The organism is Stenotrophomonas sp. TWI1183 (genome assembly GCF_039673115.1).
GTDB classification, from domain to species: domain Bacteria; phylum Pseudomonadota; class Gammaproteobacteria; order Xanthomonadales; family Xanthomonadaceae; genus Stenotrophomonas; species Stenotrophomonas maltophilia_AA.
The window spans coordinates 1-57,671 of sequence record NZ_JBDJKZ010000013.1 but is presented as its reverse complement, the minus strand read 5'-3'; the positions used below and the strand labels follow the sequence as shown (position 1 = coordinate 57,671).

At 62.5% G+C, this 57,671-nt stretch carries 42 protein-coding genes and 2 pseudogenes; 27 read left to right on the top strand and 17 right to left on the bottom strand.

Annotation, left to right across the window (positions count from 1 at the left end; all coding sequences use genetic code 11):
- Window positions 1-506: 506 nt before the first annotated feature.
- Together fusA and ABE434_RS12900 are read left to right on the top strand one after the other, a co-directional pair.
- Window positions 507-2,549: an elongation factor G gene (gene fusA, locus ABE434_RS12905; protein ID WP_346479124.1), complete on the top strand. Its 2,043-nt coding sequence runs from the start codon at window positions 507-509 to the stop codon at window positions 2,547-2,549.
- A gap of 122 nt (window positions 2,550-2,671) precedes the next feature.
- Complete coding sequence (locus ABE434_RS12900; RefSeq protein WP_346479123.1) at window positions 2,672-3,592, top strand: M14 family metallocarboxypeptidase; 921 nt, start codon at window positions 2,672-2,674, stop codon at window positions 3,590-3,592.
- Window positions 3,593-3,597: 5 nt separating this feature from the next.
- Here the strand turns inward: ABE434_RS12900 and ABE434_RS12895 are convergent, their stop codons facing one another.
- The gene (locus ABE434_RS12895; RefSeq protein ID WP_346479122.1) at window positions 3,598-5,151 is read right to left on the bottom strand and encodes a thioredoxin family protein; all 1,554 of its coding nucleotides are present in this window, start codon (window positions 5,149-5,151) and stop codon (window positions 3,598-3,600) included.
- Window positions 5,152-5,350: 199 nt separating this feature from the next.
- On the opposite strand from ABE434_RS12895, the gene ABE434_RS12890 reads away from it, so the two are divergent.
- The 3 genes from ABE434_RS12890 (at window position 5,351) to ABE434_RS12880 (ending at window position 7,197) form a co-directional block, all read left to right on the top strand.
- Complete coding sequence (locus tag ABE434_RS12890) at window positions 5,351-6,046, top strand: hypothetical protein (RefSeq protein ID WP_346479121.1); 696 nt, start codon at window positions 5,351-5,353, stop codon at window positions 6,044-6,046.
- Between the two features lie 157 nt (window positions 6,047-6,203).
- On the top strand, window positions 6,204-6,902 hold the full coding sequence (locus tag ABE434_RS12885; RefSeq protein WP_346479120.1) for a hypothetical protein: 699 nt from the start codon (window positions 6,204-6,206) through the stop codon (window positions 6,900-6,902).
- A 1-nt stretch (window position 6,903) separates the two neighbouring features.
- The gene (locus ABE434_RS12880) at window positions 6,904-7,197 is read left to right on the top strand and encodes a hypothetical protein (RefSeq protein WP_346479119.1); all 294 of its coding nucleotides are present in this window, start codon (window positions 6,904-6,906) and stop codon (window positions 7,195-7,197) included.
- 54 nt (window positions 7,198-7,251) lie between these two features.
- Here the strand turns inward: ABE434_RS12880 and ABE434_RS12875 are convergent, their stop codons facing one another.
- The gene (locus tag ABE434_RS12875; RefSeq protein ID WP_346479118.1) at window positions 7,252-7,512 is read right to left on the bottom strand and encodes a hypothetical protein; all 261 of its coding nucleotides are present in this window, start codon (window positions 7,510-7,512) and stop codon (window positions 7,252-7,254) included.
- Window positions 7,509-16,073: a glucoamylase family protein gene (locus tag ABE434_RS12870; protein WP_346479157.1), complete on the bottom strand. Its 8,565-nt coding sequence runs from the start codon at window positions 16,071-16,073 to the stop codon at window positions 7,509-7,511. Before ABE434_RS12870 ends, ABE434_RS12875 begins: the two co-directional genes overlap by 4 nt.
- 328 nt (window positions 16,074-16,401) lie before the next feature.
- On the opposite strand from ABE434_RS12870, the gene ABE434_RS12865 reads away from it, so the two are divergent.
- The 5 genes from ABE434_RS12865 (at window position 16,402) to ABE434_RS12845 (ending at window position 19,824) form a co-directional block, all read left to right on the top strand.
- Window positions 16,402-17,670 (top strand): hypothetical protein, encoded by a 1,269-nt coding sequence (locus ABE434_RS12865; RefSeq protein ID WP_346479117.1) that lies wholly within the window; start codon window positions 16,402-16,404, stop codon window positions 17,668-17,670.
- A 10-nt stretch (window positions 17,671-17,680) separates the two neighbouring features.
- Complete coding sequence (locus tag ABE434_RS12860; protein ID WP_346479116.1) at window positions 17,681-18,115, top strand: hypothetical protein; 435 nt, start codon at window positions 17,681-17,683, stop codon at window positions 18,113-18,115.
- A gap of 40 nt (window positions 18,116-18,155) precedes the next feature.
- Window positions 18,156-18,383 (top strand): hypothetical protein, encoded by a 228-nt coding sequence (locus ABE434_RS12855; RefSeq protein ID WP_346479115.1) that lies wholly within the window; start codon window positions 18,156-18,158, stop codon window positions 18,381-18,383.
- A gap of 185 nt (window positions 18,384-18,568) precedes the next feature.
- On the top strand, window positions 18,569-19,159 hold the full coding sequence (locus ABE434_RS12850; RefSeq protein ID WP_346479114.1) for a hypothetical protein: 591 nt from the start codon (window positions 18,569-18,571) through the stop codon (window positions 19,157-19,159).
- Window positions 19,160-19,197: 38 nt separating this feature from the next.
- Window positions 19,198-19,824 (top strand): hypothetical protein, encoded by a 627-nt coding sequence (locus ABE434_RS12845; RefSeq protein ID WP_346479113.1) that lies wholly within the window; start codon window positions 19,198-19,200, stop codon window positions 19,822-19,824.
- A 268-nt stretch (window positions 19,825-20,092) separates the two neighbouring features.
- Here ABE434_RS12845 and ABE434_RS12840 read toward each other — a convergent pair whose 3' ends face one another.
- The gene (locus ABE434_RS12840) at window positions 20,093-20,437 is read right to left on the bottom strand and encodes a hypothetical protein (RefSeq protein WP_346479112.1); all 345 of its coding nucleotides are present in this window, start codon (window positions 20,435-20,437) and stop codon (window positions 20,093-20,095) included.
- A 570-nt stretch (window positions 20,438-21,007) separates the two neighbouring features.
- Between ABE434_RS12840 and ABE434_RS12835 the strand changes: the two genes are divergently transcribed.
- The 7 genes from ABE434_RS12835 (at window position 21,008) to ABE434_RS12805 (ending at window position 31,409) form a co-directional block, all read left to right on the top strand.
- Window positions 21,008-23,647: a sugar-binding protein gene (locus ABE434_RS12835; RefSeq protein ID WP_346479111.1), complete on the top strand. Its 2,640-nt coding sequence runs from the start codon at window positions 21,008-21,010 to the stop codon at window positions 23,645-23,647.
- A 21-nt stretch (window positions 23,648-23,668) separates the two neighbouring features.
- A complete protein-coding gene (locus tag ABE434_RS12830) occupies window positions 23,669-27,427 on the top strand; it encodes an RHS repeat-associated core domain-containing protein (RefSeq protein ID WP_346479110.1) in 3,759 nt (1,252 codons plus the stop codon).
- On the top strand, window positions 27,424-27,855 hold the full coding sequence (locus ABE434_RS12825; RefSeq protein WP_346479109.1) for a hypothetical protein: 432 nt from the start codon (window positions 27,424-27,426) through the stop codon (window positions 27,853-27,855). Before ABE434_RS12830 ends, ABE434_RS12825 begins: the two co-directional genes overlap by 4 nt.
- Window positions 27,856-28,610: 755 nt before the next feature.
- Complete coding sequence (locus tag ABE434_RS12820) at window positions 28,611-29,351, top strand: hypothetical protein (protein WP_346479108.1); 741 nt, start codon at window positions 28,611-28,613, stop codon at window positions 29,349-29,351.
- Window positions 29,352-29,627: 276 nt separating this feature from the next.
- Window positions 29,628-30,533: a hypothetical protein gene (locus tag ABE434_RS12815; protein WP_346479107.1), complete on the top strand. Its 906-nt coding sequence runs from the start codon at window positions 29,628-29,630 to the stop codon at window positions 30,531-30,533.
- A gap of 166 nt (window positions 30,534-30,699) precedes the next feature.
- The gene (locus ABE434_RS12810) at window positions 30,700-31,014 is read left to right on the top strand and encodes a hypothetical protein (protein ID WP_346479106.1); all 315 of its coding nucleotides are present in this window, start codon (window positions 30,700-30,702) and stop codon (window positions 31,012-31,014) included.
- Complete coding sequence (locus ABE434_RS12805; protein WP_346479105.1) at window positions 30,981-31,409, top strand: hypothetical protein; 429 nt, start codon at window positions 30,981-30,983, stop codon at window positions 31,407-31,409. Before ABE434_RS12810 ends, ABE434_RS12805 begins: the two co-directional genes overlap by 34 nt.
- Window positions 31,410-31,501: 92 nt before the next feature.
- On the opposite strand, the gene ABE434_RS12800 is transcribed toward ABE434_RS12805, so the two are convergent.
- Window positions 31,502-33,793: a hypothetical protein gene (locus tag ABE434_RS12800; RefSeq protein WP_346479104.1), complete on the bottom strand. Its 2,292-nt coding sequence runs from the start codon at window positions 33,791-33,793 to the stop codon at window positions 31,502-31,504.
- 1,038 nt (window positions 33,794-34,831) lie between these two features.
- On the opposite strand from ABE434_RS12800, the gene ABE434_RS12795 reads away from it, so the two are divergent.
- Genes ABE434_RS12795 through ABE434_RS12765 form a run of 7 tightly spaced genes read left to right on the top strand, consistent with a single transcriptional unit; the run spans window position 34,832 to window position 41,815 of the window.
- Complete coding sequence (locus ABE434_RS12795) at window positions 34,832-35,893, top strand: CBASS cGAMP-activated phospholipase (protein ID WP_346479103.1); 1,062 nt, start codon at window positions 34,832-34,834, stop codon at window positions 35,891-35,893.
- A 12-nt stretch (window positions 35,894-35,905) separates the two neighbouring features.
- Complete coding sequence (locus tag ABE434_RS12790; RefSeq protein WP_346479102.1) at window positions 35,906-37,084, top strand: CBASS cGAMP synthase; 1,179 nt, start codon at window positions 35,906-35,908, stop codon at window positions 37,082-37,084.
- Window positions 37,085-37,088: 4 nt separating this feature from the next.
- Entirely contained in the window at window positions 37,089-38,768 is a 1,680-nt protein-coding gene (locus ABE434_RS12785; RefSeq protein ID WP_346479101.1) for a ThiF family adenylyltransferase, read from the top strand.
- Window positions 38,753-39,283 carry a Mov34/MPN/PAD-1 family protein gene (locus ABE434_RS12780; protein ID WP_346479100.1) on the top strand — a complete coding sequence of 177 codons (531 nt, stop codon included), beginning with the start codon at window positions 38,753-38,755 and terminating at the stop codon, window positions 39,281-39,283. The genes ABE434_RS12785 and ABE434_RS12780 overlap by 16 nt, the downstream gene beginning before the upstream one ends.
- A 1-nt stretch (window position 39,284) precedes the next feature.
- Window positions 39,285-40,670, top strand: a complete 1,386-nt coding sequence (locus ABE434_RS12775; protein ID WP_346479099.1) for a cyclic GMP-AMP synthase DncV-like nucleotidyltransferase — start codon at window positions 39,285-39,287, stop codon at window positions 40,668-40,670.
- Window positions 40,671-40,682: 12 nt separating this feature from the next.
- The gene (locus tag ABE434_RS12770) at window positions 40,683-41,162 is read left to right on the top strand and encodes a hypothetical protein (RefSeq protein WP_346479098.1); all 480 of its coding nucleotides are present in this window, start codon (window positions 40,683-40,685) and stop codon (window positions 41,160-41,162) included.
- Entirely contained in the window at window positions 41,162-41,815 is a 654-nt protein-coding gene (locus tag ABE434_RS12765; protein WP_346479156.1) for a hypothetical protein, read from the top strand. Before ABE434_RS12770 ends, ABE434_RS12765 begins: the two co-directional genes overlap by 1 nt.
- Window positions 41,816-42,153: 338 nt before the next feature.
- Here the strand turns inward: ABE434_RS12765 and ABE434_RS12760 are convergent.
- Together ABE434_RS12760 and ABE434_RS12755 are read right to left on the bottom strand one after the other, a co-directional pair.
- Window positions 42,154-42,906, bottom strand: a pseudogene (locus ABE434_RS12760) (site-specific integrase); the annotation flags it as partial.
- A 1,874-nt stretch (window positions 42,907-44,780) separates the two neighbouring features.
- Window positions 44,781-45,239 carry a hypothetical protein gene (locus ABE434_RS12755; RefSeq protein ID WP_346479097.1) on the bottom strand — a complete coding sequence of 153 codons (459 nt, stop codon included), beginning with the start codon at window positions 45,237-45,239 and terminating at the stop codon, window positions 44,781-44,783.
- Between the two features lie 320 nt (window positions 45,240-45,559).
- On the opposite strand from ABE434_RS12755, the gene ABE434_RS12750 reads away from it, so the two are divergent.
- Window positions 45,560-45,748 (top strand): hypothetical protein, encoded by a 189-nt coding sequence (locus tag ABE434_RS12750; protein ID WP_346479096.1) that lies wholly within the window; start codon window positions 45,560-45,562, stop codon window positions 45,746-45,748.
- Between the two features lie 23 nt (window positions 45,749-45,771).
- On the opposite strand, the gene ABE434_RS12745 is transcribed toward ABE434_RS12750, so the two are convergent.
- Complete coding sequence (locus ABE434_RS12745; RefSeq protein ID WP_346479095.1) at window positions 45,772-45,996, bottom strand: hypothetical protein; 225 nt, start codon at window positions 45,994-45,996, stop codon at window positions 45,772-45,774.
- A gap of 107 nt (window positions 45,997-46,103) precedes the next feature.
- On the bottom strand, window positions 46,104-46,541 hold the full coding sequence (locus tag ABE434_RS12740; RefSeq protein WP_346479094.1) for a hypothetical protein: 438 nt from the start codon (window positions 46,539-46,541) through the stop codon (window positions 46,104-46,106).
- A gap of 364 nt (window positions 46,542-46,905) precedes the next feature.
- Here ABE434_RS12740 and ABE434_RS12735 point away from each other — a divergent pair.
- Window positions 46,906-47,104 (top strand): annotated as a pseudogene (locus ABE434_RS12735) (thioredoxin-disulfide reductase); the annotation flags it as partial.
- An 80-nt stretch (window positions 47,105-47,184) separates the two neighbouring features.
- Here ABE434_RS12735 and ABE434_RS12730 read toward each other — a convergent pair.
- The 8 genes from ABE434_RS12730 to ABE434_RS12695 form a co-directional block, all read right to left on the bottom strand.
- A complete protein-coding gene (locus ABE434_RS12730) occupies window positions 47,185-48,660 on the bottom strand; it encodes a hypothetical protein (RefSeq protein ID WP_346479093.1) in 1,476 nt (491 codons plus the stop codon).
- Window positions 48,661-50,949, bottom strand: a complete 2,289-nt coding sequence (locus ABE434_RS12725) for an AAA family ATPase (RefSeq protein WP_346479092.1) — start codon at window positions 50,947-50,949, stop codon at window positions 48,661-48,663.
- Entirely contained in the window at window positions 50,939-51,475 is a 537-nt protein-coding gene (locus ABE434_RS12720) for a winged helix-turn-helix domain-containing protein (RefSeq protein ID WP_346479091.1), read from the bottom strand. The genes ABE434_RS12725 and ABE434_RS12720 overlap by 11 nt, the downstream gene beginning before the upstream one ends.
- A 383-nt stretch (window positions 51,476-51,858) precedes the next feature.
- Window positions 51,859-52,236 carry a hypothetical protein gene (locus ABE434_RS12715; RefSeq protein WP_346479090.1) on the bottom strand — a complete coding sequence of 126 codons (378 nt, stop codon included), beginning with the start codon at window positions 52,234-52,236 and terminating at the stop codon, window positions 51,859-51,861.
- A 35-nt stretch (window positions 52,237-52,271) separates the two neighbouring features.
- Complete coding sequence (locus tag ABE434_RS12710) at window positions 52,272-52,790, bottom strand: hypothetical protein (RefSeq protein ID WP_346479089.1); 519 nt, start codon at window positions 52,788-52,790, stop codon at window positions 52,272-52,274.
- Between the two features lie 115 nt (window positions 52,791-52,905).
- Entirely contained in the window at window positions 52,906-53,301 is a 396-nt protein-coding gene (locus tag ABE434_RS12705) for a hypothetical protein (protein WP_346479088.1), read from the bottom strand.
- A gap of 196 nt (window positions 53,302-53,497) precedes the next feature.
- Window positions 53,498-53,824: a DNA-binding protein gene (locus ABE434_RS12700; RefSeq protein WP_346479087.1), complete on the bottom strand. Its 327-nt coding sequence runs from the start codon at window positions 53,822-53,824 to the stop codon at window positions 53,498-53,500.
- A gap of 648 nt (window positions 53,825-54,472) precedes the next feature.
- Window positions 54,473-55,951, bottom strand: coding sequence for an aldehyde dehydrogenase family protein (locus tag ABE434_RS12695; RefSeq protein ID WP_346479086.1), 1,479 nt, complete (start codon window positions 55,949-55,951; stop codon window positions 54,473-54,475).
- Between the two features lie 179 nt (window positions 55,952-56,130).
- Between ABE434_RS12695 and ABE434_RS12690 the strand changes: the two genes are divergently transcribed.
- On the top strand, window positions 56,131-57,573 hold the full coding sequence (locus ABE434_RS12690) for a DUF1254 domain-containing protein (protein WP_346479085.1): 1,443 nt from the start codon (window positions 56,131-56,133) through the stop codon (window positions 57,571-57,573).
- The last annotated feature ends 98 nt before the right edge of the window (window positions 57,574-57,671 follow it).

The window sequence follows — 57,671 nt, the reverse complement described above, 5'->3', positions numbered from 1 at the left end:
AGCCTGACGCGCGGGCGTCGCCGCTGGCGACGCATAGGCCGCCATTTTAAGGATTCCCGTCATATACGCAATTGCGACCCATTCGCATGTCGGGGATGCTCAGGGGGTCGTCGTGCCAACTGCGAACGTTATCGGCGTGCATGAGGCTCAGTGTTGCACGGGCGGTGTTAATCAGGGCTTGTAGCCGGCCACGGGAGGTCTACAATGCCGGCTACACCCCAGGTGACCTTCATGACTTCGATGCCGCTTCTGACGTTTTTTACCCTGACCCGCGATTACGCGGCACGGGCGCGTCTGCCACTCGGAGTGCAAGGCTGCTGACCGGAACACCGGTCACCCTGGACCCCAAGCAGAGCGCCCACCGGGCGCTCTTTTCGTTTCCACGCACCAGAACTGTTTGAAGGAGAACGTGCCATGCACCAGATCGCCGAGCCCCAAACCTGGCCGCACGCCCGTTAGCCAACGGCGGCGTGCGGCTCCCCGATGTTGGCAGCGAGACCTATCCCATGAACACCCATACCCAGACCCTGTCCCTCCGGCGCAACCTCGGCATCATTGCCCACATCGACGCCGGCAAGACCACGCTCACCGAGCGCCTGCTGTGGAAAACCGGCGAGATCCATCGCGTCGGCGAGGTCCACGACGGTGCGGCGACCACCGACTTCTCGGCGATCGAACGCGAGCGCGGCATCACCATCGGCGCGGCCGCCGTGCAGGCGCATTGGGCGCCGCGCGACCAGCCGATCCACCACCTGACCTTGATCGACACCCCCGGCCACATCGATTTCGCGATCGAAGTGGAGCGTTCCCTGCGCGTGCTGGATGGCGCGGTGGCGGTGTTCTCCGCCGTGGATGGCGTGCAGCCCCAGTCCGAATCGGTCTGGCGCCAGGCGCGTCGCCACGGGGTGCCGCTGATCGCCTTCGTCAACAAGATGGACCGCACCGGTGCTGCGTTCGAACGCGTGCTCGCGCAACTGCGCGAGAAGCTGCGGGCCACGCCGTGGGCGCTCGGTGTGCCGATCGGCACTGAAAGCCAGTTCAACGGCTGGGTGGATCTGGTCGACCGCAGCACCGTGCACTGGGACGACAAGGGCACGGCGTTGCGTCATGCCTGGACGACCGATGAGGCGGCCCAGTGGATGCCGCAGCGCGAGGCGCTGATCGAGGCCGTGGCCGATGCCGACGACGTGCTGGCACAGGCGTGGCTGGAAGGCGCGGCGGTCGACAACGCGCAGCTGCGCGCGGCGATCCGTCGCGGCACCCTGGCCGGTGCCGGCGTACCGGTGCTCGCGGGCTCGGCGTTCAAGAGCAAGGGCGTGGAAACGCTGCTCGATGCCGTGGTCGACTATCTGCCGTCGCCACTGGATCGGCCGGCGGTGGTCGCCACCGATAACGGCAACGACCTGCTGCTGCCGCCTGATCCCGATGGTCCGCTCGCGGCGCTGCTGTTCAAGATCACGCACCAGAACCACGGTGCGCTGAGCTTCGTGCGGGTGTATTCGGGCACGCTGAAGGTGGGCGACGCGCTGGCCAGCTCGCAGCATGCACACGGGCGACGCGTCAGCCGCCTGGTGCGGGTGCAGGCCGACCAGACCCACGACATCAAGCAGGCCGTGGCCGGTGACATCGTCGCAGTGCTGGGCTGGAAGGATGCCGTCAGCGGTGAAACGCTGAGTGCACCCTCGCGCCCGCTGCTGCTCGATACGATCCAGGCGCAGCATGCGGTGCTGGCATGGCGGTTGACGGCGGAAAAGGCCTCGGACCTGATCCGCATCAGCCAGGGATTGGCCAGCCTGGCGCAGGAGGATCCGTCGTTCCGTGTCGAGACCGATGCGGACAGCGGAGAGACCCTGATCTGGGGCATGGGCGAGCTGCATCTGGAGGTGATGGTCGAGCGCCTGCGCACGGAGTGGGGCGTCAACGTCCGCACCGGCCAGCCGCGCGTGGCCTACCAGGAGACGCCGAAGCGTGCCGTGCAGCGGGTGGAAGGCAAGGTCGCCAAGCAGACCGGTGGCCAGGGCCAGTTCGCCCAGGTGCTGATCGACATCACCCCGCGCGAGGACGGCGAGGTGAGCTTCGTCGACCGCACCGTCGGCGGCGCGATTCCGCGCGGGTTCGTCAACGCGGTGGAGAAGGGCGCGCGCGCGGCATTGGGCGAAGGTCCGCTGGGCCATCCGGTGGTCGGTATCGAGGTGACGCTGGTCGACGGCCAGACCCACGTCAAGGACTCCTCGGACATGGCCTTCCATCGTGCCGGCAGTGAAGCGGTGAAAGCGGCGCTGGCCCAAGCGGGCACGCAGCTGCTGGAGCCGGTGATGGAGATCGCCATCCACGCGCCGTCGGGCAACGTCGGCGATGTGGTCGGCGACCTCAACCGCCGCAGTGGGCGGGTGGCCTCGATCGAGGACCAGGATGGGCAGGCCGAAGTGCTCGGCTATGCACCGCTGGCGCGACTGGGTGGCTATACCACCTCGCTGCGGTCGCTGACCCAGGGGCGCGCGTCCAGCGACATGCGCTTGAACGGGTACGAGGCCGCGCAGACGGTCTGATCGTTGATGTGGAAAAAGAAGGGGAGCCGGGCAACCGGCTCCTTTTTTCATAGAATATCCATCGCACTGTCGCGCGCAGCCCCAACCCGCGCTGCGACCGGATTTCACCTTGGAGTACCGCTATGAGCAACACGCATTTCTACCCGATCGGCACCCCCGGCCAGCCCTGGGGCGACGCGGAGCGCGCGCAGTGGCGGGCAGGGCAGCAACGGCAGCGCAGCTACCACGATGATGTCGTGGCCGCGCTGGAGCGCCTGGGCGAGCGCTTTGACGTCGTGCAATACGGTCAGCTCGATTACGCGCCGGATCATTACCCGCTGTTCGCGGTGGTCAGCCACGACTGGAGCCCGGCCTTGCCGACGGCGCTGGTCACCGGTGGCGTGCATGGCTACGAGACCAGTGGCGTCCACGGCGCGCTGCAGTTCCTGGACCAGCATGCCGAGGCGTATGCGGGCCGCATCAACCTGATCGTCGCGCCCTGTGTCAGCCCGTGGGGTTACGAGCGCATCCAGCGCTGGAATCCAGAGGCGATCGATCCGAACCGCAGCTTCCGCGGCGAGGGCATCATCGAGGAAGCCGCGTCCCTGATGCGCTGGATGGCGGCGCGCGGCGATACGCTGCTGGTGCACATGGACCTCCACGAAACCACCGACAGCGACCTGCACGAATTCGATCCGGCGCGTTGCGCGCGCGACGGCATCGCCCTGGTGCCCGACATCATTCCGGACGGCTTCTATGTGATCGGCAACAGCGAAGATCCGCAGCCGGCCTTCCAGCAGGCGTTGATCGCCGCGGTCGAAAAGATCACGCACATCGCCCCGGCCGATGCGAACGGCGAGCTGATCGGCATGCCGCTGCAGTCACCGGGCGTGGTCTGGGGCGAGTCGCGCTCGATCGGTGCGTGCGCCGGCTTCACCGACGCGCGCTATGCCACCACCACCGAGGTGTATCCGGACAGCCCGCGCACGTCCCCGACCGAGTGCAATGACGCGCAGGTGGCGGCCATCTGCGCGGCACTGGATTACGCGCTCGCCCAGCGCTGACCGGGTCAGCTCTTCAGCCAGCGCTCGCAACCGGCCGTGCCCTCCGCGGACGACGCGGCCTTCGTGCAGGTTGCGGTCATCCGTGCCTGCAGGCGGGTCAGGCTCTCCGCACCGTGATGGGTGCGGCTCCAGGCCTGCAGCGTGGTGCCCAGCCGTTCGAAACGCTGGCGGGTGCGCTGGTGGTAGCCGGCCGGTTGCGCGGCCAGATCGGCGATCACCTCGCCGGTAGCCTGTTCGATGGCGGGGGCATCGTCCGGGCTCAGGCGCACCAGGCCTTCGACGTACAGGACACCCCACTGCACGCGCGTGGCGGGTCCCTGCGCGCCCTGGTAGGCCTTGTGCAGCCACGAGAGGGCGGAGGCCCTGTCGCCCCGGGCCTCGGCGAGGTCGGCGAGCTCGGGCATGTAGTAGTAGGGGGTCTGGCTGCGGTCCAGTTCGGCCAGCAGCAGCTTCTCGGCGGCATCGTCCTCCTTGATCTGGCGCAGCACATACACGGCGGTGCTGAACGTGGCCTGGCGCTCGTGCGGGGTGGTCGCGGCGGCATCGGCAGCGGCGACGCGCTGCTGCGCTTTCTCCTTCAGTGCGGCCGGAATCTCCTCATCGGGATGCTGCTGGCGCTGCAGCGCCAGTTCGGTGATGACGGTGCCCAGTCGCGCATCCGCCTTGTCGCCCAGAGCGTGGTCCGCAGCATCCAGCGCGGCCAGCAGCTGCGTACCCAGTTGCTGTGCCTGCTCGGGGGTGGCGCTGGCCAGGCTCACCAGGGCCGGACCCTGGTAGCCCAGCAGGTCACGATTGGCACGGACCTCCGCCGGCGCGCTCAGCACGGCGTCGAGCAGGACGCGTGTGGTGTCGCGTTGCGCCGGCGTCGGTGTCGCGTTGGGTTTCCCCGCGCCCAGTGCCAGCAGCGCGAACCGGCGCTGCAGCGCAGGCTCCGGCGCTGAGGTAGCCAACTGCTGCAGCAGCGAGGCGGTGTCGCGCTCGCCGGCAAGGCGATTCGCATCCACCTCCCAGCCGTAGTCGCCCAGTACGCGCCAGTCCTCGGCGCTGACCTCCTTCGGTGCATTCAGTGCGTGCTGCAGCACCTCGCTCACTGCGGTGCGGCGGCTGGCAGCCAGGGTGAGTGCGCGGGTAAGGGCTTCGCTGTCATTGCCGCCGGCCAAGCGGGTAAGTTCATTGCGCTGGGGGTCGAGCACGATCAGGGTCGGATAGCCGCGCACGCCAAAGCGCTCGCCCCAGGCCTGCGCGCCTTCCTCGTCGCCATCCAGATAGACCGGAACATACTGCCGCGTGAGCGCGATGAAGGCGGGATCCTTGAACAAGGTGGCCTTGAGCTGGTTGCAGGGCGGGCACCACACCGCGCCCCAGTACAGCAGCACCGGTTTGCCGCTGTCGCGGGCCTCGGCGAACGCATCGTCGACGTCGCCATGGCGCCAGGCGATTTCCGCGGGCGCCGGTTCGGCCGCAGTGGGTGTCGCAGTGGCTGCGGGGGAGGGAGCGGGCGAGCAGGCCGGCAGCAGGGCGATCACACCCAACAGACCGAGGGACAGGGCAAGGCGCATCGAGGTATCCAGAGGGGAGAAGGCGGGAGGGAGGCCGTGCTCGATTGTAGGAAGCGCGGGAAGGTCCGGCCGCGTCTCCCTGATGCGGATTGCTCATGACGGCAGGCCCGGGCGTGATAAGGCGTGCGTCCGCCCCTCGACATGGCATGCCGTTCACGGACCGCGAGGCAGGCTGGGGTCATTTCCAGTGGAGCCTTTCATGCAGATGCCGAGCCGGAACAATGCAGGGTTGATGGCCGCCGCTTTGACGGTGTTGCTGTGTGCCTGTTCGCCGCAGGGCGAGGGCGGTGCTGCGCCGCTGGTACCGCCCAGCGGCGCGGACCCGGGGGCGGCGAAGGCGGCTGATCCCGGGGGCGCTGCGACCACAGTCGGGCGGCCGGCACCGGTCTATCAGGAAGGCGCTTCGGGCATTGCGGTCGGTCCGGTCGCGGGGACGCGGGTGGCGCACGATTTCCAGCGCGACTACCTTGCCTCGCCGACGTGGAAGCTGTTCGCACCGCCGGACAGCGTGGGCACACCGCTGGTAGCGTTGGTACTGGACGGCTCGGATCGGTTGACCGCCGGTGAGCTCCGGATCGGGCGAAGCGATGATGCCGCGGCAATCAAGACCTGCCTGGAGATGCCTGCCGAAGCGACCGGTCCTGCGGTGGCGGCCACGGTCGATATCGGCGGCGTGCCGTTCACGCACTTCACCGCCGGCGATGCCGCGATGAGTCATTACGTCAACGCGGAGAGCTACCGCGCGGTCCATGACGGCGGCTGCTACGCGATCGATCTGGTCGTGGCGGGGACGCGTCCGGAGGTCTACGATCCGCCGCGCACGCCGCCGTTCACGCAGGAGGAGGCGGCATCGCGATTGGCTGAGGCGTTGAAGGCGGTGTACTGGCTCCCTTGATCCCCCTCATCTGCGTTGCTGATCCTGTTCGCGCTGCCGGCGCTGTACGGCTGGGCGCTTCGCCGGCGGGAACAGCGGCGGGGTAGGGGAGCGGTCTGCTCAGGGGGCATCTGGCGCTATGATCTGCCACAGGCATGGATGGCTGGGTATATCAGGAATGCACACGACGGAACCGGCGACAGAAGAACGGGGTGCTGAGCCCGAACTCAGCTTCTTTTGGTTGCACGACCACGTGGCGGCCTATCTGGCCCGTAGCCGCTACTCGAAGCCGTCTCGCGCAGAGCGCGCATCTCTCTGGATTGGGTTGGGTGCGGCAGGTCTGGGGTTGCTGGCCGCTGCGTTGAGCCCACGCCTTATAGCTCCGGAGCCAGCGGCAATCACGCTATCCATTTGCCTGGGTGTCGAACTTGCTGGATTTGCGGTCCACCTGATCCTGTTGGCACTACGCGAGCTACCTCAGCTTCTCAAGCTGCGATTGACGCATGCAGTGGATATGGACTTCAATTTTGAGTCTTGGCGGCAACTCGTCGGCAGACTTCGTCGGTTCCCGCGCGCGGAGTGTGAGGAAATGCTGCGCTTCTCGAGTGGATTGCGTCAGCGCATGAATGAGCGCCTGGGGCTTCTCTTTGGAGGCATTCAACGCTTGGGGGTTTTTCCGGTCCTGGTCGCGCTCTATCTGCAGTTTCGCAACTGGACGTGGGGAAATTGGGCCGCAGCGTTCGATGTGAATCCTGTTGCGGGGCTGATCATCTGGATGATGGTGTTGCTCTACGCGCTGGGATGGCTGCTCATCGGGCTGCGCACGCGCTTGGATAGCTACATCGAATTGCTCGAAGCTGCGCTTCAAAGGGAGTGAGATGGTCATCCAGAACGGAGTAGGCACGCCCGGGGGTGTCTTGATGGACTATTTGAAACGCTCTGCGCTTGCCGCATTCGGTGCTTTCCTGATCCTTGTGCTCTACACGTTGGCGGCGCAACCGCTATCGATGTTGGAATTGAGATCGCTTCTTCTACTTTTGCTTGTCGGCGCGGCCTGCGCCGTCGTGAGCGGGGCGATGGCGGCGGCACTCGTACGCAAGCGCCCGGTCGCAATGGTCCTGCTTGCCCAGGTGCTGATCATTCTTATCGTCGGATTCATCTGGCAGCAGTAGATCCCGCAGTCATGCAATGACGTTGCTGCTGGCCACCTGCGATAGCAATAGTCATCACGCGCCTGGCTTCCCCGGCGGCAGCCCGTCATCACGCTCGTGCCATGCCGGAATCTCCAGGGCATGTTCTTTGAGCATGGCTTGGATGCACGCGCACGCGTGGTCTCTCTCCGCCTGCGCGCATTGATCCAGAATCTCTCCAGCGAGCATTTCGAACTGGGGCCAGAACTGCGCTGGATGGCGCACCTGCGCCACCCAGTGGACCAGCATCCCGGCCAGTGCATCAAGCTGTACCTGTATTTCGGGGCGCACGTTCATCCCGGCGGCGCCCCCAGGTCAAGCGCGACGCGGTAGTAATGACCGTCGTCGCGGAGCTGGACGGTGAGGTCCGGCTGAAGGATGTCATCCACATGCAGCGTCGGCTGGCCCTGCGCAGTGCGGGTCACGACGAACTCGTACAGGCTGCGCCCGAAGCGGTAGCTCAGTTCGAAGGACGGCCAGTGATCGGGCAGGCACGGTTCAAGCGACAGACGATCACCGTCACGACGGATGCCGAGCAGGGATTCGACCAGCAGGCGATACATCCAGCCGGCCGAACCCGTGTACCAGGTCCAGCCGCCGCGGCCGATGTGCGGCGATACGGCGTATACATCGGCTGCCAGCACATACGGTTCGACGCGGTAGGTCTGCACTGCCTCCGGGTCCAGCGTGTGGTTGAGCGGGTTGATCATGTCGGCCAGCTCCCAGGCACGCACCGCATCGCCCTGCTGTGCGAATGCCATCGCCGCCCATACAGCCGCGTGGGTGTACTGGCCGCCATTCTCGCGAACGCCCGGTACGTAGCCACGAATATAGCCGGGGTCCTCCGTCGTCTTGTCGAAGGGCGGATCGAGGAGCTGGATCAGCTTGGCGTCCTTTCGCACCAGATGCGTATAGAGCGAATCCAGTGCTTCCCGGGCACGCTCCGGCGCGGCAACGCCTGACAGCACCGACCAGCTCTGGGAGATCGAATCGATGCGGCACTCCTGGCTTTGCGACGAGCCCAACGGGGTGCCGTTGTCGAACCAGGCGCGGCGATACCACGCCCCGTCCCAGGCGTGCTGTTCCAGGTTCTGACGCAGGCGCTCGGCCTGTTCCTGGCACCACTGCGCACGGGCTGCATCGCCCCGCGCGTTGGCCAGCACGATGAAGCGGCGAAGCGTGTCGTGGAGGAAGAATCCGAGCCACACACTCTCACCGCGCTGCTGGTCGCCGACGCGGTTCATGCCGTCGTTCCAATCGCCGGTACCCATCAACGGGAGACCACGCTCGCCGAGCAACCGGCAACCGCGCTCCAGTGCGAGGACGCAGTGCGCATACAGCGTGCCGCGCTGCGTCGAAGGCGTGGGCATGTCGTAATACCCTTCCTCTTCCGGTGTCACCGCGCGTCCCTCGATGAAGCCGACCACTTCGTCCAGCACGCTGGCGTCGCCGGTGACCTCCAGGTAACGGCACGCGCCCTGGGGCAGCCACAGATAATCATCCGAGCAACGGGTGCGCACGCCGCGACCCTGCGGAGGATGCCACCAGTGCATCACATCGCCTTCGGCGAACTGGTGGGCAGCGCAGAGCAGCAGGTGATCGCGGGTCAGGTCCGGGCGAGCGTGCACGAGGGCGAGCGCGTCCTGCAGCTGGTCGCGGAAGCCGAACGCGCCGCCTGACTGGTAATAGCCACTGCGCGCCAGATAGCGGCAGCCGAGGGTCTGGTAGACCAGCCAGCCATTGGCCAGCGCGTCCAACGCCGGGTCCGGCGTGCGTACCTGCACGGTGGCCAGCACATTGCGCCAGTGGATGCGCACGGCGTCCAGCGCATCGATGGCCTCATGAGCACCCTGGCGGCTTCGTGCCAACGCGAGTGTTTCGTCGCGGTCGCGCCCCGCGCCAAGGCGGAACGTCGTTTCACTGCGGTCGCCCGGCGCCAGTACCAGCGGCACCTGGATCGCCGCGCAGGGATCCAGCCCCGTACCCAAGCGTCCATCCAGACGTTCGCGACGCAACGCCGCGGGTGCATGCAGGCCACCATTGCGGCCGATGAACTCCAGGCGATCACAGGTCCAGCCGCAGCCCTCGGCATCGGTGTCGAAGAAGGCCATCCGGCCGCCGAACTCGGTGCTGTAGCTGTTGCGCGCGAGCAGCGCCCCGGTCTGCGGGTCGCGTTCCGTGACGACGTGCATGCGCGACTTCGTGCGCAGGTCGCCCATGACCCATTCAACGTAGCCGATGGCCGACAGCCGCCGTGGGCGGCCCGAGAGGTTGTGCAAGCGCAGGACCGAGAACTTCAGCGGTGCGGTGACATCGACGAAGACCCACAACTCGCTGGCGATGCCGTCTTCGATATGCTCGTAGACCGTATAGCCGAAGCCATGGCGGGTACGGTACGCACCGGTGCCCCTGCACGGCAGCGGCATCGGCGACCAGACACGGCCGGTATCCTCGTCGCGTACGTAGAACGCCTCGCCGCCGGTGTCGGACACCGGGTCATTGAGCCAGGGCGTCAAGCGGAATTCGTGTGCATTCTCGAACCAGGTATAACCCGGTGCACTCTCACTGACGACCGTACCCAGGCGGGCGTTCGCGATCACGTTGGCCCACGGCGCCGGGGTCGGGGCGCCTTCGCGCACCACCACGACGTACTCGCGGCCGTCCTCGCTGAAGCTGCCGGTCCCGTTGTCGAATCGGCCCGCGCCGCGGTACGGAAGGAACGGCCACGGGTCGTCCACCTCTTCGTCATGCTCGGCGCCCGGGGGCAGTCCGGGTTCGGGACCCGGGTCGGCGACGACGGGCAGCCCGGGCGTCTCTTCCATTGCCAGGGCCAGCTCCTGCTGCTCCGCCTGCGGCACCAGGGCCGGAATCCGGCGCACCGGCAGCGGCTGGCGTCCCACCTGCGCGGCCAGCGTGCCGTCCTCGTCGCTGATCACCACGCGTGCAACCGCCTGCAACAGAATGCGGTCCTCGTGGCTCATGTTCTGTACTGGCCGCACGAAAATGCCGCCCGGGCGATCAAGCAGGCCGGTCTCCGAACTGGCGGCCACCATCCCCAGGATCTGATCCTGGAGTTCCTGCCGATAGCCGGCCTTGCTGTCGTTCCAGATGACGAGGTCGGTGTTGAGGCCCTTCTGGCGCCAGTACGCATGCGCCTGCACCAGTTGCCGGACCAGTTCCACGTTCTCCGCGTCGGTGACCTTGAGCAGGACGATCGGCAGGTCGCCCGAGATGGCATGGCCCCACAGGCCGGATTGTCCTCGCTGGTTCTGCTGGAGGACGGCGGCGCCCGCGCGCAGCAGCGGATTGGAATACAACACGTGGCTGGCCAGGCGCTCGTACAGCGACGCCTCTGCCTGGCTGGCGTTGATCTGCCTGCGCACCACCTGGCTGTGCGTCCAGGCCAGGTCGAAGACACGGTCGGCCAGGCGGCGATCACGGTATTTGTCTACCAGGGCCTCGCAACCGGTGCGGTCGGCGCCGATGCCGTACACCATGTCCAGCTGCACGGTCTGCTCAGGCTCAAGCACCACGCGGACGCGGATCGCCACGATCGGGTCGAGCACCGAGCCGTCCGTGCCGGAGAGCTCGGTATCGGTGGTCAACGCCTGCGGCGTCCGCGGCGTGTTGCCACGGCCGAGGAAGCGTGAGCGGTCGGTTTCGTAGGAGATCGCCACCACCTCGGCGTCATGCACCGCCACCAGATGGAACATCCACGGTGGTACCTCGTCGTGCGAACGCGGCCGGCGCGTGCATAGCACGGCCTGCTTGGCCGACAGGATCTCGCTCTGCACGAACAGGTTGCTGAAGGCCGGATGCGCATCGTCGGATGCGGCGGGGGCGAGCACCACTTCGGCATAGGTAGTGATTTCCACCGTGCGCTGGCGACGGCTGCGATTGGTCAGGCGCAGGCGCCTGAGCTCGATGTCGTCCTCGGCAGAAATGGCAACCTGCAGATGGCTTTCGCAGCCGCGGCGGGCACCGCGGAACTCTGCCTTGGCGTCGGAGAAGATCGCCTCGTAATTGTCCACTGCCACGCAGGTGGGCTGATAGGCGGCAGACCAGAACTCGCCGCTGTCCACGTCGCGCAGATAGCAGAATGAGCCCCAGGCATCGGTGGTGCCGTCTTCGCGCCAGCGGGTCAGCGACAGGTCGCCGTGGCGACTGTAGCCGCCGCCGGCATGGGTCAGCATGCCGTGGTAGCGGCCATTGGACAGCAGCTGCACTTCCGGGCGCGGGCCACCCGGGTCGCGCAGGACGCGCAGGGACGTCTCGTGCTCGGCCATGGCGGAGTGCTCGCCCAGGGATTCGACCTCATGGGGATGGAATACACCGATGCGCGGGATGCGTTCCTGCAGCAACAGCAGGGTGGCCTGGAACTCGACATCGGCAACGAAGCGGCGCTGCATCGGCTGGTCGCGCAACAGGTAATCCAGCGACAGCAGGCCCATGCCCTGGTGGTGGGCCATGAACGAACGCAACAGCACGTGATCCTGCCCCGGCGGTACGCGGGCGGGGGTGTAGTCGATCGCTTCGTACATGCCGAAGCGTCCGGAGAAGCCCAATCCTTCGAGCGCCTGCAGGTTCTGGCACGCCGCTTCCGGCGCGACCATCAACGCCATCATGCTGGCATAGGGCGCGATGACCCGATCCTGGCCCAGGCCGCGCTTGAGACCCAATCCCGGCACGCCGAACGCCCGGTACTGGTAGTTCAGGCGGGCATCGACGGCGTTGTAGCCGGACTCGGATACGCCCCACGGAAGGTTAAGGGTGCGGCCGTAGACGATCTGCGCCTCGACCGCATGGCGCGCGGTCTGGTCGAGCAGGGTGTCCGGATAGCTCGGCATCACCAGCTGCGGCATGAGGTACTCGAACATCGAGCCACTCCATGACAGCAGCGTCGGCGTGCCGTTGACCTCGGTGAGCATCCGCCCGAGCGCGAACCAGCTCTCCTGCGCCAACTGACCCTGGGCGATGGCGACGAAGGCACACAGCCGCGCTTCGGACGCCAGCAGGTCGTAGAAGCTGTTGTCGAGACGGTGGTCGTCGACGTTGTAGCCGATCGAGAGCAGGTTGCGGGTACGGTAGAACAGGAACCCGTATTCCATCAGCGAGAACTGCCCGGCACGGTGCGCCAGGGCGTGCAGCTGCTCGATACGCGCGCGAGCGTCCGCACCGGCCGTACCGGGCAGGGCGGCCAGCTGACGCAGGCTGGGCACCGGCGCTTCGCCGTCCACGGCGGCAGCGGCAGGGAGGTCGGCGAGTGCCGCCTGGGCGGCATGGCATTCGTCAGCGAACAGGGCGGGCCAGTGCAGGTCACCGTCCTCGGGTGACTCTGGTGCCGGCCACTGCGCCAGCACGGCGTCGGCCAGACCGGCCAGCTCCTGCAACCGGGCCAGCAGCTGCGCCGTCCCGCGGGGGAGGTCGGTACGCGTTGACGCCAGGCGCTGGCGAAGGTGGTTGAGCGCCTCGCCGAGTGGCGTGTCACGGGGGCGATGGCGCTGCCGTTCCTCTTCCAGCACGCCGAGCGTATCGGCCAGGCCGTCGAACGTGTGCGGCGCCAGCACCGGCGCGTCGACCAGCGCGAGCAGGCCTTGGCGCAGTGTCAGCAGATGGCCAGCCAGGTTGCCGCTGTCCACGGTGGAGACGTAGCGTGGCGGCAGCGGCGCCAGGGTTTCGGTGTCGTACCAGTTCAGGAAGTGGCCACGATGGCGCGGCAGCTGGTCCAGCGTATCGAAGGTGAGGGAGGTACGTTTGGCGACCGCGCCCTGCTGGAGATACCCGAAATCCCACGCGGACAGATTGGCCAGCAGGGACAGGCCGATATTGGTCGGCGACGTGCGGCGCGCGACGACCAGCGTCGGATGCTCCTGGATGTTGTCCGGCGGCAACCAGTGATCCTGCTCGCGTACCCAAGCCTGGAAGAACGACCAGGTGCGCCGCGCCAGCCGGCCGAGGAAGGCCCGCTGGGTCACGGACAGTTCCGCCACGCTCGCAGCCGGCGGCCGGCCCAGCCACGCCATCAAGGCGGGCGCGAAGGTCCACGCCAGCAGCAAGGGCAGGGCGACAGGCAGCGCCTGCGGATGCACGCTGGCCACGACCGCCGCCAGCGCGAGCGCCAGCAGTGACGCAGGTGCCATCACACGCCACTCCGCGCCGCGGTCGGCGCCGAGGCGGCGCTCGACCTCGCTGGAGGGGTTCCATTGCAGCAGGTGACGGCGGGTGACGGCCATGCGCCAGAGCGTGCGCAGGATCGCGCCACCGGCCAGCAACGCTTCGTAGGGCAGGCAGGCGATCTGGGTGGACGCGCGCAGCAACGACTGCAACGTACCGCGCCCGACCATGATGTAGTGCGCTTCCAGCGGCGTGTCTTCCGGAACGCTCAGCGCATCGCGCAGCATGCCGATCAGCGGCGGCGCGAACCACAGCGCCAGCACCCACGCCGTCCATGCGGCCGGGTTTCCGGCATACAGCCAGCCCGCCATCAACAGGGCCAGGGCCGCGATCGGTACGAGGCTCCGGCGCAGATTGTCCAGCAACTTCCCGCGCGACAGCAGGCTGAGCCGGTTGCGTTCCCATCCGGATCCCGGGCGCGGTGTCCACGGCAGCAACCACGGCAGCAGCTGCCAGTCGCCACGGATCCAGCGCGCACGCCGCTTGGCGTCGGCGGCGTAGCGTTCGGGATAGTCCTCGTACAGGCGAACGTCGCTCACCAGCCCTGCGCGTGCATAGCAGCCTTCCAGCAGGTCATGGCTGAGGATGCGGTTCTCGGGCAGGCGGCCCTCGAGCGCATGCTCGAAGGCTTCGACGTCATAGATGCCCTTGCCCACGAACGAGCCTTCATCGAACAGGTCCTGGTAAACGTCCGAGACCATGCGCGTGTACGGATCGATACCCGGCTCGCTGCCGAACATCCGGGCAAAACGCGAGGTGCGGCGCCGGCCCAGGCTGGTGCCGACACTGGGCTGCAGGATGCCGTAGCCCTCGACCACGCGTTGCAGCGCCGGATCGAAGCGCGGACGGTTGAGCGGGTGCGCCAGGGTGGCGACGAAGGCGCGTGCCGCATCCCGCGGAAGTTGTGTGTCCGAATCCAGGGTGATCACATAGCGGACGCCGATCAGAGCCGCCGCGTCCCCGACGACGCGCATGAACGCGGCCGCATTGCCTTGGCGGAGCAGGGCGTTGAGCGCGGCCAGCTTGCCGCGCTTGCGCTCGTGTCCCATCCACACGCCTTCGCCCGGGTTCCATTGCCTGGGGCGGTGCAGCAGGTAGAAGCGATCGCCGCGCTCTGGCGCGTAACGACGGTTCAATTCCTCGATCCGCTCCACGGCATGCGCAAGCAGGGTAGCGTCGGTCGGCATCTCGGCTGCCGCGGCATCGAGAAAGTCGGTCAGCAGCACGAAGCGCAGCTGGGGATCGCGGTTGGCCAGGAAGCGGACCTCCAGCGCTTCGGTCAGGACGTCGATGCCGTCGATGCTGGAGAGCATCGACGGGACCGCGACCACGGTAGCGCAGGCGGCAGGGATGCCTTCGCTGAAATCGAGCTTGGGCAGCGGCCGGGGCGTGACCAGCACCGTCGCGGTCCAGTTGACCAGGACGATGCCCAGCTCGCTGAAGACCAGCAGCCCGAGCAGCGCGGCCAGCCAGACGGGCGCCGCGCCACTGCCGCTGGCCAGCAGGCCACCGGTGGCCAGCACCGCAAGCAGGATGATCGGCAGCAGGTACAGCGCCAGCGGCACGCGATGCGCCAGTCGCGGTGCCTTGCGGTGGCGCGGTGCTGCCTCGGCCACCGCGTCAATGGTGGCGTTCACGCCTTCGCCGACGAGCCAGTAGCCCACGTGCGTGCGCGGCCCCTCGAGCGGCGCAGCCCGTGCCAGGTCCAGCGCGATGGTCGCCACGCGTTCCTCCGCGACGCGGCTGCCGCGGGCAATCTTCTCGACTACGTGGCGATAGGCGTCGCGCGTGCCGAAATCCATCTGCGCATAGACGCCCATGGGGTCGTCCCGCAGCCGCTGCTCGACGACGCTCATATCTTCGACAAAGGTGCGCCAATCCATGGTGGAGAGGAAGCGCAGGCTGCCGATGCTGTTGCCGATCGAGACCTGGTCGGCCGCCTGCTGCTGTCCCTCGGCGGCGACCAGTTCGTCGATGCGCTGCCCGGCCGCGGCCGCCCATTGTTCCAGCCAGGCGACGGGCATGGCCCATGCGCCGCCGCGCCCCTGCAGCGAGCGGGTCAGCTCAGCGATGAAGGCGCCGGTCAGAGGTGGCTCGGACCGTGCCATGTCAGCCACCACCAGGACCACATCGGTAGGGGTGTCGGAGGCAGCGCGATTGAGGTTGTCCGCCCATTGGGCGGCCAGGCCACGGTCTGTCCCGTCGCGCATCACCCGCGCCGCCATGCGCCGCAGATTCTCCAGCAGGGCCAGGCGCAGCATGATGGGAACGGCCCACAGTTCGCCCAGGCTCAGCGGCGCGAGCGACTGATACGAGGCGATGAAGCGGCCCAGGGTATCGGCGTCAATGCGGCCGTCGCCGTGCGCGATGGCCTGCATCGACAGCTCATACACGCGCGGCAATCCGGCCGAGGGGCCGCCGACAAGCGAAGGCAGCTGCCGGCTGTAGCCGCGCGGCAGGTGGCGTCGCGCGGTCTGGATTTGTTCTTCGATCAGGTAGTAGTTGTCGAGCAGCCATTCCCCGGCCGGCGTCACCGGCCGCTGTTCGCGCACTACGTTGCTGAGCAGCGTGTTGGCGTCTTCCAGGACACGCTCGTTGGCCTGCAGGCGATCGAGCAGGCGCTCTGCGCCAGGTCGCATCCGCACCCGGTGCTGGCGCGCGAGTGCGCGGCCGTACACCTCCATCTGTTCAACGCTGTACAGCGCGGCACGCAGTGGGACCTCGGTGGCTTCGATGGCCGGGACCGAAGCCTGGCGCTCACGCCAACGCCAACGCACGAGCCGACGCAGGCGGAGCCAACGACCAAAAAGACGACGAAAGTGGGGCATGGGTTACCGAGGGGGGCAGGTCGCGGCCTTCATAGTTGCATTTGGGGTGCCTTGGTAGCTGTGAAGGTCGGGTGCGGCTGGCGGGGCCGGTCCCGCCGTCAAGGGTTGGCCGAAGTGCACTTGCTCTACACTGGGTTGAGCGGGCTCCCGCCGTCACGCCGATTCATCCCAAGGGATAAGCAATATGCGTCTGAAGTCGATCGGGGCGGCACTGTCGCTCGCATGTCTGTGCGCCGCTTCCGCCAGTGCGGAGACCGTTGTACCTCTCACCTTCGCTGATCGCCTGGCGCAGGCAGGGTCGCCGCTGACCGTGCGGCCGGAGGGCTTCTCGGGCCCGGGCGCCGCCATTCTGTCGGACGCAGTGGACGCCAGCCGGTACGTCCTCATCGGCGAGAGCCATTTTTCGCGTGAGATCCCCGCCTTCACCACGAACGTCTGTCGATTGATGGCGCCCGGCGGCCTGACCGCCATGGCCGTCGAGACCGGGCCGGAGGCCGCCAGCGCAGTCGACGCACGGATGAGAGCGCCGGACCGCGAACAGCAGATTGCCGACTTCATGACCACCTATCCCGACGCCATGGCGTTCCTCAACAGCAGCGCCGAAGGCCAGACGGTGGCCGAGTGCGCCGCTGTTGCCGGGCCGGACTTCACGTTGTGGGGGCTGGATCAGGAGTTTCTGGGGGTAAGCGGCTATCTGTTCGACCAGATGCTGGCGTCTGCCCCAGGGCCGCTCGCCCGTGCCCAGATCGAGGCCTTGGACAAACAGGAGCGGACGGCCACGCAGGCTGCGCTCGCCTCCGGCTCACCGATGGACCTGTTTCTGTTGAAGGTCAGCGATGCGACGCTGGATCCGGCGGGGAAAGCCATCGACCAGGACGGCGGCGACCGGGCAAAGGCACTGTTCGCCGCCTTGCGCGAAACGCGCGCCATTTATCAGGCCTCGCAGTCTGGTCGTGGCGATCCGAACGGGCGCAGGGCGCGGCTGATGAAGCGGACGCTCGCGGCCCATCTAGCCGATGTGCCGCAGGCGCGCGTGCTGATGAAGTTCGGTGCCTTTCATCTCTACAAAGGATACAACCCACTTGGCCAGCGCGACGTGGGTAACTTCGTCGCCGAACATGCCGACGGACAGGGCGTGACGGCCCTGCACCTGATGGTGGGCGGCGCGAAAGGCGTCGGCGCCGGATACAACGGGGTCGGTCGCCCGATGAGGGTGTACGACTTCGATGCGACCACCGGCAAGGACAGCGATTGGCGCAAGGATGTGATGTCGGCCCGCCCCTCGGGCATGGCACCGGGCGACTGGATCCTGGTGGATCTGCGCCGTTTGCGCAGCAAGGATATGGACGACCTGACGCCTGAGTGGCGCGAGCTCATCCGCGGCTACGACCTCGCCGTTGTGGCGCCGGAACTGTCTCCGTCGACCAAGCTCGGGCCGCCGGACGCCCGCTAGCGGAAGGCAGATGAGCGCCATGATGAAATATATATCCTTTCTGGCACTACCTCTGCTGGCAGGCTGTGCAACGCTGCCGCGGCTCTCCGACGGCGTCACTCTTTCGATTCGCACCTACGACCCCGCTACGGGGGACTTCGTCATGGAGCTGCGCAACGAGACGGTGAGGCCGATCCTGTATCTCAATCCATACCTGACATTCCACACCATCCGCTCGCCAGATCCGGAGCCGTTCCCGGAGTCGCCGGAAGGAATGGTGCTTATGGTCCACAGCACAAAGCTGGCCCCAGGCGGGTCTGCTGTTCTTTCGGGCAAGTGCACTGTCGGCGGCGCTTGTTCCAAGCCAGAAACCTATGTGGCCGTCCGGGCCTGTTGGCTCGCGAAAGCTTGGAGCTGCGAGCAGTATTTTCCGATCTGGTCGGAGACGCCGTTGAAGGGTGTGTAAGTTTCAAGCTTGCCAGCGTTCAAGTAGTGAGCGTCTGCCCTTGGCCGATAGCGGCCCTGAGTTCCTGAGCGAACCATTCAGCCAGTCGGCCAAACCCAACGGCGTGACCTGCGATGCATCCAACCCCGCAAGCCCAACCAGAACGCCTTTCGAGAAGATGTCGGACGTGCTGAAGGAAGGCGATCGGGTGAAGGTCAAGGTGCTGGAAGTTGCCAAGCCGGGCCGTATCGCCCGTCGATCAAGGACGTGTCGGATGGCGAAGGGCTGACGGCCGAGCAATCGGCAGCCCACCTTCGTTTGTTGTGTCAACGCGGAAAGGCGGCGCTCGGGTCGCCTTTCCGCTTTCCGACCTTTGGTTTGCCGCGGCACCAATGCAAGTTTGCAACTCGTTGTATGGCGGCTCCTTCGTGCCCTCTCTACCATCCACTGCCATTATTGATCCGAGGATTGCCCGTGAGACCTCTCCTGCTCCACAGCCTGATCTGTGTCGCCTGTCTTGCCCCTGTCGTGGGCGCTTCGCAGAACCTCGTCATCGAGCCAGCTGCCGCGCCAGACGTTGCATCGCCCAGGACCTACGCTAAGCACGGGTTGAAGATGCAGGTGCCCGGGAATTGGACGGTCGTGGAAGACCATCCCAGTGACGGGGAGAACCAGCGGCGTGTGATCATCGAAGCCGACAAGACCCGTTTCGAGGTGTTGAACCTGGAGGTCAAGATCAATCTCGTCCACACGAGCGAGGTCCTCTCGTTGCCGGATTGGGCCGCCCACTCGTACTCACTGGAGGTGGAGGACAGCGAATACTACGGACCGCCCAAGTATTCAGCCTACCAGCTGGCGCCAGGCGTTAAGGCCCATGCCACGCAGTTCCAGTACAACCTTTTCGAAGACGACCAACCGTATGCCCGGCGCTTGCACGTGCTGGCCGTCAAGCAGTGTGGTGAGGAGTGGAACTGCTACGCATCCACTTGGACGGTTGAGGCGAATCGCAGCGCCGCGGAAGCGGGCATGCAGAAGATCATGGAAACCGTGACGTTCGCGGACTGAACGACTCGTGCCCTGCACGCGCTATCTTAGGAATCTGAATGAAGCGTTCCCCGAATTACCTGCTGCTTTCAATCGCGCTAGCGGTAGACGCGTTCGCCGCGGCGACTCCTGCTCCCAGCTTCGCATCTTGTTTCGCCCTGCAGCCGGGCGTGGAGCTAGCGACATCCGCAGCCCACACGCGCATCGAGTCAGCACGCTACGACAACAGGGACGTGATCGCGGTGTCCGTGACCCTGTCGGACGAGCATGGGGGTGGCACGGTGGTGCAGTACCACGACCCTGGCACCTACCGGCCCATTGCGCTCGAATCCACTGGCATGCGTGGGCTAGGGAGCCCGACCGGGGAGGTCCGGATTCCAGATGCGGAGCCCTACCCCGACCACGTGGCCCGCGGCACCAAGGTCCAGTCCACTGGCATGCCCCTCGCACAACGCCTGCTGCCGTTCGATGCGACGATCACGTTCGTCGGTTTCGCGACCATCGAACTGCCCCTTGCCGCTGGGCCACGCACCTTCGAACATACGTGCCATCTGCAGGTGTCGGTAGACGACGCGCGCGTGGACTATTGGTACGCCAGTGGGCTCGGTGTCATCCGCGCCGATTTTGCGACGGGCGATGGTCCCGTGCAGAGCAACCCCGTCACCTCGATCAGAGAAGGCATCTAGTTCTGCACGCGGGGAACCACGGAGACGCAGTCACGCACCATGCGGCGGGCAGGTACCGCGTCGGTGGGGTGCTAGGCAACATACAGCGGCGTGCCGCGATCAACGCTGCGAAGGCCCTTCTGCGCATCGATCGAGCGCTCTACGAAGAGACGGATGCGACTGCAACGATCTTGATGCCGTCTGATCAATCAAGTGCCGGCACATCGATGCGAGGAACTCCGTCACCTCGGCATTCCGGGTCAAAGGGTATAGGTCATCGATTCCAGCATCAGGCGAATCCCTGCCTCAGCCGCATTTCATCCACGCGCACTTCCAGTTCCAGCTGCCCAGGCCGCTCCAGGTCCGCCTCGAAACGCGCGTAGCGGTTGTTGGTTTCGTCGTCTAAGCCGCCCCAGCTCCCAGACCATTTTCGCGACAACTCCAGCCTCAGCTCATCGATCGTATGTTTCTTGGGTGAAGTGACGTTGGGCGAGGGCGAGGGCGCGGGCGCGGGCTCTGGCGCCGGGGTGCCACTGCAGGCCACGGCAGCCGTTGGCAGGATCGGCGACCCGGCCAGCAGCCCCAAGGTCTGGAAGACTTGCCTGTACGTTGGTTTCGCCTTGTTGGAAGTCATTGGCACGGTTTCCGCCTGATCTGTTCTGCGGCTTCTTCATAGGCAACAGCAATGACGGCATATAGATTTCGGCACAAGCTCTGCTGGCCATCGGTCAGCGCGGTATCGCAGTCGGGCTGGATACCTACTATGCAGGCGAGGAGGCGTTCATCACTGGATTCCAGAACTCGTTCCAGCCAGAGCCGCTTCCTGGGCCGGCTCGATTCCGAAGATGCGAACGGCCGCTTGTAGCCGAGAGCGGATAGGCGCTTGGCCCAAGTGATTAGAGATGTTTATCGGGAGTAAGGAAAGCGGCTTTTCGCTCCGTCATCACCAACCAGAGCGGCAACAACACCGCGCGTGCCATGGAAGCGGCGGTCGATACGCTGGTGGAGCGCATTGCTGCACGCGAGGACGGCACGGTCCAGAGCGCCCCCCGATAGGAGTTGATCGGCCCGGTGTCCCGCTGAATCATAAACATCAATGAATAGGGCGCTGCTGCGGTGCCGCTTGACACAAACCTTGATGGACGCCTATAGCTACGCGCGCACTGCGTGACTGCAAGCCACCATCTCAGGGGACTGGCTCGACATGATTACTGCCAAGGACGGGCGGGGTGACACAACTCGCATGGACATTTCCGGCCGGTCGCTCAAGGCCGTCTGTATTGCGCTTCTGGTGATGACTGCGGCCTTCCAGGCGAAGGCGCAAGGCCTCTTCAATTACCAAGAGTATGAGAAGCGCGTCAAAAGCAGCCAGTCGTTGTCGGCGATTCCGGCCGACGGAGTCTTTGGCGACAGAACCAACAGTTTTGATGGCAGTACCGAGTTTTCCGTCGAGGATGTTTCCCTGCCGGGAAACTTCGACATGCCCGTCCGCCTGGCGCGACGGTTCGGTGTTGAGTCTGTCAACCGGGCGGTCAGCGGCAGCGAGGCGAGCGGGCTGACCATCTTCGATGACTGGGAAGTGGAGGTCCCGTACCTGTCGGGCGTGTGGACCAACGCCAGTGGCTGGGTTACCGGCGAACCCGGCAACCTGACGACACAACGCTGCTCGGTCAACACGGCGCCGACCCTGCTGGAAACCCACGGATACTGGAACATCGGCTTCGGCATCGATGTCAAATGGCAGGGAGGGCAGGGCGAAGAGCTGCTTGTGGCCACCGATCCCTCCTATGCGACAGCCGCTGGGCTGGACAACCCGAAGTGGATGACCGCTTCACGGGCACGCTTCAGCTGCCTGCCGGCAACCCGCAATGGCTATCCAGGCGAAGCGTTCATTGGCCATACGGTCGATGGAAAGAAGTACTTCTTCGATTGGGGCGTTGAAAAGCCCTATGCCATGGCGCAGTACAGCGACGGCGCCGCGAACCGGATGGTAGGGCGCAAGCGCGTCTATCTGCTGGCTTCGCGGGTCGAAGATCGCAATGGAAACTGGGTTTCCTACAGCTACACCGGCTACAGGCTCACCAGCATCAACGCCAGCGACGGCAGGAGGATCGACCTGGTCTATGACGGCCAGGGGCGGGTGACCACGGTCAGCGCCAACGGACGGACCTGGTCATATGGCTACACCGCCGGTTCCGACGGCAATGATGGCGGACTGTCACAGGTAACGCTGCCCGATGGCTCCAGATGGACATACAGCCACAGGGGGCGGCTGCAATCACGCTTCCCGTATCGCAAGGCCGATGACGAGGGCGGGTGTGCAATCAGGGCGGGGCAGACGCCGCCCCCGACACAGATGACGGTGGGGGCTCCGTCCGGCGCATGGGGCGTCTTTGATTTCGAGATGGAGCTGTTCATCCGCTCCGATCCCTGTGCCGGACTGCAGCCCTCCCAGTACGACGCGTGGTCGCTGAAGACCAGAACCATCACCGGCCCTGGCCTCGCCCCGATGGTGAGTACCCGCAGCTATACGGTGCAGCTGCCAGGGGTTGGCAGATGGTCCACCCTGCGCAAGGCCGACGGCAGCGAAGTGCGCGAACGCTATGGTGCCGATCCAGGCTTGAACGAGCGCAAGCTGTTGCAGCGGCAGATCCTGGATGCGTCCGGGCGCGTGCTCAAGGACGAGCAGATGACCTACGTCTATGGCGCCGATGGTGGGCCATTCCCGATCCGGGTCGGCCGATCGCTGGGCATCATGTCAGGTCAGTTCCTGGCCGGCACGCTGAGTGCATTGAGCCAGACCCAGACCAGCCTGGACGGAGACAGCTACCGAGTCTCCTACGCAGACTTCAATGCGAAGGCCCGACCCGGACGCGTTGAGTATGCGGGCCCATCGGGTGTCCGCAGCGAGATCCACGAGTACTTCGACAGCGCGATCCCCTGGGTCCAGAATCAGATGCTGAAGTCGACGGAGCTCAGCAGCGCAAAGGTCACGCTGCAGTACACCTACGACTCGCTGGCCAGGCCGTCCTCGATCACCCGTTTCGGTGCGCTGCTGCAGCAGGTCACCTATGCCGCTGACGGCACCATCAACACGGTGATCGACGGCAAGGGCAACACGCTCCGCGTGGAGGACTGGTATCGCGGCGTGCCCAGGCTGCTGACCCAGGCCGATGGCCTCACCAGTCGCATGACCATCGACGCCAATGGCTGGATAACCTCAACCACGAACCAGCTTGGGCTCACCACGAGCTACCAGCACGACGCTATGGGGCGCATTCGCGAGGTGGCCCCTCCCGCGGATGAAAACCAGTGGCAGAAGACGGTGCTGTCATTCCGCCAGGTCGGCACGAGCGAGTACGACCTTGGGCCTGGCCACTGGCGCGTCGACAACAGCATCGGTCCGCGTCGCGAGGAAATCTATCTCGATGCATTGTGGCAGCCGCGCCTGGTCCGCTCGTATGACGCCAATGATGTTGCGGGCACCCAGACCTTTGTCCGCAATGACTATGACCCGCAGGGCCGCAAGACGTTCACCTCTTACCCCGTGCGTGCCAGCAATCCGGTTACAGGCACCTGGACGGAGTACGACGCACTGGGGCGAAAGACATACACCGCACAGGACAGCGAGCAAGGGCTGCTGATCACAACGCTGCAGTATGGCGCGAACGCGACACTGTTGCAGACCGATCCGGCCGGTCGACAGACCTCGACGCGATTCGATGCCTACGAAGCGCCAGATTACGACAAGCCCACACAGATCATCCGCGCAGATGGAAGCAGGCTGAGTCTCAAACGGAATGTGTTTGGCTTGCCTACGGAAATTTCCCAGTCCGCGAACTGATCGACGCCAAGGAAGACGCCCGTGAACGCTGCAAAGATCAGAGCATATATCGCGGTCCTGCTCGGCTTCGTGCTGGCCGGGATCTGCCAGACGGCCTACGCACAGGCTTCCATTGAGCTGATCGGCCCGTCCCAGACCAGCTACACCGCCCCGGCAACGTACCAATTCCAGATCAAGGGCAAGAATGGTTCAGGCGTGAAAGGGGAATACCTGACCGACGTTGCACTGTCACGCAACGGCATTGTCGTTGCGCGCAACATCAACAGCACCTACACCGAGAACGGCATCTCCGCCGGAACCTACCAGTACGTGCTGACCGCGACCGGGGTACGCAACCTCAATGGTGACGAGTTGTACCGGCAGCTCAGCTCGCCGACCATCGTCATCAACGTCGCTGCCCCGCCTGCGCCGTTCGATGGTGCCGAGTATGTCTCATGGAATGGGCCGGCCTCGGCTGATCGAGGAACGGCCTTCAGTGGAACGGTAACGTTCCGCAATACGGGTAACACCACCTGGCGGGCCAGCGACGGGTACCGGCTTGGCCAGGCGCAGGGATACAGCACCGCCCCGTTGGGCTTTGGTGATCTCCCCGTACCCGCGGACACCCCGCCGGGGGGCACGGCCACATTCGCCTACAACGGCGTGGCCCCCAACGAGAACGGCCCGCATGCCATGCAGTGGCAGATGAACCGGAGTGGCTCACGCTTCGGCAGCACCAGCAGCGTGGGCACTTTTGAAGTCACCGGACGGCTCAATCGTGGCGTTGCCTATGAGCAGGTCGTGCCCACCACCATGGAAGCCGGGCGCTCCTATACCGTAAAGATGAAGTTCACCAATACGGGCAATACCACCTGGTCTGCATCCACGGGTTACGCGCTTGGCTCGTGGAATCCGGAAAGCAACATGCGCTGGGGCGTAGCGCGGGTGGCGATGCCCAAGGATGTCATCCCCCAGCTGCCCGCGTTTTTTGAGTTCACGGTCATAGCTCCGTCGCTGCCAGGAACCTACAGCTTCCAGTGGCGCTTGCTGGAGGAGGGGGTCGAATGGTTTGGCGGTGCAAGTCCCGAACTGCAGATCACCGTTACCGGGCCGCCATCCAACGTCATAGGCAACATCGACAGTGTCAGCGCCAGTGGCCAGGTCAACGGCTGGGCCTGCTCCACCCGCATCGATGCGCCCATTGATGTTCACCTCTACACGGGTGGCCCGGCAGGCGCGGGGACCTTCCTCACCAGTGGCAGAGCAGACCAGTCCAGCGAACCGGCCGTGGGCACGCAATGCCAGGCGTCGGGCAATCACCGCTTCTCCCTCCAGCTCAGCAATGAGGATCGCCGGCAGCGCGCAGGCCAGAGCATTCACATCCACGGCATCTCCCCCGTGGGGCGGCCGAACAGCACCATTGGGGGATCTGGGTCCTTTACCGTACCGGCCGCGCCTGCCGGCACGCTGAGCGCCACGCCTTCGGGCTGCCAGATAGCCTCAGGCGCGCAGACCTGCAACGTGAGACTGACATGGTCAGCCAATGACCCGCGCGCCGAGGTCCGCAACGCCGCCGGCAGCGCAATCGGTACGGGTACCAGCGGCGCTCTGGACGTCGCTATCGGTGCGGGCGTCAACAGGTTCACGCTAGCGGTTGGCGCTGATGTGCTGGCACAGACAGAAGCCACGGCAAAGGCGACGCTGACGCCGGGAACGCCCGACAACCCCGCAGCGACAGTAACGCGACGCTATGTGTATGACGACAATCTTCGCCTGTGCAAGTCCATTGAACCGGAGACCGGCGCCACCGTGCTTGAGTACGACGCTGCCGGCAATGTGGCGTGGAGCGCACAGGGTCTGGACCTTCCCGATCCCAACCGCTGCGACCGGGACGCGGCCCTGTCTTCGACGCGGCGGGTCGTGTACGCCTACGACGCCATCAATCGCCCAATCCAGACCACGTATCCGGATGGTCTGGGCAACCTGCAGACGCAGTACACCGGCGATGGCAAACTGAAATCAGAAGTGGCACTGAATCAGGATGGCATCACCGTCGCCACCGGCCTGAGCTACAACTCGCTGGGCCTGATCGTTGGCCATTCAAGAGTCATCGGTGCAGCGCCAGCAAGGACGTCGACGTTTGCGTACAACAGCCTGGGCCAGCAGGTGCGTACCGGCTACCCGGATGGCTATGTGGTGCAGCAGACGCTGAATGCGCTGGGTCAGCCGCTTGCGGTGCAGGATGGCGCGGGAACGCTGTTGGCGAGCGCCATCCGCCATGCACCCAGCGGCACGCTTGTCAGCATGACCTACGGCAACGGCATCGTCCGCACGGTGCAGGAGAACGCCAGGCAGCTGAAGAGCGCGGTGCAGGATGGCGCTGCCATCAACCTCATATACAACTACGACACCGTCGGAAACATCGTCACCATTCAGGATGCGGTACGCGGCGAGCCAGGCAGGATAGCGCTGGGCTACGACCGCCTGGACCGGCTGACACAGGCCAACGCAACGGCCTTCGGCGGCAATGGGCAATACACCTTTGCCTACGACACGCTGGACAACATCATCGGCATGCGTCTTCCTGGAAAGCGCGAGCGCAGCTTCCACTACGACGGACGCAATCGACTGCTGTTGCTGCGCGATCAGGACGGCAACGGCGTACAGGGCTTCGCCTACGATACAGCCGGCAACATGACCACCCGCAACGGCCAGATATTCAACTTCGACGTGGCCGGACGCCTGCGTTCAGGAGGCATGGTCGGCAAGTACCTCTATGACGGCAACGGTTATCGGGCGGCGGCCGAAGGCGGCGCCTACCGAACGTGGAACTACCTCCCTGACGGCCGGTTGCTCGAATCGACCACGGGCAGTGAAGTGTCCGACTACGTGTACCTGGGTGATAATGTCCTGTCAGTGCGGACGAGCACGGGGAGCGACGTGAAGATGACCTTCCTCCACCACGACGCACGCATGTCGCTCGCCGCCACGACTGATGCAAGCGGCGCGATACTGTCACGTCATCTGTGGTCGCCGTACGGGGAGCCGGATGTCGCCCCGGCTGCGTCGACGCCAGGCTACTCCGGGCATCTTAGCGATGCAGATACCGGCCTGGTGTACATGGGCCAGCGCTACTATGACCCAGCCCTGGGCGTGTTCATCAGCGCCGATCCGGTAACGGCACGTGAGAATCCGCTCAGTGCTTTCAATCGTTACCGGTATGCCAACAGCAATCCGTACCGCTTCTTCGACCCGGATGGCCGAAGTGCCTGCCCTGGCTCCAGCAAGAGCAACTGCATCCAGGCCGACACCTATGACAGCAGCCGATCGACAGGGCAGACCTCACAGGCCTCGACGTCAGTCGGCAGCGCGATGGTGAGCCAGAAGGGCGTGGTGGCGGTCAAGGAGGGTGGAAGCGTCGAAAAGATCGGCTTCGTGGTGGCGACCGAAGGTGGAGACCACAAGGTGGAACTGGCTGCCAACGCAACCACGGCGAGCACCGCAACAACCGACTCCGCATCCGCTGCCGTGCCCAAGGGCGCCGAGGCCGTCATCCATGGTCATATCGACGGCAGGACCGATGGTGTTGTCAGCCCTGCAGACGCGGCGCCCCTCAAGCAGGGGCTTCCCAACGGCGTGGTCAGTACCGGACGCGTCGGGGTTACTGAAATTGTCGGCGGTCGCCTGCAGTTCCGGATGCTCAATGGGCGGATGACCTCGCGGGAAATCCGCCTGCAGCAGAGAAGCCTGGACAGGCAACAGACCCAGCCCGAGTTCATGAAACCGGAGGCCAGACCATGAGCATGAACCCGCTTTTCAAACTGACGGCACTGTGTTGTTCGTTGGGCCTTGTGGCCTGCTCGCCAGCATCGTCGCTGCAGCGCGAAGCCGTTGCCGATCCCCTGTTCCTTCAGGTCGCTGCGGCACCGCAGACATTCGAGGGGAAGACCGTCACCCTGCGCGGCTGGGTTTCCCTGCGGCACGAAGACCGAAATCTATGGGCAACCAAGGCCGACCATGAGCGCTGGCAGACGCCACGGTGCCTCTCGCTTTCCCTGTACGACGCGCTGCTGGACCGTGCCGGCGAGCTTGATGGGCAGCTGGTCGAGGTGACGGGCGTGATCATCAGAGATGCATCCAAGGGCGGCAGGGTGATCCGCTTGGGTGCCTGCCGCGATGTGGCCATCGCCGTGTCGCAGATGGGGCGGGTGGACTCGCACACTCATTAGTACGACTGCTCCTAGGCAACCCAACTGATCAGACAAGCTGCTGGTGGACAGGCAAGGGGATAGAGCTTCTGTCAGTCGTCACGTTCGTGCCAGGGCAGGAGCTCCAGCGCATGGCGTTTGAGCATCGCCTGGATGCATGCACGCACGCGCGTGGCGCCTCTCCGTGTCCGCGCATTGGTCCAGGATCTCCGCAGCCAGCCGTTCAAACTGCGGCCAGAACTGTGCCGGATGGCGCACCTGCGCCAGCCAGTGGGCCAGCATCTCGGCCAGCGCATCAAGTTCTGCCTGTAGTCCGGGGCGCACGTTCATCCCGGGGCTGCCGCCACGTCCAGCGCAGCGCGATAGTGATGGGCGTCCTCACTGAGGAGGACGCTGAGCTCCGGCTGCAACACGCCATCCACATGCAGCGTAGGCTGCCCCTACGCAGTGCCGGTTACCACGAAACAAGGGTACTAGACCTAGCCGCCTCGCCCGACGTGCGGAGAACCAGCGTATACATCGGCCGCCAACACATAGGGTTCGACGCGGTAGGTCTGGATCGCTTCCAGGTCTAGCGTGGCGGGTGCCGTGGTAGCCGTGAAGGTTGAGTTCGGTTGGCGTCGTCGGGGCTCAATAGCGCCAGGTGGTGATGAGCCAATCCATCGGAGTCAGCAAACCAAGGGAAGTGCCGGCCGCTTGCCGGCAAAGCGCCATCCGGCGCGCACCTCGGCTACGATGATGCCGCCGGCATCATCGCCGGCGGGGCAGGGGACGCAATGGACATGCAGGCAGGGGGCGGATTCAATCCGCCGGCAAACATCAACCAGCAGGAACTGACTTTCCACTGGCTTTACGAGCGTGTGCAGGGACTGATCGATCAGAGCATCTACCCTAAGGCGGGCCGGTTGGAAAGGTGGTCGTTCCGGGTGGGCATGGCAGCGGCTGCCATTGGCCTCTTGGGTAGCCTGATGCCGGAGCAGTGGATTCCCGTTGGCATGGTGCTGCCCTTGGTTCTGATCTGCTTGTTCATTGAGATGGGCGGCTTCATCCTAGGCTGGGCACTTTCCGCACGAAGGCAGTTTCGCCAATACATCCAACCGAGGCTGTCGCATGCCAAGGAGATGGATGGCGAATTCTCCCAATGGCAATCCGTGATTGCTGAAATCCGCAAATTCCCACGAAGTGAACGCGAGCAACGCCTCAGGTACGTCAGTACTCTGCGAACGGGCATGATTGATCGCATGGGGCTCGTATATGGTGGGTTGCAGCGGCTTGGGCCATTTCCGCTGCTGATTGCGTTCTATGTACAGTATCGGGCCTGGAAGCAAGGAAACTGGGCTGGCGTCTTCGATGTCGGCTGGGCGGGCGCGGTGCTCATCTTTGCAATGGTTCTCCTCTATCTGCTTGCTTGGGTAACGATCGGCCTCCGCGTGCGCCTTGATACCTACGTGGCCCTGCTGGATGCCTCCGTCCAGGAGGCTGAGCTGGCATCGTCTCCTGCAATGACCGTAGAGTAGGACTCGCATCCATCCTGCATGTAGCGCCGACCTTCTCGGCCGCTATCGCCGGCTGCAGCACTCGTCCTCGAGCACATCGCCGGCGAGCATCAGCAGTCATCGATCCTGCACTGGTGGCTCCTGCATGGCAGCCAGCGCCTGTTTCCGAGAGCTCATTGGCTGCAGTAGCCACTGCAGCGTTGCTTGGCGCGATAAGGCATCGTTATCAGGGTTAGGAGAGCAATTCAGTCTGGCCTAATGCTCGGTTAGACTTCAACCGGGACTCAGGGGGTTTACATGGCCTACGACTGGAACCGGCAGGAGCTGGCGCGTTCACCATGGCGCAGTGAGGTGGTGCCTCGCATTCCGTCCATCCTCATCCAACGGGCCAAGATCGGGCGGCCTATCACCTACGGGGAGCTCGCCGCCGAGCTAGAGCGCCTCCATGGTCTGGAGCCGAAGGCCCGCAAGACCTTGTATGGCCCGGCCGTAGGAGCCGTGGGCTTCGCCATCCAGGAGTTGGGTGAGCAGTGGGGCGAGAAGATCCCGCCGCTAAACCTTATCGTCGTCCAAGCCGACACCCAGCTGCCCGGTCATGGTGCGGATGAAGTCGCCCACTACTACTTCGACGACGGCGGGGCAGGGATGGCTGCCAACCGCGAGGCCTACATCCAAGCCGCTATGGCTGCGGTGTTCGACTATGGGCCGAACTGGGACCGGGTGGCCCAAGCCTTAGGGGTGGACGTGCTCGACACGGCACATGCCAACCCCGACGAGGGGAACCCCATTGAACTGCCTGCCATTCCGACCGCCTACCGGCCCGAAAGCGCCGCGCACAAAGCACTTAAGGCCTGGGTGGCAGCGCACTCGGAACGGTTCGAGGACTACGGAGCATTCGAGGCCGGGGTGAACGAGCACAGGCTGAGTTCCGGCGACAGCCTAGATGCCTATTTCACCAACGGGCGCGAGAGCTTGGCGGTGGAGGTCAAAGCCAGCAATGCGAGCGACGACGAGCTAATGCGGGGGATCTACCAAGTCATCAAGTATCGGGCTGTACTGCGCGCCGAGTGCATTGCGCTACGCAAGCCAGCCCTGTGCGATGCCGTGCTGGTGAGCACCCGGCCATTGGGCAAGGCAGGCAGGGTCTTGGCGAAGCGATTGCATGTGGACTTCGTGCGGGTGCCGGCGGAAGCGGAGAAGTGAAGGGACCTACCCCGACGTCGTCGCCAAGCTCAAGAGCGGTCGGCTGCTCGTGGTGGAATACAAGGGAGGACATCGCGTCAGCAATGACGATAGCCTGGCCCAGGCCAAGATGCGCCATTTGTGGAAGATAACGCAGAAGATTAGGGATGTTTATCGGGGGTAGGGCATGGCAGCTCCCGGCCGAGGCATCGATGGCAGCAATTTCAAGGTAGTCAACAGCCGCGATCGTAACTTCACTGCCGGCAAGGTCAAGGCGCGGCGTAGCCAGCTCGACGAGAGCATGGCCCGCTATCTGGCCGAGCTGGACCGTGCCATTTACGATCCGGTGCTGCTGCCCGAGGCACGTATGCCGCTGCCCGAGGCACGTATGCCGCAGCTGCGCGACAAGCCGATCAAGCTGGCCAAGCTGCGCGAGCAGATGGCGGCGCTGGATTGTATCGAACGGGGATGCAGGAAGCACCCGACGGTCAGATATCGCTGACCAATCCGGATGCCCGTTCCCTGACCTGGACAGGTCGTGCCAGGGAAACGGCGGGCTACAAGCCGCAGGCCGCAGTCGATGCCGAGCATCACCTGATCGAGGCCCACGAAGTCACCAACATCATTGCGCCCATGGCGCTCAAGGCCAAAGCCGCGCTAGGCGCCGACCACCTGGCCGCGCGGGCCGATCGCGGCTACTACAACGCTCATCAGACCCTGGCTTGCGAGCAGAACGGCATCATCCCGCTCGTGCTCAAGCCACTTACCTCGAACAGCAAGACCGAGGGTCGCTTCGACAAGCGGGACTTTATCTACGGAGCCGGCGCTGGATGCCGATCGTTGGCCAGCCGGCGAGCAGGCCACGTATCGCTTTTAACAGCGAAGGGAACGGTCTGACGCTGCACAAATATTGGTTATCGGCGACGTCAGTTTCCGAGCAATGCCGAGGCTGCCAGTATTTGAAGGTTGGTCGTTATATTGGAACGCAACTATTCCTCCTGACTTGTCCGACGGCTCTGAACCTCCGTCTCCACCGTCGTAAGCGCAGCCTCCTGTATCGCTGAGAGCTTGTAAGCGCTTCGGATGCTGCTCACTCGCTCGCGGGCCTCAGCTTCCGCTCCAACTATTTCACCAAGAATTTGGGCGACAAGGATTTGCACCTCGATCCAATCTGGGTTGCGGTCGGCAAGCGGCCCGGCGATCTCGAAAGCGAGGAGATGATCCTTCTTCAGAACATAGGTCATGGCGAGATGACGGATCGCTTGATTGTTGGAGGCCGCAATAATGGTTTGTCGACAGCAGGCATCGACCAATTCCGCGTAGAGCGGATGGCTTTCGCCGCCATTGAGATTGATCGCGATATGAACGCTCACCCCGACGTAGTCGTGGGTCTGAATGAGTTGTTTGAGTATGGCCGCTTTGGAGTTGGCGGCATCGTCGTTCAAAAGCGGCAGGATGAGCATCTCAAGCTTGGCCTGGAGGGCCGTGTAGTTACTGCGAAACGGGGTCGTGAAAACACCCGCGAGAGGCCCAGTGTGGACGCTGGCGAAGCCAAGAAGGAGAATAAGAAGCTTATCCGGTGACATGGCCTGGGTCATGGATGCGACAAGCGTATCGTGCTCGGCCTTTGTCTTGCCTTTGTGGTTGGCACGAAACACCCCTTCGTTCATGATGAACGATTTATAGCGGGCCATCTTCGCTTCGAAGCTAACCACCCAGGTTGGCGAGTGGGCTTGAGCGTCGAGAAAGTCGGAGACGCTCTCGTGCGGTCCGCTACCAATTTCGCCGAGGGCGCGGCAGATCAGGTATTGCCGAAATACGGTTGCGTGTGGCGCGTAGCGGACGAGCACCTCCGACAATGGATATGGCGCGCCTCCTCGGCATGACATAACAAGATCGAGAACACCCTTGAGGTCAAAATCGGACAGGCCATCATTCAAGGCGTCGAGAAAGAATTGATGCGCTTTGCGGAACTGGTGTGTGTGAAAGCGTGCGCCGCTGCCGAGGTTCTCCGTCTCCTTGATGTCTTCGATACATTCGGAGCCCATGAACGCTTTCGAGAAGAAATCGCGTGCAGTTCCCTTCTGGCTTTCATCACCGTCGAGCCAGCGCGTCAGATTCTTGGCGTACTCCTGCTCATCGTCGATGAGTGGTACCGCGGGCGGTGCAGAGAGGGTTGGCTCGGCGACTCCCGCAAAGGGCTTCATTGCCGAATGACCCATGGTCACGCCGTAGAGCCGGGCGCCGTCGGCGGCATACATACGCAGAAAAATAACAGCGGAGCACTGTTTATTGAAGGCTGCGGCGACCCGAGCGTAAAACGCGAGCGCCTTGTCGAGATCGAAGGCATCGAGCTCGGCGAGAAGCATGGGAAGTGTTTCCGCCTCGTCGATTTCAAGATGAGCGCCGATCTTGTCGCGAACCCTGCGAGTAGCTGCGAGATCGGCGTCAAAATGCGATGCGGAGACAAAACCATCAATCGCTGCTGATGACTGGTTTTCTGCCTGCACAAGCTTGTTCAGCCCGTCCATGGCCTGCAAGGCGTCGGCTGCGACCGGGCGCGTGACGAGGCAGTCGCAGAAGCTGACGATGTCGGTAACGATGCGTTCTTTGAAAAGGCGCGCGGTCGCGGGATACGCGGTGAGTCTGCCACGAAGTTCCAGCTGTAGCGCGATCCAACGGCGGATCAGGGCCAATTGACCGGCGCGAGCATGAATGGGTGTCACGTTGAGGACAGCGGAAGTGTTGTCGCGTGCCATCGCAAGCGAGTCCACCCCCATTTCAATCCATGTGCGGGCATCGAGCGAGCGCTGGAATTGATGAAGGATCTCGACGATCTTCGGATCAGAAAGCTCAGCAGGGACGGCATAAGGAACGTAACCGGGAACCGTGAGCGCCGCGAGACACTCATAGATTTCCTGCGCACCGTCGACAAAGTAGCTGAGCTTAACAATCTCGATGTCGTTCCAGAGCTCAATGCGCTTGCCGAAGTCGAAGTCTTGTACATGAGCGCCAATCTTGTGCCGCGCGACCTTGAAATATTCTTCAAACTCGGTGGCGTAGGCCTCCTTGGTCGTGTGGAACGCGGCTGTGTCAAAGCCTGAGTCGCGAAGTGGACGACGAAGACGCCGCGCATGTGAGATTAGATTCTCGGCCCTGACCAGGATGTGTCGCGCGATGGTGCGCGAGAAAAAAGGATCGGCGAGATTCGCCGCCAGATGAAAAGCGATCTGCATCTCTTCGGCGATGAACCTAAGTTTTTCGATCCGGTCTTGGATCATGATGCCACCATCAGTGAAGTTGCGAAGAGCCTACCTTTTACAGTTTAGTGGTCGAGCGTTCAATCAGAAAAGCGAGCCACGACTGTTCCCACCTCAACGCGGACCTTGGCCCACGCACCATCAACGTCCACTTTCGGCGTGAGACCAAGCCTCCCACATTGGCCGTTTTGGGCGCGCTTAGATGCTCGACAGCTATCAAAGTCGCGAATGGCCGGTTCCGGCGCGAGGGCACATTCGCGCCACGTGTTCGAATGACGGATTTTGGTCGATTTCGGCTGGTCGGAAAGCGATGCGAGCCGATTAGGAAGATTTATCGGGGGTACTCCGTCTGGTTGAGCTTGGAGATTCCGGCGGCAAGTGTCTAAGGCAGCCGCTCCAGAACCTCTGCTCCGAGCGAGCGTCTACTAACGCGTGGTTAATAGCCCTTCCCCCCAGTGGTCTGCTATAAGCCAGCATGGGCATGCCGGCCGAAAATCCAGCCGCACATGGCCGGGACACCATGAGCTGGGCCTTGAGTGCGGCATATCGCAGGCCGCACACGGCTCTTTCCGCCAACACAGGAGGTGCTGTATGGCTCTATACAAGCACGTGAACCGTTTGACTCAGTCGCAGCATGCGGCCTTCGATGCAATGCATGCACCGGGCATGGACGCCCCACACCCAGGAATATACCGCTGCACATCCTGTGGAGACGAGATTGCCATTGCTGGTGGGCACACACTTCCGCCCCAGAACCATCGGCAACACAATCCTGCCAACGGTCAGATCAGGTGGCAACTATTGGTTTACCCAGTGCAGCAGCGCTAGCTGCAAAGCTGCCGTGAACAGGACGGGGGAATGTCGCGCCCATACCAGGGAGCAGGGCGGTGAAAGCGTTTACATGATCTCCGCGGCGCCAGAGTAAAGAAAAAGTGAATAAAGGCTCTTGAAAGTGTGATGTACACCCCCAGACCGTGAGATGAAGCCTCCAGGAGTCGCAGTTCCTGAGATCCCAGGAGGCCAAGGTGACATAGGACGGTTCATCACAAGGGGGCGTGCATGCAGGCGGCAACGGGAGTGGCTGGTGATGCTTTGGCCGAAGAGGCAGTCGATGGAGGGAGGGACGGGGCACAGAAGTTTCGCATCCTCGCTCTTTCAGGCGGAGGATTCCGTGGTCTGTACACAGCAAAGGTCCTGGCTGACATCGAGCAACACATTGGTGCGCCGATCGCTCAGCGATTTGAGCTGCTCGCAGGAACATCGATCGGCGGAATACTGGCCGTGGCATTGGCCATGGAGATCCCCGCCGAGCGCATGGTCACACTGTTTGAGCAGCACGGTGAGGACATCTTCCGATCTCGCCTCTCCGGATGGGGGCTGGTGCGCTCTCCTTACACCCAAGAGGCGCTCCTATCACTACTTAAGAGTGACTCACTCTTTGGCGATCGACTGATTGGGCATTGCATCCATCCTGTCATCGTCCCCTCGATCAACTACAGCAGTGGGATGCCGGTGCTCTTCAAGACGCCGCATCATCCTAATTTCTCCAGAGATCATCATCATCTTGCGACTGACGTCGCATTGGCGACCAGTGCTGCGCCTGGCTACTTCCCCCGGCATACCTTTGGGAGCTGCCAGTACATAGATGGTGGTCTTTACGCCAACGCGCCGGGGTTGCTGGCAGTACATGAAGCTCAGCACTTCCTCGGCGCGACACGAGACGAGATCCATGTCGTCTCAATCGGCACGATGTCTTCACGGTTCACGGTGAATCCAAGCCGAAATCGGAGTGGCGGAACATACGACTGGGGCGGCCTGAACCCGGCAAACACTCCAAAGCGTCTCTTTGGAATTGCCATATCGGCACAAGAGGCCCTGGCAAACCAGATGCTCGGGCATCGCGTGGTCTCAGGGCAGTACTTCCACATAGACGACGAGCTGACTGACGAGCGATCGCGTGCTGTCGCCTTGGACAAGGCGGATCAACACGCGAGAGAGGTCTTGGTTGGAGCGGGCTCCGAAGCCTCCAAGAGGGCGCTGGGTGACCCCGCGTTCCGGACGCTCCTTTCAAGTAAGGCGGCGCCGGCGGTCTTTCATCACGGTCCAAACAAGAACGCATAAGAGACGCTTGAAATGCTGAACCTTCATAGCCTTTTCTTTAACGGCGACAACCCCGATGCCTTTCACAAGGCTATTTCCCCATCTGAAGAGCAGCGCAAGGAGCTTGTTCGTGCCAAGAACAAGATTCGTGACCACCTTCGGGAGGGGATCAGCAGAGCTTCCACGACTGTGCTAGGGATGGATAAGCAAGTGGAGCCTAAGTTCCGAACGCAGGGCTCGTGGAGCTACAAGACCTGTATCCAAGGTGCGCAGCTGCCACCTCAGGAGATGGACTGGGACTTTGGCGTCTATCTTCCCGTAACGGTGTGGGACGTCAGTGCTCCGCCTCGCGCGATGGCAAAGCTGTACTTCGCATTCGTTGAGGAGTGCTTGGAGGGCCTGTGCCTCAGGGAAGGCTGGGAGCTGCACAAGCGCAACTCGCGATGCGTGAGGGTCAAGATCGCCCCGTGGACGCATATCGACCTCCCGTTGTATGCGGCACCCGAGGAGAAGTTCAAAAAGGTGAAGGAGAGCGCAGTGTTCGATCACGCGCTGTCCAAGAACTATCTTCGCGAGAGTGTTAGCGCCAGCCTTGAGGAGTACTCAGAGTTCGGCGAGATGCCTGAGGACTTCTGGGCTGAGATGGAAGACATCCACTTGGCAATGCGCAATGGCGAGTGGAAGAAGTCGGATCCCGAGCAGGTCTCGAAGTGGTTCAATGATCGGGTTACAGAACACGGGGATCAGCTTCGTCGTGTGTGCCGTTACCTGAAAGCATGGCGCGACTACCACTGGGAAGAGGGAGGGCCCACCTCAGTGCTGCTGATGATCATGGCAGCCAAGCAGTTTGAGCGCACTCCGGATCGAGACGACGTTGCCTTGGAGCGCGCCGCCCAAGCTGTGGAGGTGCTTGTTCGTAGTGAGGTTCGCGAGGCAGGCATTGACCTCTGCGCAGAGAATTTCAATCGCCTCGGAGACCACGATCGCCAGTTGGCCTCCGAGCGTGCCGGGCAGCTGCGATCCGCCATTCGCCGAGCGAGAGCGCTGCAGGTTGCCATGCGAGGAGAGGCTGTCCTCAAAGTCCAGGAGCAGCTGGGAGAGCGAATTCCGTACGATCCCGACTTGGTTGTCGCCGATGGCGCCGGGGAGGTAAGGTCGGCCGAGGCTCGAGTAGTAGTCCCCCCTGTCGTTGGCGCGACCCACGCGGGATAAGTGAATGGTCCAGTCTCCCCAGGAGTCACTAGGAAGGGTACTCAGAAGCCTGCACCAGAGGGGGTTTGTACAGCTCCCCTCCCGTGGAGGTGTTCGCCAGTTTGATGGGGTACTCAACTGCAATCGAGGCGATGTCAAAATTCGGCTCTCGATTGAAGACTGGGACTTCACGCGCTATCCGGTTATCGAGATTTTGGAGGTTCCCGAAGGTGCGCCACGCCTCATTCCTCACATCAGCGCCTCGGGATGGTTCTGTTACCTGGCGGACGGAAGTGTAGTACTGGATCGCTACGCGCCGGAGGGTGCCGTGGCGCAGTGTCTGCAGATTGCCACTGATGAGTTGAATCGCTTACTTGGCGATCCGCGCTACCGCGAGGGCGAGCTGCAAACCGAGTTTGGCGCTTGCTGGTCCATTGGCCAGCAGCCCGAGCCGTTACCGGCTACTCTCGGAACCGTTGAGCGAGCCAGCGTTGTGGCTGATGCCTACCTGATGGGAGACGAGCATAGCGAGTGGCTTCTAATCAGCTGCGATGTGGGGGAGCCAGAAAGACTTGCCCGCGTGATGAATCTTCCTCCACCACGCCGCGTGCAAGAGTGTTGGGTGTTTCGATCCGATGCGCTTCCAGGCGTCGGACAGAATGGGGTTCCAACGACGATAGGTGAGCTTTTCTCTTGGCTTAAGAGCTGGGACGTCGGGCTACATCGTGAGTTTCAACAGCGCTTGGGAAGGGAGCACTTCAAGAAGCCTGGGGACTTGATGGTCGTTATTCACTGTCCTGCGGGTTGGTTCGGGTTCTCTTTTGAGTTGGACAAAACACTGGTCTTGGGGTTTGGTCGTCGGCCACTAGACCTTCGCCAACAGCTCCACACGCGCCGCCGCGACACGGGCCTGACCAGGATAACGCTGTCAGAAATCGGTCCGGAGTTCATCCACGGACGCAATTTGAGCTTCCCCTCTCTCAAAGACAAGAGGATTGTGTTGATCGGCTGCGGCGCCATTGGTGGCTACTTGGCTGAGGGCTTGGTGCGCCTAGGCGCCGGCACCGACACCGGCGAGCTCACACTGGTGGATCCCGACGTGCTTGCGCCCGGAAATCTCGGACGCCATGCGTTGGGGATGAATGCACTCAAGCAAGCGAAAGTCAGTGCTTTGGCCTCACGTTTGGATCTTGAGTTCCCACACGCAAAAGTGACACCCCACAATAGGACGACGCGCCTCCCGGCAGATCTGGTCGGTGACCTTGTCATCAACGCCACCGGCGAAGAGGCACTGAGCGAGGCCATCAATTTTCATCGGCAAGGGCTTCCCGAGTACCGCAGACCTCCAACACTTCATGTCTGGGTGACCGGCGAGGGGGCCTGTGTCCAGGGATTGTGGGTCGATGAGCAGAAATATGCTTGCTTCCGCTGTCTGCGGCGAAACGATACCAAACGGTTGAAGCGATTTGACCTGGGCCTCGGGGATGATGGCCTTCGGGTACTTGGCTGCACCGCATTTACACCCTATGCGGTGTCGGCGCCCATGGGCGCTGCGGCTCTAGCGCTGGATATGGTCGCTGCTTGGATGGCCGGAGACGTTTCACCCCGATTCCGTACCCGGGCCGTCGAAGGCGCCGAGGTCAGGTTGCCGAAGAACGCGGATGTTCGGCCTCTTCCGGGATGCCCTGCATGCAAAGCGATCTAATTTCTCTTGGGGTCACCACCGGGCATGGCCATGTTCTGATCGAACTGGTCGTGATGATGAAGTTGGCCGCATATCGGCAGGACAACGCGCTCAAGCCAGAAGCCGGTGGCATCCTGCTCGGCTTTCGCCGCGACCCCCACATTCACGTGGTTGACGCAACCGTTCCAGGAAGCTGTGACAGGGCACTACGGACACGCTTCTGGAGGAGTGCGAAGTCTCACCAGCGCATCGCGCGCGAGCGATGGTTGTCCAGTGGCCATACCTTAGACTACGTCGGTGAGTGGCACACACACCCTCAACTTTTCCCATTCCCCTCAGTCATCGACACTGGTGAGTGGAGGAGGATCTCCACACAGAGAGGAGAGGAGCAGATGCTCTTCCTTATCTTGGGAATGGAGCAGGACGATTGGCTTGGCATTAGCCAGGGAGCGGAGCTGCTTAGGTTGAGCCTGTGTCCAACAAGCGCACCAGCATCCGCAATGACCTTGCACGATGAATTCAAGGAGACGAGCTGATATGGCAAGCGCAGCTTCACTGTTCCACTCGGATAACGCTGAGGTTGAAACGCTGAATCGGCGGGTAAGGCCCAGCGATGGGCAGCGAGAGTATCTTCTGGAGCACAAGAATGAGTTGGCCGCATGGCTGGCGAGCGACCTGGATGACCTCGGCATGGAGGTTTCCCATTTCATTCAAGGTTCTTACAAATTCCACACCCTCATCCGCCCGCTCAAGAAGGGCGATGAGTACGACGTCGACCTCGGCCTGTACTTCAAGGGCAGACCACACACAGACGTTGATCCTGCGGAACTGAGAGAAGCAGTTCAGCGCAGCCTGCGTCGCTACAGCGCCCAGAACGAGGAGATACATTCTATTGAAGAGCCGAAGGAGCGCTGCTGTAGGGCCAAGTACAAGCAGTCCTTCCACATCGATGTCCCCGTCTACCAAGAGACGCCGGCAGGGCGCGATGTTCGGCTCGCGACGCTCTCCAAGGGCTGGGAGCGAAGCGACCCATCGGCCATGATCGCCTGGTTTGACGAGGCAATCGGCGGCACCGCAGCCAACAGAGCGATAATTCGCCGTCTGATTCGCTACTTGAAGGCATGGTCCGCCCTGACGTTCCGGTCTCCGGCCATCGGCCCCTCATCATTGATGTTGACGATCCTCGTCGTCGACGCTTTCAAGCAGGTGGTCACAGATGACGATGAAGATGATGATGCCTTGGCGAAGGTCGTAGACGCCATCTATCAGCGCCTTATCTCTGACAGGGTTGTGCCTAACCCTATCCAGGGCGATAGCGACGACGATCTCAACAGACTCAGCGAGCAAGACCACGGGCACTTTCTTGAGAAGCTTGCCGCACTGGCGGACGTTTCAGACAGAGCAGTCTGCTGCGAGGATGTCTCTGAGGCCGCCACAATCTGGTCAGAGGCATTCAGCTATGTCATCCCCCTTCCCGAAGACCTTGGTGTTCTGGCAGCATCCCAGAATGGTTTGAGCGTGCCGACCCCAGACATTGCCATCAAGATGTCGGCAGCCAATTCCAATGCCGTGGATCGGACTTTCCGCGGGCGAGTCGACCACGCCCGTATCGGAGAGGGGATGACATTCGAAATCACCAACCCCGAGGTCATCCCCAACGGAGCGCAGGTCCGGTGGGTCGTTCGGAACTCTGGCAATGACGCACTTTCGACCAGTGATCTCGGTCATATGACCCCCGATGATGGCACCTTCCGCCAGTTTGAGAGGGCGGCCTACCGAGGGCGGCATTTCATGGACTGTGAGGTATGGCTGCACGGCAGGTTGCGTTCGGTGACGCGCGTTCCAGTCACAATTGATAGGATCGCAATGCCGCCACGTACTCGGGCAACACGCCCGGCGTACACCAAGTTGATGAGACGTTAAGGACAATCGAAAATGGCAGGAGCACAGCCCGAAGGCGACCTGTTCACCCTGATGCACCGCATCTTTCAAGATGCCTGGTCTGCCGCATCTACTGATTTCTCAGGACTGGGGCTCGTCCTGTACCGACCAGGGCATGCCCTTCCGCATGCGTCGCTGAGGGAAGCTGTGCCTGCGGAGCTGGAAGAGGCAATTGGCGCCAATCAAATCGCCCGCGTTCTCTCTCGACTTGCGAGCGTTCGCTCGCCCTGGCACGACGGGTTTCACTTCGTTGATGCTTCCGATGTTCGCTTAACGCATGTTGCGCAGTACATCAGTCCTCCAATCCCACCGCGCATCGGGTTGTGCAGTTTCATGGGGGGGGCGAGGCACATGTCGGCCGTCTTGGCATCGCGGATTGATGGCGTTGCGATGGTCGGCGTACTCACGAGCAAGGGGGAGATTTCGATGTATGTGGACGGTGAGCGCCTGTGGCATCAAGAGGAGAGGGCGTGATGTTGAGTCTGAGTCGGGAGGAGTTCAAAAAGCTTGTCCAAATTTTGCTGTGGTTCAACGCAATTCTCTTCACTGTGGTCTGGCTGATTAGGATGTGGGTGGGAGCGACGCCGGGCGCGGCCGCAGTTCAGTCGATCTCCATTTCCATTGCCCTTACTACAGCCCTCCCTCTCATCGGAATGAACCTGACATGGAAGTGGCCGCGCTTGGCGCGGCTGGCCAGTCGTCCAATCGTTCATGGATTGTGGTGGGGAGAGATCAAGCCGATCTACCAAGGGGAAGCAATTCCCCCAATACCGATCGCGTTTGTCATACGACAGCAGTACGCGTCGTTGTCCATCCAGTCCTTCACTTCCAGCATTCCTGCAGATTCCACGATCGAGGTCTTCGAACGGAGTGAGAAGAGCACCGATGTCTACCTGAAGTACGTGTATCACATGACACGAGAGGCAAATGCTGAGAACAAAGCAACAGTGGGATATGGTCGACTCCGCCTCGAACGGGCTGGCCAGGAACTTGGCGGGAGCTACTGGACGAACTCACCAACGTCTGGGCAAATTCGGTTGAAGCTTGTCACGCGAGAGTGTGATGACATCAACTGCTTCGAGTCAGCCAGAGAAGCCGCCGATAAGAAGGGTTTTTTAGTCAAGTAAGAGCAGGCTTGACCTCATGTGGCGTGAGGGGTTGGGCTCAGCCGTGGAGCTCAGGCACGCACACGGCTGAAGTGCGTCACTATCATGTCTGCGTCCAGTCCTTCAGACCTCGGTATCATCTTCATGAAGACGGGCGGCCGGATTGCGCTCAACCGCCCCTGCCTGGAAGTAGCCCACCACACTGCCTCACTCAATCTCGAGGGACGTCGCCCTGATTGGTGCCAGCTCGGGGGAGAGAGTGGTAGCAGCCTATCCTCCCTCCCTACAGCCCTGCCTTTCTTAGCAGGCATTGCAATGCCTGACCCCTTAGCGAACTTGAGCCATATAGCGGCTAAGTTCTACTTCAAGAGACGACCAGCTGGATTATCCTCTGCCGCCCCCGTCTGAAAGTACCCAATCACACTTGCCACGGATCGGTGTTCCGTCATCGCCATCACTGCCGGCAGCGGCACTCCTTGCTTCCCCGCCTCGGTCACAAACCCCGACCTTAAGCTGTGGGCTCCAAAATCCCCCTCCAGTCCTGCCATTCTGGGACGACGCTTCACGATCGACGCCACCGAACCAGGGAGGAGGGCAGGGCCTACCCGAGCCTTCCAATTCCGGCGGAAGATCGCCCCCTCTTGGATCCCCGCCGCCGCAAGCGAGGCGGCGAGCGCTTCTGCACTGCGCCCCAAGATGGGCTTGTCCGGCGTCGAATCCACCGTTACGCCCGCCTGCTGGGTCTTCGAATACTCAAGCCGGTAGATGTAGCCGTCCTCGCCGACCTTGCGCAGATCCCGCATATCCGCGGCAGCGATCTCGCTGCGCCGGCGGCCGCCACTGGCAAAGCCGAAGCAGAGCAGGGCGCGATCGCGGCGGCCTTCCAGGCTGTCGTCACACGTGGCAAGCATGGCCTCCAGCTCGGCACGAGTAATGGCGGTCTTCTTGGTCGGGCGCTCGCCCCGTTTGACCGAAGCACGCCGCGCCCGGCTTAGCAGCGTACGGACGCTGGGCAGTTAGCAGGGGTTGGCCAAGCGCTTGAGCTTGTGTGCCGTCGAGAGCACTGCGACGCGCTGGACCACGGTCGAAAGCTTCAACGGCCCGGTCTTGGCCAGACTGAAAAATCAGCCAGATCTGAGCGCGAGAGCCTGGCTGAGCACGTCAGATCTGTCGAAAACCGCGCATTGGGTGATCTTGATCGCGCTAGACAAGAGAGCAAGGTGTTGCAGGCGCAGCTAGCCAGCGCACTGAAAAGACATGCGTCGATTGAAGCAGAGATGCGCGGTAACCTCGAAAAGGCACGCACAGCCACTGCGGCGGCAGTACAAACGGCGGACAATCAGCGGGGCCGATGTGCAGCTCTAGAAGAGCAGCTGGCCAAGCTCCAGAACTTGCCGGCGGATCTAGAGACTGCGCTTAGGAAAAGCCAGGTGACCGCTCGCCCACGGAAGACAAGCTCCAAGCAGAGAGCTAAGAAGAGCTCACCGCAGGACACGAATTAGGAACACTGGCTCGGCCAGAGCCCATCTCGGGACATCAATTAGGATCACTATTGACGATGATTTGCTCCTAATTGATGTCCCGGCTGGCGTTTTGGGTAGAAAAAAAGCCTTTGAATTCAATAGGGGGCGCGATCTAGGAACAAAAGGACATCAATTAGGAACACCGACAACCGTCAGTGCCGACTAGGTACAGGCTCCTAGCGTCTTTACATAATATACATTATGCGAAATGGATGATGGGCAGACTTTCGTGGGTTTGGCTCTGGATCAAGTCTTGCCTCCCTTCCCGGGAACCCAACAAGGACGAGATCGCAGCATGACCATGATGGATCCGCACGACCGCATAGACATGACCGGCCCTTGGACCGGTTTCGGCTTTCAGGGGGGGGGGGGGCATGTTCACCTCCGAGGCCCACAGCCTTGAACCCTGCGATATGACCTGGTGGTCGCTGAGACGCCCCAAGCGCGGGCGACGCGGCCACCGTAGGGGCGATGCCCGTACACCCCTCGGCCTTAGCTGAAGCCCCTGAGCCAGCTCCAGTTATTGGTTAGCAGCCCCGTTAGCAGCCACAACCCGACGTAGACGACAGCTACTACTCCGGACGCCGATAGCGCTTGAATGGTCCGGATCCGCCATGGCGCAGCGATTGGTAGCAGGGCCATCGGGATCGGGCGGGCTATGGCCTCTTTGCTGGTCACGCTGATTATTGAGGGCACATCCGCTTGTACTGCAGCCATGTCAAACCACAGGTCCTCACCCGGGGCCAACGTAGACACAGAGATCGCGATCCGATTATGGGCGATGGTTTCGTTATGAAATGGCCGTGGTGGCCAAAGGTTGAATGACTGAGGCGGGAAGTTCAAGACTATAACAATGCCTGTAAGCGGCACTTTCCCTGTATTGCGCACGTAAAACGAGCTGACGTTTAGCACGGGGGCCTGAAGTGTAATGTTCCCATCACCATCCGTGAATGGAGGCAATATATGGCTGATTGATGTTCTTTGGCCCCATGCCATGGAAATTCGAGGCTTGCCTATCCACTTTCCAAGCAAACTTAGGATGCCAACGGCAAGTGACGTGATTTCCTTGCTGTACTCGAGAATTGCCATAAGCCCCTCCCCCGCCCTGCAATTTTGGGCATGATAGCTCAGCGTCACGTCATCCGCCCCCGTATCGGTTCTGGACCGATTCGGGGAACGTGCGAATGGGGCGCTCTGCAACGCTAATCATGGCGTCGCCGCCTGTCGGCATGGCAGGAATGGGAACAGCGGCAGGTTGAGCCTGGGCGGAACCGGGCAAGTCTGCACTGGTTTGCATGTCGCGCTGCTGCTTATACGGGCTGTAGACAGGCCCGTGGCGCGCAAGGGTGCGGCACTCAGGCTGCGCGAGAGGTCGTAACGGGTGCCCTGCTCTGTCATGCACGTACACGACGCCTCAGAGCGCTTTCCGTTGGCGTCAAGACCTTCCATGCTCGACATGCAGATCAGTTGTGGATCGGTGGTAATGGCGCGCTCCCGGGCATCGTTCCGAAGCGCGGCAGATGTGCTTTCGCGTAGTCGGTAGGCGTTTCGTACACGCGCGCCGCGTCCGCACCCACCCTCGCTGCGCTCCCGGCAGTTGCGGCCGCACGCGTGATCGGTTCGGTAGCCGGTGGACGTCCGCCCTCTACACCAGCGATCTTGGCAGCGAAGTACCACCTGACGACAAGCAGCAAGACGGCCAGCGCAACGACGCCGACCATGAGCCAGCGTATCCGCATGGGAAGCTGACGCTTCGTCGTGACCATGGTGGTGCTGGTGTAGTAGTCAAGAACGTACTTGGGGCGAACCCAATCAACGGTGTCACTACACGCGGTCTGGACATTGCTCTGGTACTGGTTCCAGCGCTTGAGCTTGGTCTTTGAGCGGATGATCGATGAGCAGTTCATGTACCAGGCAGGCATTCTATTCGCGGGCATATGCCTTCGGAAACATACGCCTCCGCTCAGGCCAGAGCGGACGCCGCGCGGGATTGGCTCAATATGGCGGCGTTCGAAGCGATACTGAGCCCGAGTGCCGTCCATGGCCGCACCCTGACGCAGTGCCTGCAATCTGGGAGCGTTCTGGGCGTGTGGATTGGGGAACTCAAGCTGTTTCTCTTTCCTTCATGGCAGCTGGACTCTACTGGGATGCCTTTGCCAGTGCTGTCGGAGGTGCTGTCGCTACTGCGTGGCCCATATGGCGTTTCAGCCGGCGACCCGACGCCAGGTTGGGAGGAAGTCGAATGGCTGATCGCTCCGCGGCCAACATCTTGCTGACGTCGCGCTTTCGCAAGGCATTGACGATCATCAATGCACCTGGTCGTACCGACATGGCGGAGGTTGCAAGGGTCAACCGATCGCAGTTGAGAAGACGGTTGCTGAGTCTGGCCGCGCCGCGAAGCGGCGGCGGCTTGAATGGCTCGTCAGACTGAGAGTTTCCGTCCACGTTCCACGCTCAATACTCGGTATCGAAAAATACGCATCCATCGCCTGCCGCAGCAATTCTCACCAACTGATCAACCGTATATCCCTGCGTGTTCCGAATTACCAATTTTGCGTGCTTCCTTGAGGCTGCAGCCGCAATGCGGACAACCTGATCGACCGTCTTGCCATTGGAACTTAACGTCATGCCGCCACCCGCAGCTGCAATGCGAACTATCTGGTCGATTGTAAGTGCCATTTTAATTTTCCTCTTAGCTGCAGTTCGTGCAAAGTTTTACCAGGGGGTCGCGCAGCCTATTCAGTCCGCTGCGTGAAGCGTGTTCGGCTCGAACTATACTCCGTGCGTCACCGTTCAAATACCCGCTCTAGCATATATACGACTGAGAATGAAATGCCAATACCGAAGAAGTAACGCAGAAATGTCGTTGATGTTTCAAGCCGACCTTTCCAAGTCTTGGCTAGTGTGTCGTACTTTGGGCTATCAGGCGTTTGCTTCCCCTCTTCGACTTTAGCCCAGTAGTAGTTTCTGGTTGCGTCGGCGTGCCAACAGTACAGGCCTGCCACCGTGGCAGCCGCCATGAAAAGAACTGAGCCTGCGATAGTGTAGAGCTGAAGCTGGGTAAGCTTGGGCTCAATCTTTGTCGTCAGCGCCAAGAAGAACACAGCAAGTGCGGCGGTGGAAAAGGAGATCAGATGTTTGCGGTACTCGAAGGCAGACTCCCGCGCTCGCTCGTGTAGCTCGTCCGCAAAATCTTGACCGCGCCGCTCGTATCCGTTGCCCACAAGTCCCCCTTAATGGTTGAGTGACGCCTAAGAACAATCAGACCGCTGCAGCCTGGTGCCGCGTGGAGTGTCGCCGATCTCGCGTCGACTGGGAATAGGAAAAATCCTAGGGGCGCTCAACAACCGGTTGTTGGCCGCGCAGCTAGGGTCTTGCCGCGGCTGCTGCCAGCGTTACTCGGCTTTGAGTATCCGCTGCCGCAGCTTCTCAGTGCTATTTTCAGTCATCGCTTCACCTGCTGCGAGGTCCATGCCGGAAGCCGCCCTCCAGTCATCGATGCACACCTCTGACTGGTCCGGATCTGATGAGGGGCATGCAGTGCATGCCGAGCGCGTCGAGGCCGGAGTCGCCTTCCACCTCACCCGCACCGCAGATGTCTCCCAGCGTCTGCCCAGGCTGATCGGCAGCAGCGCTGAGTGTAGCTGCGACCCGCTGATCATCGCCGCCGGCGCCGCCGCCACGTGCTTGGACGTCCCTCTCCCTATCCAATGTCGCGCGCAAGGTCTACCTGGTTGGCTGCGGCACCCTGACGGCAGAGAAGATCATGCGGAACGAGCTGTTCTCACTTTGCCGCCGGCAAGAGCCCTGAAAAATCATCTCAGCATCAGCCCCGTTCGGGGCATGCCTGCCCGCTGTCCGGATCACTTAGCTCTCTCGTCTCGGTGCCGCGCTTAGCGTGCTTTGCTGCCAGCCTGCGCCGCGCCAAGTCAATTCAGCATACCGAGCACCATGGGCGCCCTTCGCTGCTTCTGCGGTAAATGCGCGCTCCAGGTCCAATGGATCAGACGGAGCCTTGGGCCCCATCGCACACAAGCATTGGATTGGATCGTCATATTTCATGCGTTTGGCCATTGAAAGACCGCTGCAAATGAGAAACCGCGATTGCGTGATCTCGCTCAGTTCGAAGGCTCGCTGATGACTCCATCGGGAGACGCTGACTCCGCTATCCATGACAGGCACGATAACCCAGTCCGGTTGGAGGTCCTCGATCAGCGAGGACGCTGCCTGCATCTTGAAATCCTGACAGATAAGCACCATCACGCGACCTAGAGCATCCACATCGGCGATAACCAGAGTTTTGCAGCTACTTGAGGCCTCGTAAATTTGATCAGACTTGGGTTGCAGGCTAAGCTGGCGCGCGACGTCACCTGAGATGAAGGCAGGCCAAATTTTGCGCTGGCGCCACAAGACCACCCCGAGACCATTCATAAGCCGCATCTCGTTGAAGGGAAAATCGCCGTTAGGGTCGGCCAAGTCACCGGTACCGGCCGCAATCAGTCCATAGCCGATTGCATTGTTACGCTGTAGGTATTTGGCTAGTTCTTCAGCCGCGGTCGCATCCACAGCAAACTCTGGAGCAATTAGTATATCGCCACCCTCGCTCGCGCTCACCGCGCGGGACAACCGGTCTACCACATCGATGTCCGACGAAAGGGAGTAGCTAACGTATTCTCGCCCGCCCGTCTCGCGTAACTCAAGCGACAAATCTGCGTCCTGCTCCATCATGGGAACACTTACGACTCGCTCATGCCCGCGCCTCCTTACGGGAGAGATCCCGTCTGTGGCGCTCAGCGAAACAACCACATGGTCTATCGTGAGTGCCATTTGTTTATGTCGGATCGATCTTGTGTAAACGGTCAGCGCACTGAATCGATCTGCCAAGGTTTCGGCATGTGACGCAAAAGCGTCGCGAGGCGGCCGGCACAGTGGCCCCCGAGGCAGCAATCGAAAGTCGCCGCTCTCTGCATAGATCCCGTAGGTGTTGCGTTGTTCCCGGTAGCGCCTAAGCCAGGCCGGAACTCTGCTGGCGCGAGTTTCCCCCGCTGCTGTCAACGAACGAGGATGTATTCGAAGAAATGCATCGTCGAACTCCTGCAAAAGCGCTAGGATCTGTGGACGGGCAATTGCCTCATCGTGCCTAGGGATGACTCTGCCGAGCGTGCTTAGCAGGTCTTCCTCGTCATCCTTAGCTAGAGCGCCACGCACCAAAGTGCGAAAATCATTACTGTCCAATGAGGCCGCGAGTCGTTCACTGGTGGACCAGTCAGCCGCCCATCGCCAGTAGCGGATAAACAACTCGCCCACGCTGGTGGGCGTTCCCCAGGCGTCCTTCTGCTTCACCTACCGCTCCTTGGGCTTCCGTGCATCGTCAAAAATACGCGCGCGCTCAATTAGGGAATGAATGGCTGCGTTAAGAACCTCGGTGCCTTCCGGACCTTGGCGCGCGATCACTTCCTGAGCAAGGCGCATGACCCCAGGGCTGATAGGCTCCGATGGCTCTCGCAACCTCACCGACCGAATTGCCGCGGCATCTATGATTCTCATGGCAGCTTGCACGATGCTCGCCATTTGGCTGGCACGTAGCTTGGTGGTCAACAAGCGCAGTTTTTCAATAGTCTGGGGGACGAATGCCAGCCTCAATCCTAGCGTTCCAGCGTGTGGCCCGCGTCCCGGCCGGTCATGCACTGCTTCCAAGTACCTGCTGGCGAAGGCATGCGCCTGCGCGTCCGATACGGTCGGCGATGAAAACAGAGCGCACAACTGCTGGAAGCGTACCGCGTTCATGACAATGGCCGGCTGGGCATCGAGTGCTTTAAGTGCAAACTGTGCAGCCGTAGCGGGATCAACAAGATCATCGTTGAAACGAAGGGCGATGCTCATACTTGCGTTCGCCGCCACGCGACGCGCATCGCTGCTTGCAGTATCCCACTCCCTGTCATTGCTCCCGGCGACAGTTGTAGCCTTAATGAAATGCCCTAGCGCCTCCTGCGGTCGAGCGTTCTTGAGCGCGACCTCTCCAAGCAGCACGTCCATTTCTGCCATCATCACAGCCAAGCTTGCTGTTTGCTCAGGCGTGGGATCCATGTCCTCTGCGTAGCGCACCAGCTCTTGAATCTCCTCTACGGAGTGGCGCGTTGCATCTTCACTACTCCACTGATACCAAGCCATCCAGGCGGCCCGGTTCCGAAATTCAAGGCGTCTAACCACGTCATCCACAGACGAGCTGTCGCTCAGAGCGAAGTCGATTTCCTCTAGCAGCCCCACTTCTGAAAGCTCGGCATCAATAGCTCCGCCTGCTGAGCTGAGCAGCCGCTCAAGCAAAAGCAAGTACGTCTCGCGCCATTCGGCGGGATTGTCATTGAACAGTCGGCGTAAGAGCTGGCGCAGGTTCTCACGAACCGAGCCAATGTCCGGCTCGAATTCCGGATCGTCCAATTCTGCAGCCAACTCAACCAATGCTGCGACATAGCGATAGTCCAGCGCCTCCTCGTCATGCACGAAGCCCCAGGCTGAGTCAACTAGGCGGGAGAGTTCTGTGATTGTGCGCGCGGGCTCCGCAGCTGCAAGTTTGTTCACGTAGTCAATTGTTGCACTGCGCCGGTCATGCCCCTGCCGGCGCCTGACTTGCATCCGCAGGTCGTCCCCAATATGTGGCGGAGTTATTTCCTCATCCAGAATGGCTGACGCCAGTCTGCAGTAGTTAAGCGTGAGGGGATCCAGTGCGGCATCCTGCGCTGAAAATGGCGCCAAGGTCTCGTAAAATGGCACATTGTCGCTGGCAGACACGCTCAGTTGGGCGAAATCGCGCGTCACTTCCTCGGCTGTAAAAGCTCCGCTTTTTGCGAGGACCGCCAGCGCCCGAGCACGTGCATCGCTCTCTTCGGACGTGTCGGCGCGAGCCACTCGCATCGGGATCGCGCGAAGTCCGACCTTGTTCCCGCGCGCCTCGCGGATGGAGGCCGCCACTTTGCCGGTGCCATCAATATTCTGTCGATTTAACACAAGGCACAGCGCCACCTCATCGGGCATCTGCATCGTGCAAAGTCCAGCAACGTCGGCCAAGCCTGTCCGGCTGTCGATCAGGACCAAGTCATAATTAGCTTTTGCCCAACGTCTCCACAGCTTAATCAGCACGCCACCTGCGCTCTCCTTAAACAGAAGCTGCCATGGGAACGAGCTCAACGCCTGGCTGTAGGGAACGCTTCCATCAGCGCCGACCTCAACCCGAGGCGAGCCTGGACCCATGTAATGCAGCTCCCCAGCAAACGAAATGGCTTGAGGGTCTGAAATAGGGTGCACGCGCTGGCTGAATCTTGCTCCATCAGCAAATGCTTCGATCAATGCGTCCATTTCCTCGGAGTCAGACAGCTTCTCAACCGACCGGTACCACTCCCACATGACGTTGAGGACACCCTCTGAGTGCTTGGCTGTTTCCATCACCTCAGGGTTGCTCAAGCCGCGGAAGTAATACAGCAGACCTGGGGCCTCCAGATCCCAGTCCATCACCAACACCTTCTTATGGTGGGACGCAGCAAGATAAGCGAGGTTGGCCAGCGCCATCGTTCGTCCGACCCCGCCCTTAAATGAGTAGAAGGTTACGATCCTGCCACGGGATGCGTCACCGTCCATAGGCACACCTCGGAGCATCGCTGTTCTCCGCATCGGCACCAAGGATCGCCAGATCACGCAGATGTGGATCTGGCTGCACGCGAGCCTCCATTTGTTTCACGAGCACCTGCTTGATCAATTTTGACTCCGCTGCTTGCGACTGTTGCCCAGCCTCCTGAAGCGCTGGTTCACTGCTGATGTCTGCCAATGCTCGACCCAGTGGTGTCAAGTAGTTGGTGGTGACGCGCCCGTCCCTGCGGAAAGCTGAGATGCCGTGCCGCCGGAGTTTCTTGAGTTTTCTCGAGACGGTCTCCTCAGTTTCACCGGTGAGCTCGGCCAGTCGACTATTGGTCTGTCCGCCCCTCTGCAATTCTGCGATGTAGGGCGCGAGCGGGGTGCTGCGTGCGATGTCCTGAACCCTATCCGGAGCTCTTTTTGATGCGGCCTGCGCCGCCACAAGCTGGGCGAAGCCAACCACGCCCGCCTGATAGGCCAAGTGCAGCGGGACCTCGCGCTCTGCGGTGACCTCCGCGCTGGGTTGCAGCACTACCCCCTGAGCTGTGGCTAGCAGACTAAGCTGTCGCGCCAAGCTATTTAGTTCTGCGGCGCTGCCGTGCAAAGCCTCCTCCAGGCGCTCAGCGAGGCTGGCGAGGTCCGTACGGTCCAACAGCCCGCGAAAATCACTAGGTGAGCCTAGGGCTTGCTCGATGCGGGAGTGGGTAGCAGGCATGGGAGTCTAGGCCGGTTGTGGTCGGGGCGGTCAATGATGCATCAATGATATCCTGACTTCCACCCTACACCCTTTTTGGTTCAGCGATCGACGCTGCGGCCGCCTCTAGAACCATGGAAGAAGTCAGTTCTAACGAATTCTTCACGCTGCCCGGACACGGCCGGGATCGCGCTGGCCACTCCCATTGCCAATGGCCGTCATCAAAGACGCCGCGCTCGCTTGTGCGCCAGGGCCGCCTTGGCGCGCCACCCCATCACCGCCCCCCCCGCCGCGAAACCGATCGCGTAGTGCAGGCCGACGTTGGGTCCGGTACCAATCAGTGCGATCACGCCACTGACCAGCCCTAGCACGGGGTACACCAACCCCAGCAGCAGCGCCCGCAACGAATGGGACCGTTCAATGCCCGCCAAGCCGGCTTGGCGCCAGCGCACGAACCCATCGTGGAGCAAGGCGTGGCTGAGCGCGGCAATCCCGCCCAATAGGACTCCGGCGAGAACGTGATACAGCTCGCTGGATGCCTGGGCATGCAGCGCCGACATGACAGGAAATAGCGCGATGAAGAGCACGAGCATGGTCATGTCCGCTGCGTGCGCACGTCGGGAAATTGCGGGTGTCATCGGTGTGTCTCCTTCTGTTGTGCGATGAAGTGGGTGGTTGCGTCTGGGTCGTCCCAAAGTGGCCGTACGTGCGCACGATCGGCATGGTGCTGTGCGGCCATGGCCTGGTCATGCCACCAGCCATGGCGTGATCGCCACGCCTTGGACGGGCGATAAAAGTTAGCGTGCTGCAGTTCGATAAATCCTTTGCGTCTAAGGAATGCGGGCAGCCTGGCATTCTGCACGCGCTCCACGAACAGGGCCGGCCACGGAATCAAGGTATCGCACAGCTCAACGAATTCGGTAAGCCAACCCCGGCCTTTGAGGCGTGGGTTGAGCTGAATATTGCTCAGGCTCAGCACGGGAACGGCCTCACCCAGCCCGGCCAACGGCTGTCGCGCGTGCTTGATCCAGATCCGGGTGCCGGCGCGCTTGAGCTCAACGCAGTCGGGGATCTCGGCGGCATCGACGAGCGAGATCCATTTGAAGAGCTGCAATTCGATGCTGGGGATCCGGTTCAACTGGGCGTTACCCATCACGGATCAGGTACCTCATGGGTCTATGGCGGCGAGCGGGATCCGGGGGCTGGACTGCCGCCCTGCCCTGCTTGCGGGAGATCGAGCTGGAGTAGTTATCGCATCGGTCATCGGCTTACCCCGAGCGCGCCTTGCGGGCGGGTTTTGCCTTGGTTCGCGCGGGCGCTGCCGGCGGTGTGAGTGCAGCGCGCACCTGCTCGGGTAGATCGCCCAGGCGCTCGAGCTGGCTGGCATAGGCGCTGGCCAGCGCGCTTTGGATGTCCCGCTCGCGCAGTGCTTGGACGCCGGCCTGTTCGGCCTGCTGGCGTGCCGCCCTTAGTTCGCTGAGCTCCCGCTGGTGCTGACGAGTTTTCGTGTTGACGCTGTGCTGGAACTGCTGCAGGGCTTGGCGTGCTCGGTCCACCTCGGCCAGGGCGCGGTCCTCAGTGGGCCGCAGATGCGCCAGTAGTTCATCGCGCTCGGCGGTGTGCTGGTTGGTTTTCTGCGCCAGCTCGTTGCGCAGCGCGTCCAACTGTCGCTCTAGGTGTTCGTTGCGCGTGTAGGCGCCGTCGTGTTGGCGGCGCAAATCGTCGCGCTGGTCGTGTAGCTGTTGCAGCTGCTCGCGCAGGGCTGCGGCGGTGGCCTCGGCCGTTTGGGCCTGTTGCCGGGCCGGGTCAGTTGCTCCAGCGTCTGGGTGCGCTCGTGCACGAGCGCCTCCTGCTGGTTGGTCAGGGCCGCCTGCGCCGCATGCAGGTCGGCGCGTTCGCCGGCGATGGCGCCTGCGCGTGCTTTTCGGCGGCCTCCAAGGCGGCGGCCCAGCAGCGCTGGGCCAGCGCATCCACGGTCGCGGGCACATCCGGGCGACCCTGCTCGCGGGCGCGTTGGCGCAGGCGTGCGCCAACGCTGGCCCACCAGCTTTCCAGGTGACGGGTCACGGTATTGGGGGAGCCGGTCCCCAGATGCGCACGGATGCGCTCCACCGTGGGGCGTCCGCCGCCGGCGATGAGGTCGTCGGCGGCGTGGTGGACGTCCAGCTCGGTGAGGCCGCGGGCCAAGGCGACATCTCCAACTCCGGAAAGGAACGAATTTGGGCTGGTGTTCCGATAATGTAGAATTACCGGAACTACGACGCTTCAAGGGGAGGGCGGCCCATGCCACAGCTACTGCTCCCGGCAACGCTGCCAACCACCAGCAGCATGGATTTGCTCCCATCCATTCGGGAGCTTTCGGAACGCTTGACCGCCGATACATGCGGTTCCCGAGCGTTTGGAGGCGTCTGACCCCAAGGGAGGCAGGTTGATCACGTTGTCCGAAGGACCCGGCCGCCCAGCGCGTTGGGCCTCAGCTGACAGACTGAGAGCCTCAACGCGTTCGCAGTACGCCTTCATGCTGGGATGCGGGTGGTTCAGCCATGCCAATTCTTGGCAGTTGAAGGGCGTGGTGCTCTTTGACATCGAGTTGTAGGCAGCCTTGGGCGCCGTAGGCAACGGCTTGGGTCTGGGGCCCGTTGCAGAGTGCAACTGAGCCTGCGAAGACCAGGCAAGCGAAAAAAGCAGCAATCCTGCTGAAATCCTTTTGAGCATGAGCTTCCCCTTGTAGCTGGGGGAAGCTTACCGCCTCAATCGTACCGCTGGTGAGTTCCCTGCCCGGCTCGAACATCAGGCGCACGCGCAATCTCGACTCGCGCGGCGCCTGTGCTCAACTCAAGCCGACGCTGCAGCTGCAATCTTGATCGACTTGACGTTGACAAACTCCTTCAGACCTTCCGGGCCGTGCTCACGACCGTAGCCGGACGCCTTCACGCCACCGAACGGAAGCGCTGGCGATGCGACGTCGAAGGTGTTGATGAACACCATGCCCGTGTCGAAATACTTGCTGGCCAGCTCCCGGGCGCGCTGCACGTCACGGCTGAAGATGCCCCCGCCGAGGCCGTAGCGGCTGTCGTTGGCGATGCGCATCGCATCCTCATCGTCCTCGGCGCGGATGATGGCCGCTGCAGGACCGAACAGCTCATCCTCGTAGGCCACCTGCCCCGGTGCTACATCTGCCAGCACGGTGGCCGGGTAGAACCAGCCCGTGCGGTCTGGCACCTCGCCGCCAACCACCAGACGCCCTCCCTGCGAGACGCTCTTGGTCACTTGTTCGTGCAGCTTGTCGCGCTGTGCCTTGGAGACCATCGGGCCGAGCTGGGTGTCGTCGGCATTCGGGTCGCCCATCCGGATTGCTTCGAACGCCGTTGCATAAGCGCTGACGAAGGCATCGTAGTTCTTCTTTGTCACGATAAAGCGCTTGGCGTTGACGCAGGTCTGCCCGTTGTTGAACAGGCGGCCTTTGACGCAGGTCGCCACCGCCAGGTCGAGGTCGGCATCGTCGAGCACCAGATAGGCATCGTTGGAGCCCAACTCAAGCACCGTCTTCTTCAGGGCCGCGCCGGCCTTGGCGGCCACGGTGCGCCCTGCCGCCTCGCTGCCGGTCAGGGTCACCGCGCGCACCAGATCGTTTTCCACGATGTCATTCGATTGATCGTGGCTGATCAACAGGACCCCGAACAGCCCTTTCGGCAGCCCGGCACTTTCGTAGATGTCACGCAGCAGCAGTCCACTGCCGGTGCAGCTTTCGGCGTGTTTGAGGAGAACGCCATTGCCTGCCATCAGGCTGGCGATGGAATAGCGGATCGCCTGGTAGGCCGGGAAGTTCCACGGCTGAATGCCGTAAACCACGCCGATCGGCGCGTGGGTTACGATGCCGGTGGCGCCTTCGACATCGCGCTCCTCGTCGGCGAGGACGACAGGCCCCTGCTTGGCGGTGTAGTCACAGATACCGGCACACAGCTCGATTTCAGTACGGCTGTCTTCAATGAGCTTGCCGACCTCGTCGGTCATCAGCTGTGCAAATTCTTCCTTGCGCTCGCGAAGTGCCTTGGCGATGCCCGCGATCACCTTTGCTCGCTCATCCAGGCTGCGCAGACGCCATTGCGTAAACGCTTCATGGCTTGCTTTCACGACGGCGGCGGCTTCGGCGTCAGACATGTAGGAATAGGTAGAGACCACTTCCTCGGTCAGCGGATTGATCGTGGTCAGTTGCTTGTTGGGCATGGAAAGAGACTCTGCACTGCAAAAGGAGGTCCATAGAGGGTCGTCGTCGTGCGGTTCCTCCACCGTGAAATCTTCAGCGATGCGCATCACTGGAGGTTCACTGGATCTCGTTGGTTCAGTGCGCGTTCGGGACGGAAGCATCAGGTGTGTTTCGCATGGACGCTGGGCATTTCAGTAGAAATACTGACCGCAGGACAGTGGATACGCGCTTGTCGCGGTGCGGCATGCAGACGACAGTGGTCATGGAACCTTATGAGCCCATTGCCATGCGCCTGATGACTTGCGTGTCCTCGATTTCGCTGATGATGTCGATCATGCTGCTCCCCGCCTGCCAGCGCCAGGAGAACCCGCCTGCCCGCTCGGAAGCAGCGCCAGCGCCGTCACCGGAGACCCGCCCCGCTGCAGCCGACGACCAGGATCAGGCCGAGGCGCGCGCGATCGCGAAGGAGGCCTACATCTATGCGTTTGCGATGCTCGAGAATTACAACACGCTCTACAAGCAGGTGGCCTCGCCCGACGCCCCGGAGTACGTCGGCGGCTTCGGCAGGTTCCGGCACTATTCCGAGCTGTATACGCCGGACAACCACGACGTGGTGACGCCCAACAACGACACGCCCTACTCCTGGGCCTGGCTGGATCTGCGCGCGGAACCCTGGGTCGTGACCGTGCCCAAGGTGCCCGAGGGGCGTTACTACGTGCAGCAGTGGGTGGACCTGTTCACCTACAACTTTGCCTACATCGGTTCGCGCGCGACCGGCAACGGGGCGGGCAGCTATCTGATTGCCGGGCCGGGCTGGAAAGGCGACAAGCCGGTTGGCATCAAAGAGGTGTTTCCATCTGAAACCTCGCTGGTCCTCACGCTCACCCGCACCGCGTTGAACAGCCCTGGGGACATCGCCAACGTCAAGAAGATCCAGGAAGGGATGAAGCTGCAGCCTTTGAGCAGTTACCTGAAGACCCCGGCGCCTCCAGCCGCTGCGCAGATCGAGTTCCCCCCGTATGACGCCGAGAAGGCGCATTCGCACGACTTCATCCGCTATCTGAATTTCCTGCTGCAGTTCACCCAGCCGACGAATCCGGACGAAGCCGGGCTGATGGCGCGTTTCGCCAAGATAGGTATCGGTCCCGGGCAGCCTTTCGATGCCACTGCGCTGAGCCCGGCCCGTCTGGCCGCCATCGATGCCGGCGTCACCGATGCCAAGGCGGCGATGGCCGAAAAGGCCAAGGCCACGCTCTCGTCCAATGGCCTGTTCGGCTCGCGCGCGTTCCTGAAAAACGACTACCTCACCCGTGCCATCGGGGCCGAGAAGGGGTTGTATGGAAATTCGATCGAGGAGGCTTGGTACGGCGGGTATGTAGGCGACGGCAACGCGCTGTCGATGATCCACTTCAGCAAGGACGCCCTGCCCCCGGCGAAGTTCTTCTGGTCGGTCACGCTGTACGCGCTGCCGGACCGTTTCCTGTATGCCAACGACCTGAAACGCTACTCCATCGGTGACCGCACCCCCGGACTCAAGTACGACGCCGACGGCGGGCTGACGCTGTATATCGGCCACGCCTCTCCCGGGAAGGAGAAGGAGAGCAACTGGCTGCCGGCACCGGCCGGCCCCTACAGCGCGGTCGGGCGTGTTTACGGCCCGAGTCGCGCCGCCATCGAAGGCAAGTGGAACCTGCCGACCCTGCAGCCGGTGCAGAACCCGACCCCCTGATTCAAGGAGAGATGCATGTACCACCATCGAATTCGATCGGCTACGGGAATCGGGATGCTGCTTGCCCTGGCCAGCGGCATGATGCTCAGCGCCTGCGG

What these genes read in the sequence shown, in the direction of transcription:
- ABE434_RS12750 (WP_346479096.1), top strand. Translation starts at nt 45,560, where the DNA reads ATGGCTGATCGCTCCGCGGCCAACATCTTGCTGACGTCGCGCTTTCGC.
- ABE434_RS12825 (WP_346479109.1), top strand. Translation starts at nt 27,424, where the DNA reads ATGAGCATGAACCCGCTTTTCAAACTGACGGCACTGTGTTGTTCGTTG.
- ABE434_RS12780 (WP_346479100.1), top strand. Translation starts at nt 38,753, where the DNA reads ATGCAAAGCGATCTAATTTCTCTTGGGGTCACCACCGGGCATGGCCAT.
- ABE434_RS12885 (WP_346479120.1), top strand. Translation starts at nt 6,204, where the DNA reads ATGCACACGACGGAACCGGCGACAGAAGAACGGGGTGCTGAGCCCGAA.
- ABE434_RS12815 (WP_346479107.1), top strand. Translation starts at nt 29,628, where the DNA reads ATGGCCTACGACTGGAACCGGCAGGAGCTGGCGCGTTCACCATGGCGC.
- ABE434_RS12725 (WP_346479092.1), bottom strand. Translation starts at nt 50,949, where the DNA reads ATGGACGGTGACGCATCCCGTGGCAGGATCGTAACCTTCTACTCATTT.
- ABE434_RS12810 (WP_346479106.1), top strand. Translation starts at nt 30,700, where the DNA reads ATGGCAGCTCCCGGCCGAGGCATCGATGGCAGCAATTTCAAGGTAGTC.
- ABE434_RS12890 (WP_346479121.1), top strand. Translation starts at nt 5,351, where the DNA reads ATGCAGATGCCGAGCCGGAACAATGCAGGGTTGATGGCCGCCGCTTTG.
- ABE434_RS12840 (WP_346479112.1), bottom strand. Translation starts at nt 20,437, where the DNA reads ATGACTTCCAACAAGGCGAAACCAACGTACAGGCAAGTCTTCCAGACC.
- fusA (WP_346479124.1), top strand. Translation starts at nt 507, where the DNA reads ATGAACACCCATACCCAGACCCTGTCCCTCCGGCGCAACCTCGGCATC.
- ABE434_RS12770 (WP_346479098.1), top strand. Translation starts at nt 40,683, where the DNA reads ATGGCAGGAGCACAGCCCGAAGGCGACCTGTTCACCCTGATGCACCGC.
- ABE434_RS12795 (WP_346479103.1), top strand. Translation starts at nt 34,832, where the DNA reads ATGCAGGCGGCAACGGGAGTGGCTGGTGATGCTTTGGCCGAAGAGGCA.
- ABE434_RS12875 (WP_346479118.1), bottom strand. Translation starts at nt 7,512, where the DNA reads ATGAACGTGCGCCCCGAAATACAGGTACAGCTTGATGCACTGGCCGGG.
- ABE434_RS12755 (WP_346479097.1), bottom strand. Translation starts at nt 45,239, where the DNA reads ATGCCTGCCTGGTACATGAACTGCTCATCGATCATCCGCTCAAAGACC.
- ABE434_RS12860 (WP_346479116.1), top strand. Translation starts at nt 17,681, where the DNA reads ATGAGCGCCATGATGAAATATATATCCTTTCTGGCACTACCTCTGCTG.
- ABE434_RS12800 (WP_346479104.1), bottom strand. Translation starts at nt 33,793, where the DNA reads ATGATCCAAGACCGGATCGAAAAACTTAGGTTCATCGCCGAAGAGATG.
- ABE434_RS12805 (WP_346479105.1), top strand. Translation starts at nt 30,981, where the DNA reads ATGCAGGAAGCACCCGACGGTCAGATATCGCTGACCAATCCGGATGCC.
- ABE434_RS12895 (WP_346479122.1), bottom strand. Translation starts at nt 5,151, where the DNA reads ATGCGCCTTGCCCTGTCCCTCGGTCTGTTGGGTGTGATCGCCCTGCTG.
- ABE434_RS12845 (WP_346479113.1), top strand. Translation starts at nt 19,198, where the DNA reads ATGAAGCGTTCCCCGAATTACCTGCTGCTTTCAATCGCGCTAGCGGTA.
- ABE434_RS12765 (WP_346479156.1), top strand. Translation starts at nt 41,162, where the DNA reads ATGTTGAGTCTGAGTCGGGAGGAGTTCAAAAAGCTTGTCCAAATTTTG.
- ABE434_RS12790 (WP_346479102.1), top strand. Translation starts at nt 35,906, where the DNA reads ATGCTGAACCTTCATAGCCTTTTCTTTAACGGCGACAACCCCGATGCC.
- ABE434_RS12785 (WP_346479101.1), top strand. Translation starts at nt 37,089, where the DNA reads ATGGTCCAGTCTCCCCAGGAGTCACTAGGAAGGGTACTCAGAAGCCTG.
- ABE434_RS12900 (WP_346479123.1), top strand. Translation starts at nt 2,672, where the DNA reads ATGAGCAACACGCATTTCTACCCGATCGGCACCCCCGGCCAGCCCTGG.
- ABE434_RS12835 (WP_346479111.1), top strand. Translation starts at nt 21,008, where the DNA reads ATGATTACTGCCAAGGACGGGCGGGGTGACACAACTCGCATGGACATT.
- ABE434_RS12865 (WP_346479117.1), top strand. Translation starts at nt 16,402, where the DNA reads ATGCGTCTGAAGTCGATCGGGGCGGCACTGTCGCTCGCATGTCTGTGC.
- ABE434_RS12715 (WP_346479090.1), bottom strand. Translation starts at nt 52,236, where the DNA reads ATGACCATGCTCGTGCTCTTCATCGCGCTATTTCCTGTCATGTCGGCG.
- ABE434_RS12710 (WP_346479089.1), bottom strand. Translation starts at nt 52,790, where the DNA reads ATGGGTAACGCCCAGTTGAACCGGATCCCCAGCATCGAATTGCAGCTC.
- ABE434_RS12695 (WP_346479086.1), bottom strand. Translation starts at nt 55,951, where the DNA reads ATGCGCATCGCTGAAGATTTCACGGTGGAGGAACCGCACGACGACGAC.
- ABE434_RS12745 (WP_346479095.1), bottom strand. Translation starts at nt 45,996, where the DNA reads ATGGCACTTACAATCGACCAGATAGTTCGCATTGCAGCTGCGGGTGGC.
- ABE434_RS12690 (WP_346479085.1), top strand. Translation starts at nt 56,131, where the DNA reads ATGCGCCTGATGACTTGCGTGTCCTCGATTTCGCTGATGATGTCGATC.
- ABE434_RS12870 (WP_346479157.1), bottom strand. Translation starts at nt 16,073, where the DNA reads ATGGAGGTGTACGGCCGCGCACTCGCGCGCCAGCACCGGGTGCGGATG.
- ABE434_RS12820 (WP_346479108.1), top strand. Translation starts at nt 28,611, where the DNA reads ATGGACATGCAGGCAGGGGGCGGATTCAATCCGCCGGCAAACATCAAC.
- ABE434_RS12880 (WP_346479119.1), top strand. Translation starts at nt 6,904, where the DNA reads ATGGTCATCCAGAACGGAGTAGGCACGCCCGGGGGTGTCTTGATGGAC.
- ABE434_RS12775 (WP_346479099.1), top strand. Translation starts at nt 39,285, where the DNA reads ATGGCAAGCGCAGCTTCACTGTTCCACTCGGATAACGCTGAGGTTGAA.